Origin of the sequence: Pseudomonas syringae group sp. J254-4 (assembly GCF_032586855.1) — a bacterium.
Taxonomy (GTDB): Bacteria; Pseudomonadota; Gammaproteobacteria; order Pseudomonadales; family Pseudomonadaceae; genus Aquipseudomonas; species Aquipseudomonas amygdali.
The window spans coordinates 12783-69473 of record NZ_JAWHOO010000006.1 but is presented as its reverse complement, the minus strand read 5'-3'; the positions used below and the strand labels follow the sequence as shown (position 1 = coordinate 69473).

Here is a 56691-nt window from a genome sequence, read left to right as displayed (position 1 = left end):
ATCAGTGAAGCGCAATACGTTCTCGTTGATACGTGCGGCCGCTTCGACTTCTTCGCGGCTGGCGCTGGCGGGCATTTCGATATGGCCGCGCAGTTTGCCGTTGACCTGAATCACCAGTTGCAGGCTGTCCTGAACCAGCGCATTTGCATCGCATGCAGGCCAGCCAGCGTCGATGACCGGCTCATTGTGGCCCAGTTGCGTCCACAGCTCGTGGCTGATGTGCGGCGTGATAGGTGCCAGCAACAGGGTGACCGTTTCCAGACCCTCCTGCAGCAGCGCGCGATCCTGCGGTGTGTCCTGCGGGGCTTTTTCCAGCACGTTCATCAGCGTCATCACTTGTGCGACAGCGGTGTTGAATTTCTGGTTCTGGCCAATATCCTGGCTCGCCTGTTTGATCGCTTGATGAATCGCGCGGCGGATGACTTTCTGCTCATCGGACAATGCCGCAACGTCCAGGCCGGTCGACGGGCCTTGAGAGACATGCGCCTGAGCCAGACGCCACACGCGGCGCAGGAAGCGATGCGAGCCTTCAACGCCCGAGTCGGACCATTCCAGGCTCATGTCGGGCGGGGAGGCGAACATCATGAACAGACGGCAGGTATCGGCACCGTACTGATCGATCATGGTTTGCGGGTCGATGCCGTTTTTCTTCGACTTCGACATCTTTTCAGTGCCGCCGATTTCCACCGGCAGGCCATCGCTGGTCAGTTTCGCGCTGATCACCTTGGCCTTGGCGTCTCTTTCGAGGGTCACGTCGGCCGGGTTGATCCAGGTCTTCTTGCCGCTGGTTTCCATGCGGAAGTAGGTTTCGGCGTTGACCATGCCTTGGGTCAGCAGGTTCTTGAACGGCTCGTTCGAGGTCACCAGGCCTTCGTCACGCATCAGCTTGTGGAAGAAGCGCGCGTAGAGCAGGTGCAAAATGGCGTGCTCGATGCCGCCGATGTACTGGTCCACCGGCAACCAGTGGTTGGCAGCGTTCGGCTCGACCAGACCGCCCTCGTAATGCGGAGACGCATAGCGAGCGTAGTACCACGAGGACTCGACGAAGGTGTCCATGGTGTCGGTTTCGCGCTTGGCCGGTGCGCCGCATTTCGGGCAGCTGCATTCGTAGAACTCGGGCATGCGCGCCAAAGGCGAGCCAGCACCGTCGGGCACTACGTCTTCAGGCAGGACAACCGGCAACTGGTCTTCAGGAACCGGGACGTCGCCACAGGTATCGCAATGCACGATAGGGATCGGGCAGCCCCAATAACGCTGGCGGCTGATGCCCCAGTCACGCAGGCGGAACTGGGTGCGCGACTGGCCGAGGGATTTTTTCACCAGTGCCGCTTCGATGGCATCGAATGCGGACTGGAAATTCAGGCCGGTGAATTCGCCGGAATTGATCAGCTCGCCATGCTCGCCGTAGGCCGGCTGCCATGGGGCAGGCGTCTGGTCGCCAGCACTGGTGCGTACTACGGGCTTGATCGGCAGACCGTACTGCGTGGCAAACTCGAAATCGCGCTCGTCGTGTGCCGGTACGGCCATGACAGCGCCATCGCCGTAGTGCATCAGCACGTAGTTGGCGACCCACACCGGCAGTTTTTCGCCGGTCAGCGGGTGCTCGACGAACAGCGAAGTCGGCTGGCCTTTCTTTTCCTGAGTGGCAACGTCGGCTTCGGCAACGCTTCCGCCTTTGCATTCATCGATGAACGCTTGCAGCTCAGGGTTGCCTTGAGCGGCCAGGGTTGCCAGCGGGTGTTCGGCGGCAACGGCGACATAGGTCGCGCCCATCAGTGTGTCAGGGCGGGTGGTGAAGACTTTCAGTGCACCGGCTTCGCCGATCGAGGCCTGATCGTACGGAAACTGCACTTCCATGCCGCGCGACCTGCCGATCCAGTTGCGCTGCATGGTCTTGACCTGTTCAGGCCAGCCCGGCAGCTCGTCGAGGCTTTCCAGCAGCTCGTCGGCGTAGGCGGTAATCTTGAAGTAGTACATCGGGATTTCGCGCTTTTCGATCAGCGCGCCGGAACGCCAGCCACGGCCGTCGATGACCTGCTCGTTGGCCAGTACGGTCTGGTCGACAGGGTCCCAGTTGACGGTGCCGTTCTTGCGGTAGATCACGCCTTTTTCGAACAGGCGAGTGAACAGCCATTGTTCCCAGCGGTAGTAATCAGGCTTGCAGGTGGTAACTTCGCGCGACCAGTCAACCGCCAGACCCAGGCTCTTGAGCTGGTTCTTCATGTAGGCGATGTTTTCGTAGGTCCACTTGGCCGGCGCGACGTTGTTGTCGATGGCGGCGTTTTCGGCCGGCATGCCGAACGCGTCCCAGCCCAGCGGCTGCAGGACGTTCTTGCCCAGCATGCGCTGGTAACGGGAGATCACGTCACCAATGGTGTAGTTGCGCACATGACCCATGTGCAGCTTGCCGCTCGGGTAAGGAAACATCGACAGGCAATAGAAAGTGTCCTTGCCTGGCTGTTCACTGACTTCAAAAGACTTTTGCTCATCCCAGAATGTTTGGGCAGCGGCTTCGATTTCGCGGGGCTGATAGAGTTCGTGCATGGCTACTTTTTACTAAAGATTAGTGACCCTTGACCTCTTCATTGCTTCGCCGAGTCAGGTCGGCACCGCGTGGCGGACAATTGCAACTGTCTGTGCGGTGCGTTCGGGCTCAAGAGCACGGAAGTGGAATTACAGGAAGCGCAGTAGCATACATGAGGGCTGTCTATCGAGGGAAACCCTGATTGCGCCTCGCAGGGCTCAAAGCCCGGCTGACAGCCCCATCTGCCCGTTGGTCGCAGTTCCATGCCGGTTTGCACAGCAGCGCTAAGCTCAATTTCGAGGGTGATGATTATCTTCGATGAGGTGAGCGGATGACCGAGTTGCAGCATGTAATAAGCCTGTCCGAGCTGTATGAACGTCTGATCGACCGCCTCGGGCTTGCGCTCGAGACGGCAAGTACTTCAGTCAGGCTACGAAACGAGTCGCCAGCCGAGCTTGAGCTCAAGGGCTTGAGCAGTGCCGAATTCCAGCTGATCGAAGCCTATCTGGAAAAAGGCCTGAGGGCTGCGGACGTCGCTGTCAGGGAGCGCCTGGTGTTCCAGCCGGATCTCGGCAGGCCTTCCAGAGCGTCAGCGACTATCATCTGGCTGAAAGACAGGCGACGAGGCGGGGGCCTGGCACGGTTGGGTCGCCAGAGTTAAGTACTTAAAATCTCGCTTCTGCGCGCAGGCGAAGGGCCTGCTTACTTCGGGCGTTGTCGCCTGGCTTCAAACATTCTAGGCTGCGGACATCCATGGAGATGTCCCGATGCCTTTGCGCTACCTGCTCAAAACCCTCCTGTTGCCGCCCGGTATCCTCTTTGTTCTGCTCATTCTTGGCTGGTGGTTGCGTCGCTCCCGTCCGCGCCTGGCAACGGCATTTTTTGCCGTCGGTCTGGGAGGGTTATGGCTGATGAGCCTGCCGGTGGCGGTGGAATTCGCTGCCCGAAAAATTGAGCAGGTCCCGCCCTTGCCGCAGCAGCAATGGGCAACACTGGCGCAGCAGGCGGACGCCATTGTGGTGCTGGGCAATGGCCGTGAGCGCAATTCTCCGACGTGGGGCACAGATACACCGACCGGGCTGGGGCTGGAGCGACTGCGTCTGGCGGCGCGGTTGTCGAAAACGTCCGGGCTGCCAATACTGACCACCGGCGGCTTGCACTTTGACCAGCCGCCCAGCGAGGCGTCGATCATGGCGCAGTCGCTGCACGATGATTTTGGTGTGACGGTACGCTGGCAGGAAGGGTTGAGCCGTACAACATGGGAAAACGCGACAATGACCGCTGCGGTTCTTCAACCGCTAGGTATCAAGCGCGTGGTGCTGGTCACGCAAGCCTGGCACATGCCACGAGCGCGCTGGAGTTTCGAACAGGCGGGTTTTACCGTGGTGAGTGCGCCGGTCGGCTTTCTCGGTGTCGACAACGCTCGCCCCTTTGGCGGCTGGCTGCCTGAAAGTCGTGTGTTCACGCAAAGCGGCGTGTTGCTTAACGAAGCGGCAGGCTGGCTGGTTTATCCGTGGATCTACCCGGACAGCCACTGACTCTTTAACCGGTATCGCCTGAAAACAGGCGATACCGGTTTCATGCAATCAGACGGTTTTGGCAATCCGTGCGGCCATCAATGCCCAGCCGAACAGCAGCAGGCAGACAATTGCCAGTGGCCACGAGCGCCAGCGCAGGTAAGGCGTGAGTTCGTGCATCGGCACCACTTCGCCGTACAACACGCCGCGTTCGAACTGCGGAATCTGCTCGGTGATCTTGCCAAACGGGTCGATCAGCGCGGTCACGCCGTTGTTGGTTGCCCGGATCATCCAGCGGCCTGCTTCAAGGGCGCGCATCTGGGCCATCTGCAAGTGTTGCAGAGGGCCGATCGAGGTGCCGAACCAGGTGTCGTTGCTGACCGTCAGCAGCAGGTCGCTTTGCGCCGACAGGCCTGCGGCGAACTCTGGATAGACCACTTCGTAGCAGATGAACGGCGCAATGTGATAACCCTTGGCCTGCAACAGCGCCTGGTCGTTCGGGCCGCGGGCGAAGTCCGACATCGGCAGGTCGAAGAAGGAAATCAACCCGCGCAACAGGTCCTGCAGTGGCACGTACTCGCCGAATGGTACGAGCTTTTGTTTGAAGTAGGTGCCGTCGCCCTGGCCGGTAACCGTGATGCCGTTGTAATAACGATACTCACCGCGCCCGGTCGGCTCACGCACCGGCACGCCGGTGATCAGCGCTGCGCCGCGGTCCGAAGCGAACTTGCCCATCATCGCCAGATAGCCTTCTGCGCTTTCCTTGAGCACCGGTACGGCGGTTTCCGGCCAGACGATCAGGTCAGCCTGCTGCGAACGGAAGGTCATGTCCCGATACAGCGCGAGCTGATCATTGAGCTTTTGCGGGTCCCATTTCATGCTTTGTTCTATGTTGCCCTGCATCGCCGCGACTTTCAGCGGCGGGCCGGACGGTGATGTCCAGGCATGATCCTTGAGTGCCAGGCCTGCAATCCACGGCGCCAGCAACAGCACCACACCCGTCGCCAGAAACGATTTGCGTGCCCGCAAGCGGTGCAGGTTGCACAGCAGTGCAGCAGTCAGGCCCAGTGAGAACGATATAAGCCATACACCGCCGACCGGGGCGAGCCCGGCAAGTGGTCCGTCAAGCTGGCTGTAACCGGAATAGAGCCACGGGAAACCGGTAAGGAACCAGCCGCGAAATGCCTCCTGCCACAGCCATAGCGCTGCAAACGCCAGTGCATCGGCCAACGGCGCTTCGTTGCGACGTAGCCAGCGCGCCCAGACCCAGGCGGGCAGGGCGAAAAACAGGGCAATGGCGGCGATGAACAGCAGCATCAGCAGCCCGGCCAGCAGTACCGAAGCACCACCGTAGGTATGGATGCTGACGTAGATCCAGCTGGTGCCAGCGCCGTACAGGCCAAAGCCATAACACCAGCCGCGAGCCAGTGCCTGGCGCGGACTCAGCTCGCGCAGCCCCAGATAGAACAGAGCCACCGATACCAGCACCAGCGGCCAGAAGTCGAATGGTGCCAGGGCCAGGGTCGTGAGCCCGCCAGCCGCCAGGGCCAGCAGGTTACCGGGCCAGCCGGGGCGGGTTATCCAGCGCATGTAGATTCCTTAAAGCAGCATCAAGTGGTTACGGACGTGAAATGGGAGTCACGCGCAGCAAATGAATGCGGCGGCTGTCAGCGCTCAGGATGCGGAAACGATATGCACCGATTTCAGTGATTTCGTTGCGCTTGGGCAAATGGCCGAAGGCATTCATTACCAGACCGCCCACGGTGTCGAACTCGTCGTCGGAAAACGCACTGTCGAAGAATTCGTTGAAATTCTCGACCGGCGTGAGGGCCTTGACCAGGAAGTCACCGCTGGGCAGTGGTTTGATATAGCTGTCTTCCTCGACGTCATGCTCATCTTCGATATCGCCGACGATCTGTTCCAGTACGTCTTCGATGGTCACCAAACCTGCCACACCGCCGTATTCGTCAATGACGATAGCCATGTGGTTGTGGTTGGCGCGAAATTCGCGCAGCAACACATTGAGGCGCTTGGATTCGGGCACGAACGTAGCCGGACGCAGCAGCTTCTTGACGTCGTCGCTGTCGCCGTCGGCTTTAAGGATCAGTGGCAGCAGATCCTTGGCCAGCAGCACACCGAGCACGTCATCGTGGCTCTCGCCAATCACCGGATAGCGCGAGTGCGCAGCATCGATGACCGCAGGCAGAAATTCACGAGGTGTCTGGGTCGCCTTGATGCTGATCATCTGCGAGCGCGGCACCATGATGTCGCGTACTTGCAGGTCAGCCACTTGAATGGCGCCCTCGACGATGGCCAGCGCTTCGCTGTCCAGCAGTTTGTTCTGGTGGGCTTCGCGCAGGAGCTCAAGCAGCTCCTGGCGGTTTTTCGGCTCATGGACAAAGGCCTGGGTCAGTTTACCCAACCATGACTTTTGCCCGTTGCTCGATCGGTCTTCGCTCATAGCCCTTACTCGTGGTCCTTGCTTGGTGTGTCTGAATGGGGGTGGTCGGCACTTTCATCTTCGGCGTAAGGATCGGGGTAGCCCAGCTCCTCAAGCAACGTTCGTTCCAGTGCTTCCATTTCTTCGGCTTCTTCATCATCGATGTGGTCGTAACCCAGCAGATGAAGGCAGCCATGAATGACCATGTGTGCCCAGTGCGCGTCAACGGACTTGCCTTGTTCAGCGGCTTCGCGGTTGACCACCGGGACGCAGATGACCAGGTCGCCCAGCAACGGGATGTCCAGCATGTCGTCCGGAACATCCGCCGGAAATGAAAGCACGTTTGTAGCGTAATTTTTATGTCGCCAGGTGTGATTGAGATCGCGCCCTTCGTTTTCGTCGACGAGGCGGATGGTCAGCTCGGAATCGGCACTGCGCTGACGCAAGCCCATTTCACACCATAGGCGGAATCGGGCTTCGTCGGGGGCGCTTGTTTCGCTTGCAATCTGCAGGTCCAGCTCAAGCATCGCGGTTCTTGTCCCGTGGGTAACTGTTGTTGCCCGACGAACCGTCGCTGAGCTGATCATCGAAGCGCTCGTAGGCCTCGACAATGCGCTGCACCAGCGGGTGGCGAACCACATCCTTGGGTTTGAAGTGCGTGAAGCTGATGCCCGGCACGTCCTTGAGCACATCGATGACATGCGTCAGCCCCGACCGGGTGCCCTTGGGCAGGTCGACCTGGGTGATGTCGCCGGTGATCACGGCGGTAGAGCCGAAGCCGATACGGGTCAGGAACATCTTCATCTGCTCGACAGTGGTGTTCTGACTCTCGTCGAGAATGATGAAGCTGTTATTAAGGGTGCGTCCGCGCATGTAAGCCAGCGGTGCCACTTCAATGACCTGCTTCTCGATCAGCTTGGCGACGTATTCGAAACCGAGCATCTCGTACAGCGCGTCATACAGCGGTCGCAGGTACGGGTCGATCTTCTGGGCCAGATCGCCGGGCAAGAAGCCCAGTTTCTCGCCCGCTTCGACCGCCGGGCGCACCAGCAGGATGCGACGAATCTGCTCGCGTTCCAGCGCATCCACCGCGCAGGCAACCGCCAGGTACGTCTTGCCAGTACCCGCAGGGCCGATGCCGAAGTTGATGTCGTTGCTGAGGACTTCCTTGACGTAACGCTGCTGGTTCAGGCCGCGCGGGCGAATCATGCCCTTTTTGGTGCGCAGCGAGACGCCGACTTCGGCGGCAGGGTGGTTGTCGAGGCCGTCCACGCCTGATTCCTGAAGGAACAGGTGGACCATGTCCGGCGTCAGCTCGGTACCTTTGGTTTCCCGGTACAGGCGGCGCAGAAGATTCTCGGCGGAGTGATTTTGTTTTGAGTCGCCAATGAGCTCGAATTGATTGCCGCGATTGCGGATCTCGATGTCCAGGCGTTGCTCGATCAGGCGCAAGTGCTCGTCGAGTTGCCCGCACAGGTTGGCGAAACGATGGGCCTCGAAAGGCTCGAGGGTGAAGCGATGAGGTTCTATGGGTGCGTTCAAGGTCGTTTAATGGCCGTCCGGCGGCAATTGAGATGTATTGAAGAATACCCCTGGCGCTGGTTGTGTGAAAGCTTTGCCGTATTAAGGGCCGCGCCAGGGATTCACCGTGCTCAATGGTAGGGACCGCGCAGAACCGAATTCATTCGGCGATTCGTTTCTGCGGCGACATTCAAGGTTTACTGTAGCAGCGAGCCACGCAGAGAGTGAGGCTGCGCATCATCAATGTGTACGTCGGCAAACTGCCCGATCAGTTTCGGGTTGTTGCAGCGAAAATTCACAATCCGGTTGTTCTCGGTGCGGCCCTGCAGTTCGCCAGGGTCTTTCTTCGAATAGTCGGTTACCAGAATGCGCTGGATGCTGCCCACCATCTGCCGGCTGATCTCGAAACCCTGCTGGTTCAGGCGGTGTTGCAGCGCGGCCAGGCGCTCTTTCTTGAGCGCTTCTGGCGTGTCGTCTTTCAGATCTGCGGCAGGCGTACCCGGGCGCGGGCTGTAGACGAACGAGAACGAGAAGTCGAAACCCACGTCCTCGATCAGCTTCATGGTGTTGTCGAAATCTTTTTCGGTCTCGCCGGGGAAGCCAACGATGAAGTCGGAACTGATGCTGATGCCCGGCACGGCCGCCCTGAGCTTGCGCAAGCGGGACTTGTATTCCAGCGTGGTGTGGTTGCGCTTCATGGCCGCCAGAATGCGGTCGGAGCCCGACTGCACCGGCAAGTGCAGGTGTTTGACCAGCTCCGGCACTTCCGCATGGGCCTGAATCAGGCTGTCGGAAAACTCCAGCGGGTGCGAGGTGGTGTAGCGAATACGGTCGATGCCATCGACGGCGGCAACCACGCGGATCAGGTCCGCCAGGTCTGCAACGCGACCGTCGTGGGTAGTGCCGCGATAGCCGTTGACGTTCTGCCCCAGCAGGGTGACTTCACGCACGCCGTTGTCGGCGAGGTGGATGACTTCGCTCAGCACATCGTCAAACGGCCGGCTGACTTCCTCGCCACGGGTGTAGGGCACCACGCAGAACGTGCAGTATTTGCTGCAGCCTTCCATCACCGATACATAAGCGCTCGGGCCATCGACGCGCGGCTCGGGCAAGTGGTCGAATTTTTCGATTTCCGGGAACGAGACATCAACCTGCGGCAAGCGTGTCACGCGTGCTGCGTCGATCATTTCCGGCAGGCGATGTAAGGTCTGGGGGCCGAACACCACGTCCACATAGGGCGCGCGATCACGAATGGCTGCGCCTTCCTGGCTGGCAACGCAGCCACCAACAGCGATCACCATTTCCGGATTGGCCAGCTTCAGTTCACGCCAGCGGCCAAGCTGGGAGTACACCCGGTCCTGGGCGCGCTCGCGAATCGAGCAGGTATTGAGCAGGATCACGTCGGCGTCTTCCGCGCGAGCGGTGACTTCCAGGGCCTGATGTTCGCCCAGCAGATCGACCATGCGCGAGCTGTCGTACTCGTTCATCTGGCAACCGTGGGTTTCGATATAAAGCTTCTTGGCCATGCGTGATCATCAACCGTATCAGTGAACCGAGCATTATAAGGATGAAGGGCTCGGGTTCCTAGCGTTGGCTGTCCGATGGACATGCTATAGTCCGTGCCCCTTTTTCATCTCCGATCGTTACCCGCCCGTTATGACCAAACGCGAAGCTCCAATCTACAAGGTGATTTTCCTCAACCAGGGACAGGTGTTCGAGATGTACGCCAAGCAGATCTATCAAAGTGATCTGTGGGGCTTTCTGGAAGTTGAAGAGTTCGTTTTCGGCGAACGCACGACGGTTGTGGTTGACCCGAGCGAAGAGAAGCTCAAGGCCCAGTTCGAAGGCGTGGTGCGTAGTTTCGTGCCGATGCATTCGATTGTGCGTATCGACGAAGTCGAGCGCATGGGCACGCCGAAGATCAGCGAAGCGCGCGGCAGCAGCAACGTAATGCCGTTTCCCATGCCGATGCCGGAAAAATAAGTCTGAATCGCAAGTGCCCTGAGCTATTGCTGGTCAGGGCAGCGGAGAGAAGGGGCTGCGCCCTTCGGCGGTCTGCAGTTCAAGCAGGTATTTGCGGAAGATCTGCCCCAGTACCTGGGTGGCAACTTCCAGTTCGTCGCGCTGCATCTTTGCCGACACCTCGTCGGCGGCATCCAGCGCCTCTTCAGAGCCATTGACTGCGGCCATCTTCAGCACGATATATGCCTGAATGTTATTGGCCTGCACCCCTTCACCACGGCTGAACATCAAGCCAAGTTGATACTGCGCCTGAGCATGGCCCTGCAATGAGGCCTGCTCGAAGTAATTCAGCGCCTGCGGCAAATCGCGAGGTGCATTTTTGCCCTCGTAATAGAACTCACCCAACTCGTACTGCGCCTGCGCATCCCCACCCTTGGCGGCCTGCTGACACGCTTCAAGCGCAGCGGGCAGGTTCTCTGGCTGGGTATTGAGGGTGCAACGCCCCATCGCCGGGATTAACAACGAGTTGCCGCCAGCAGTCGCCAGCAGGGGATAGACAAGCAACAGGCAGCCCAATACAAGGGTGCGGCCGGTGCGGTTCATGGGAGTCGACTTACCTCTGAAAAAGGTGCGGGCATGCCCGGCCAGCTAAACGTGCTGGCTGCGCATTATGAAATAAGCAGAGCCAACCTTACAAAGTCTTTACGGATTTTCTGCTGCACGGCGTTGAAAACGCCCTTCTTTAGGGGGGCATTACCTGAAACAACACTTCCAGTGACCTGTGTTTGCAGCATCCGCCCTGCATTGTAGAAGCAAAATACGTACTTAGCGTTCCGTTTCATTCACAGGCATCACTCGCGCCGGTTCAATGACACCCGGCGCGGGTGAGTCTGACGAGCTTATTTCAGCGCAGCAAACGCTTTTTCCGCAGCATCGAGCGTCAGTTTCAGCTCGGCATCGCCGTGGGCAATAGAGGTGAAACCGGCTTCGAACGCGCTCGGCGCGAGGTACACGCCGCCTTCCAGCATCAAGTGGAAGAAACGTTTGAAGCGCTCGGCATCGCTGGTCATCACGTCTTCAAACGTTACGATTTCAGGGGCGTCACTGAAGTACAGGCCGAACATGCCACCCGCCTGGGTCGTCACGAACGCAATGCCTGCTGCATCGGCGCGCTGTTGCAGGCCTTCGAGCAGGCGACGGGTGTAGTCGCTCAATTCATCGTGAAAGCCCGGGCGGCTGATCAGGCGCAGAGTGGTCAGGCCGGCAGCCATCGCCAACGGGTTACCCGACAGGGTGCCCGCCTGATAGACCGGGCCAAGCGGTGCAATGTGCGACATGATTTCGCGTTTGCCGCCAAAGCAGCCGACCGGCATACCACCGCCGATGATCTTGCCGAACGTGCTCAGGTCGGGCGTCACGCCGTAGTAAGCCTGTGCGCCACCGAGGGCTACACGGAAACCGGTCATCACTTCATCGAAAATCAGCACCACGCCGTGCTCGTCGCACAGGTCGCGCAGACCTTGCAGGTAGCCAGGCGCAGGCGGCACGCAGTTCATGTTGCCAGCAACGGGCTCGACGATGATGCACGCCACTTCCTGACCCACTTCAGCCAACAGGTCACGCACGGCGTCGAGGTTGTTGAAGGGTACGGTCAGGGTGTGTTTCGCGAACGCAGCCGGTACGCCAGGCGAGCTGGGTACGCCCAGGGTAAGGGCGCCGGAGCCAGCCTTGACCAGCAGGCTGTCGGAGTGACCGTGGTAGCAGCCTTCGAACTTGATGATGCTGTCGCGGCCGGTGAAACCACGGGCCAGACGGATCGCACTCATGGTCGCTTCAGTGCCGGAGCTGACCATGCGCACCATTTCCATGGACGGTACCAGTTCGCAGACCAGATCGGCCATTTCGGTTTCCATGGCCGTCGGTGCACCGTAAGACAGGCCGTGCTCCAGCTGGCTGCGCACGGCATCGAGCACTTCCGGGTGGCTATGGCCAAGAATCATCGGCCCCCAGGAGCCCACGTAATCAACATAGCGTTTGTCGTCTTCGTCAGTCACGTAAGCGCCCGCAGCATGTTTGAAGAACAGCGGCGTGCCACCCACGCTTTTGAAAGCACGAACCGGCGAATTGACGCCACCGGGGATGTGTTTTTGGGCGTTGGCGAACAGTGTTTCGGAACGGGACATGATCGGGTCTCTGCTTTGAAACGGGGAATTCGTGTCTACGCTGGGGTCAGCCGAGGCGGGCAGCTTCAGGGTGGGCTGCTTTATTGGGTGGCATGAGCCAGAGAAGGCGCAGGAACGCGCACTATATCAAATGAAGGAGGATCCACGTACTCGTGGGAGCGAGCTTGCTCGCGAAGGGGGCAGTACAGACCCCGAAAACAGAGCATTTTGAACCATCGCCTTCGCGAGCAATGCGGATCCCCGGTCACTCCCACAGCAATTCTGCTCTACAACAACGCCATGAAGGCTTTTGCCCGGCGCGTCACTTCCTGGGTGTTTTCAGCGCCGAACAGGCCGTGTACCACGGCGAGCAGGTCTGCTCCATGTTCGACCAGTTGCGGGGCGTTTTCCAGGGTGATGCCGCCGATCACAGCAATCGGCAAGTGAACCCTGGCACGCACCTGAGCAATCAGGTCCAGCGGTACTGCGGGGGCGCCGGGCTTGGTCAGGGAATTGAAGAACCTGCCAAATGCTACGTACGTCGCGCCATCAGCCTTTGCCTGCTCGGCCAGTTCCAGGCTGCCGTGACAGGTGGCACCGACAATCGCCTTGTGCCCCAGCAGGGCACGCGCATCCGGCAACGAGCCGTCGGTCTGGCCCAAATGCACACCCACGCCCAGACGCGCCGCCAGTTCGGCGTCATCGTTGATGATCAGCCGCGTCTTGTAGCGTTCGCAGAGTTTGAGCAGCTCGGTCGCTTCGCGCAGACGGCGGGACTCGTCACTGGTCTTGTCACGGTATTGCAGCAGCGTCACGCCGCCATCCAGCGCAGCTTCGACGTACGAGAGAAATTTGCCGGACAGCAACTGGCTGTCGGTAATGGCATACAGGCCACGTAGTTTCATGAATCGAGCCTCATGGCGATGTGTTACGAGCAAAAGTCCAGCGGCAACCGACGAGGCACAAATTGCCCGCGGCCCAGCTGCTCGGCGTCCCTGAGCGTTCGCCAGGTGTAGTCCAGCGCCGATCTTACCGCGCTGACCAGTTCTTCTCCCTGGGCAATACGCCCGGCCAGTGCGCTGGCCAGTGTGCAGCCTGAACCGTGGTAGCTGCCGGGTAGACGTTCGCAAATGAAAGTGTGGGTCTGGCCGCCACGCACATAAAGACGATTATGGATTTGCTGCTCGTCACCATGACCGCCAGTGATTAGCAGGTATTCACAAAACAGCAGTAGCTTGTCGGCGCACTCGTCCGCAGTACCCTCAGGCAGCTCGGCAAGAATGCGTGCTTCCGGAAGATTGGGGGTCGCGATGGTCGACAATGGCAGCAGCCGTTCGCGCATGGCGTAGCCGACTTCGTCCTTGCCCAGCCGTCCGCCGCCACCAGCGCGCAGCACCGGGTCGCAGACCATTGGCAAATGCGGGTGAGCGAGAAGCAGGTCGACGACCGTGTCGACCATCTCCAGTGAACCGAGCATGCCCAGCTTGACGGCGGCTACGTTCGAATCGTTGAGGACGGCATTGGCCTGGGCCATGACCCATTCGCGATCGAGCACGCGAAAATCACTGACATCTACAGTGTCTTGCACGGTGAGCGCAGTAATCGCCGGAGCGGCGTGACAGCCTTGGGCGAGCAGGGCTTCTATATCGGCCTGCATACCGGCACCGCCACTAGGGTCGTGGCCGGAGAGGCAAAGGACAACGGGGCGGGAGCTATAGATATTCATGGTGCGCGAGCTTATCACTAAACCTTTCGCGGGCCGCTCGGGGTACCGGGTTTTTCTTGCTGGTAATGGTCCGTCGGCGACTGCCGCAGATTCGACAAACCTGCAAAAAATACTCATGTTTGGCCTGAAATAGCCGATATAGAGCTATTGCCTTGATTTTTATCGCGATACTGTCTTTACGCTATTAGCGGCTATGCTTGTGTGGTCAGACCGATTACCGACGGTTTGCATCGGTTTTTATACCAATGTCTGCCGGGGTATCCCAACATTCAATGGTCTGTTTGAATCATTAGCCTGTTTCAAGGACAGAAAATTGCAGGGCGTCGTAATCAATGGATGGATTGAACGCGACGACCTACCTTGGGGCTTCAATGCGCTATCTGTTGATCATTCTGGCTCTTTGGCTGCCGTTGCAGAGTCATGCAGTCGAGTTTGATGAAAACACTCGTTTTCTGCCGTTGGGTCGTGCCATTCAGGTATTCGAAGACCCGACCGGCGATGCGACCATTGAAAGCGTCAGCGCCGCCGCTCACGCCGGTGCCTTTCAGTCCGTGCCTGCCGGGACCTTCAACGCCGGGTATTCGCATTCCGCCTTCTGGCTGAAAGTCGAGCTGACCTATCGCCCGATAGACGCCAGCATCCATAACGACTGGTTGCTGGAACTGGCCTATCCGCCAATGGACCACGTTGATTTCTATGTCCCGGATGCCGACGGGAATCCCGGGCGGGTCTGGCAGACCGGCGACATGTTGCCGTTCTCCAGCCGCCAGTTCGCCCAGAACAACTACCTTTTCCAGCTGGACCTGCCAGCGGGTCAGACGCGAACCCTGTACATGCGCATACGCAGTGAAGGGTCGGTTCAGGCTCCGCTCAATCTCTGGTCTACTCACGCCTACCTCGAGGCGCAGCCCACCAAGGTTTACGTCTTCGGGCTGATCTACGGCGTGCTGCTGGGCATGCTGGTCTATAACCTGTTCATCTACCTCAGCGTCCGTGAGGTGGATTACCTGTACTACCTGCTGTATGTCGCCTCGTTCGGGCTTTACCAGATGTCGATCAACGGCGTCGCAATTGAATACCTGTGGCCTGACAGCCCCTGGTGGGCAAATGCGTCGACGCCCTTTCTGATGGCGCTGGCCACGCTGTTCGCGTGCCAGTTTTCCCGCAGTTTTCTGGGTACGGCACAGTTGGCGCGCTGGCTGGACCGCTTGCTGCTGATAGTCATCGGCGCTGCTGTGCTGGTGATGGGCATGGCCTTGTTCCTGGGTTACGGGCCAGCCCTGCGCGGGGCCACTCAACTGGTCATGACAGGGGCCGTGACGATCTACCTGGCGGGCATTGTCGCCATCATGAAAGGCGAGCGGGTAGGGCGCTATTTTGTGCTGGCCTGGTCGGTCTTCATGGTCAGCGGGTTGATCTTCGGGCTGATGCTGCTGGGCTATTTGCCCAACACTTTCCTGACCATGTACGCCTCGCACATCGGCACGGTGCTGGAAATGGCATTCCTTTCCATGGCGCTTGCCGACCGTATCAACCATGCCCGGTGCCAGCAGGCGCGAACGCTGCTGGCGGCAGGTCAGGATCTGGAGCGTCTCAATCAGCAATTGGCCAACAGTAACCGGCTGAAAGATGAGTTCCTTGCCACGCTTACCCATGAGCTGCGCACGCCGATGAACGGCGTGATCGGGTCGCTGGAAGTGATGCAGACACTCGATATGGATGACGAGCTGGAGATGTATCAGCAAACGGCTGCCAGTTCCGCGCGCGACATGATGAGTATGATCAACGGCATTCTGACCCTCACCGAACTTCAAGCCGGTGTGCTGTATGCCGACTGCAATGCCTTTTCGCCCGAAGACCTCGCCGACAGGCTACGCAATCGCTTCCTGGGCGCCGCTCAGTCCAAGGGGCTGATTTTGACGCTCGATCTGGACGATAAGCTGCCGCCGTGCCTGCGTGGCGACATCGGCAAGCTCTACCAGTGCATCGAGTGCCTGGTGGACAACGCGATCAAATTCACCCGTAAGGGCGCGGTGCAAGTGCGCTTCAGCGGGCACCCGCAGGATCTGGAGCGCATGTACCTGCGGGTTGAAGTGATGGACAGCGGCATCGGTTTCAGCCGACTGGACGAAGCCCAACTGTATCAACACTTCTTTCAGGTCGACGGCTCCATGACTCGCGAATACGGCGGGCTGGGCATCGGTCTGGCGATTTGCCGGAAACTGGTCGAGTTGCAGGGTGGCGAGCTGAGTCATCGTTCCGAGCCAGGCAAGGGCAGTTGCTTTACCTTGAACGTCCCGATGCTGATGGTTGTACCGGGCGCAGTGCGCAGAGCCCCAGAACTCAAGGCCCAGTGGGGTATATAAAGCGTCGTTTGATGTGCGCATCAGGTAAAAGCGCCGAGATTTCGGCGGCTACGGCACTTTTGCAAGTGTCGGGCGCGTGATTCACTGTCTGCATGTTGCGTGTGCACACAGGCAGGAGATGACTCATGAACCTGAATCAATTCGCCGAAACCCACGAAGTCACCAATCAACCGCCACCGCTGGACGGGGCGAACCTCTACCGTATCGACGTGCCGCTTCAGGAGTGGAGCAGCCGCTTCGGTGCGGGCTGGGCGCAACCGCGTATCGACGCTTACGGTGCGCTGGCAGGCGGCCCGCTGATGGAGGCGGGCTTTCTGGCCAATCAGAACAAGCCTGCATTCGCCAGTCATGACCGTTACGGGCACCGCATCGATCTGGTCGAATTTCACCCGGCGTACCACCAGTTGATGAGCGCGGCCATCGAGCACGGCATCCCGTCGCTGCCGTGGACCGATCCGCAGCCCGGCGCTCACGTGGCGCGTGCGGCCATGAGTTATCTGCATACCCAGGCAGAGCCTGGCAGCGGCTGCCCGCTGACCATGACTTTCGCCAGTGTTCCCGCACTCAGGCTGCAACCGGATCTGGCTGAAATATGGCTGCCCAAGGTGCTGTCGACTGAGTACGACCCGCGCAACGCGGGCATTGCGCACAAGCGTGGTGCGACCATCGGCATGGCCATGACCGAAAAGCAGGGCGGCACCGACGTGCGTGCCAACACCACGCGCGCGTTCCCGGTAGGCGCAGTTGGCCCCGGCCAGGCTTATGAACTGGTCGGACACAAGTGGTTCTGCTCGGCACCGATGTGCGACGCGTTCCTGACCCTGGCGCAGACCGACAAGGGCCTCAGCTGTTTTCTACTGCCGCGCCACCGACCGGACGACACCCGCAACGAGTTCTATATCCAGCGCCTGAAAAACAAGCTCGGCAACTGGTCCAACGCATCGAGCGAAGTCGAGTTTCGCGGCGCGCTGGCGTGGATGATCGGTGAGGAAGGGCGCGGTGTGCCGACCATTATCGAAATGGTCGCCATGACCCGTTTCGACTGCATGATTGGCTCCAGCGCCTTGATGCGTCAGGCGCTGACGCAGGCCACGCATCATTGCGCGCACCGTACGGTCAGTGGCCGGTTGCTCGCCGAGCAGCCGTTGATGCAGAACGTGCTGGCGGACCTGGCGCTGGAAAGCGAGGCCGCGCTGGCCCTGACCCTGCGCATGGGCCGCGCGCTGGACCATCTCGATGATGATCACGAAAAACGCTTTGTCCGTCTGGTCACTGCAGTGGGTAAATACTGGATCTGCAAGCGCGCCCCGGCCATGATCAACGAAGCCGCCGAATGCCTGGGCGGTGCCGGTTATGTCGAGGAGAGCATTCTGCCCCGGCTGTACCGCGAAGCCCCGGTCAACTCCACGTGGGAAGGCTCTGGCAATGTGCAATGCCTGGATGTGCTGCGAACCCTGTCCAAAGAACCCGGCGCGCTCGATGCGCTGTTCGACGAGCTGGGCGACGGGCACGGCGACCGGCATCTGGTGGCGCATATAGCTGCGTTGAAAGGTGCATTTCAGGACACGAGCGACATTCAGTACCGCGCCCGCCAACTGACCGAGGACATTGCCGTAGCCTTGCAGGGCAAGCTGTTGCTGGAAGCGGGCAATGCCGCGGTCAGCGATGGTTTTATCGCGGGGCGGATAGCCTCTGGCGGGCGGGTGTATGGCACATTGCCGCGTGGTGTCGATGTCGAAACATTGCTGCTCAGGTCCTCGCCACAGGTGGCATGAGCACGCGAACCCGTTACGATGCACGTCTGCAAGATTAGACAGGACATGAATCGTGACCCAAGCCTTTGTTGTTGTCGACACCGCCGAGCAGGCCGTAGAGCGGCTCGCCGAGCTGCATGAACGCGCGACCAGTGCGCTGAGTCAGGCGTTAAAGCGCTACCTGAAAGACCGCGTTGAGCCCACTGCCGAGGAGCGTGCGCAATTCAGCTACCCGGAACTGCGCCTGATCTACAAATGCCAGGGTGAAGTGCCGGTAACCACTCGTGCCTACGCCAAGGTGCAGCTGCCGGGCACTTACAGCGTTACCGTCACGCAGCCCAAGGCCTTCAAAAAGTACCTGCTCGAACAACTTGTCCCGCTGATGAAAGATTTCACCGTGACGGTCGAAGTCGGCATGAGCGAGCAGAGCATTCCTTATCCTTACGTGGTCGAGCAGGGCGACGAGCTGGCCGGCACCGGTGTTACCGCAGCGGCGCTGGCGCGGGTATTCCCGAGTACCGACCTGTCGGCTGCGACCGATGGCATTGCCGACGGCCTTTATGACTGGGCCAACGTCGATCCGCTGCCACTGGCGCTGTTCGATGCCGCGCGGGTGGATTTCTCGCTACGCCGTCTGGTGCATTACACCGGTAGCGACTGGCGTCATGTGCAGCCGTGGATTCTGCTGACCAACTACCACCGCTATGTTGACCAGTTCATCCTGCACGGGCTGGAAAAACTCCGCGAAGACCCGCGTTTCGTGCGCATGGTCCTGCCGGGTAACGTGGTAGTCGACAAGAGCATGGGCCAGGAAGAAGCCCAGGCCATCGTCGCCAGCGTGGTCTGGCACCGCTACCAGATGCCGGCCTACCACCTGATCGCCGAAGACGGTCATGGCGTGACCCTGGTCAACATCGGCGTCGGCCCGTCCAACGCCAAGAACATCACCGATCACCTGGCAGTACTGCGTCCGCATTGCTGGCTGATGATCGGTCACTGCGGTGGCCTGCGTCAGTCGCAGACTATCGGCGACTACGTACTGGCGCACGCCTACATGCGTCGCGACGGTATTCTCGACCGTGTACTGCCGCCGCATATCCCGATTCCGGCGCTTGCCGAAGTGCAACTGGCCTTGCAGGAGTCGGCTGCGCAGATTACCGGCGAGCGCGGCGAAGAGCTCAAGAAGCGCCTGCGCACCGGCACGGTGTTGACCTATGACGACCGTAACTGGGAACTGCGCTGGGCTCAGGAACGTCCGTTGATCAACCTGTCGCGCGCAGTCGCGGTCGACATGGAAAGTGGCACCATCGCCGCTCAGGGTTATCGCCTGCGGGTGCCTTACGGCACGTTGCTGTGCGTATCCGACAAGCCGTTGCACAGTGAAATCAAGCTGCCGGGTTCGGCCAATGCGTTCTACGAACGTGCGGTCAGCCAGCACCTGAAGATTGGTATCGCCGCGCTGGACCTACTGCGTACCGAGGTCAACTCGCTGCACTCACGCAAACTGCGCAGCTTCGACGAGCCGCCGTTCCGTTAATAGCATTCCGTTAATAGATTGGTATTTGCACAAAGGGCCACTAAAGTGGCCCTTTCTGTTTTTTGATTGCCTATCCCCATGTCCCGCACCCAACGCCCCGTTTCCCGCCGTCCTGCCTCCAACCCGGCAGGCGCTGCCCGGCGTGTCGCCAAAGCGCCACCGGCCGAGCCGAAGCTGTTCCTCTTCAATAAGCCATTCGATGTGCTGACTCAATTCAGTGACGAAGGAGGGCGCGCCACGCTCAAGGACTTCATCAAGATCCCCGGCATTTACCCGGCAGGACGCCTGGATCGCGACAGTGAAGGCTTATTGCTGCTGACCAACGACGGCCAGTTGCAGGCGCGCATCGCCGACCCGAAACACAAACTGGCCAAGACCTACTGGGTGCAGGTCGAGGGTGAGCCGACCGATGAGCAGTTGCAGCAGTTGCGCGACGGTGTCCTGCTCAACGACGGCCCGACCTTGCCCGCCGAAGCGCGGCAGCTCGATGAACCGCAACTGTGGCCGCGCAACCCGCCCGTGCGCTTTCGCAAGAGTGTGCCGACAAGCTGGCTGGAGCTGGTGATCAAGGAAGGGCGCAATCGGCAAGTGCGACGCATGACGGCTGCCGTTGGCTTACCGACCCTGCGGCTGGTGCGGGTCAGAATTGGCGACTGGACGCTGGACGGCCTGGATCAGGGCCAATACCGGGAAGTCGCCGCAAAGCTGTGAGGTCGAGCGGCTCAGTTGCGCAAGTGGGTCAGCGGCATTTCGGTGCTGGCCAGCACCTGATTGAGCACAAAGCTGGACTTGACGCTGGTCACGCCCTCGATCCGCGTCAGATGGCCCAACAGCAGCTTCTGATAGTGATCCATGTCCGGCACCACCACCTTCAGTTGATAGTCTGCGTCCATCCCGGTCACCAGGCTGCATTCCAGAACCTGAGGCAGGTTGCGGATTTGCTGCTCGAAATTCTCGAAGCGCTCGGGCGTATGCCGGTCCATGCCGATCAGCACGTAGGCGGTGAGGTTCAGGCCAAGTTTCTTGCGATCCAGCAGGGCCACCTGGCGCACGATGTAACCGTCGTCCTCCAGTTGCTTGACCCGGCGCGAGCAGGGCGAGGGTGACAGACCGATGCGTTCGGCCAATTCCTGGTTGGATATGCGTGCGTCCCGTTGCAATTCAGCCAAAATGCTCAGGTCGTATCTGTCGAGCTTGCTCACGATGCACCCCTTTATCAATTCAATTGCGCTGGATTATTCATCTGAAGTCAAAAATTGCGCAAGTAATGTTTTAATCCGCAATATTAGCAATCCTCTGCCTTAGCCTCAGGCCTATTCTTTTAACCAGAATCACTGCCCGGACACAGCGTCCAGCGCGACTCGCCGAATCAGGCCAGTCGCGGCCTCCCACCCAACAGGGTGTGCCAGGCCCCCGGGCTACATACTGTCCAGAAGACGGCATGAGGTGAGCCAACGTCAAAAGCGTTGCGCCAGGGCGAAGTATCTCAAGGGGGCCATTTGGTCCCCTTTTCTTTGTCTGCTGATAAAGTGCGCAGAACGGCGCTACGCTTAAACAGTCTTAATGACGTCAACCCGCGCTCTAGTGAGGAAAGCATGAAATCTGGCATCTGGCAGTTTGCGGGTGTAAGTCTGTTGTGTCTGAGCATCAGCGCACAGGCATTGGCCGACGAACGTGATGATTCGCCGCGCAATCAGTTGTACAACAGCTCTGGCGAAAACGGGCAGCAGCGTCAGCAACAACAGCAGCGCTTCCAGGAACAGAATAATCAGCAGCGTCAGATCCAACAGCAGCAGAATCAGCAGCGCCAGGTCGAGCGTCAGCAGCAACAACAGATCAACCAGCAGCAGATCAATCAGCAACGCCAGATTCAGGAACAGCAGAACCAGCAGCGTCAGGTTGAGCGCCAGCAACAGCAGCAGATCCAGCAACAGCAGATCCAGCAGCGCAACGTCGAGCGTCAGCAGCAACAGCAGATCGATCAGCAACAACGTGATCAGCAGCGTCAGATTCAGCAGCAGCAAAACCAGCAGCGTCAGCAGTTGCGCCAGGCTCAGGACAACCTGCCGATTCAGAGCGGCCCGAAAGAGGCGTGGCAAACCCAGCCGCCGCGTCAGGGCTATTACCAGGACATTCCACGCGGCAACAATCGCAACTGGCAGGCCGGTAACGGTCGCCCGAATGATCACTGGGAAGGACGCCCGGACGGGCGTGGCAATGGCTGGGGACCCGGCCCGCAATACCGGCCTGGCTATGCGATAGATCGCGTACCGGGTGGCTACTCGCGTATTCCCTATCGTGGTCAGGACTATTACTACTCGGGTGGTTACTGGTATCGCCCGCAAGGCCCGCGTTATGTCGTGGTGACACCGCCTTACGGTGTGCGTGTCAGCAGACTACCGTCCTACTCTCAGGAAGTATGGATAGGCAGCAGCCTGCTGTTTCTGGCAGCCGGTACTTATTATGCCTACCAGCCTGACAGTCAGGACTACGTGGTGGTCAATCCGCCGCAGAACGAGGCGGTGTATCAGGCCCCTGCTGGACAGCAGGTCAATGGCTACGATCCGGTTGCCTACCCTGCCAATGGCCAGAGCCCGCAACAGGTCGAGCTGGATCACTATCAGTGCTACTTGCAGGCTGCGCAGCAGAGCGGCTTCGACCCGGCCAATGTCAGCGGCCAGCCGCCGCCGGATCTGGTGGATGCCTATCGTCGCTCGATGGGCGACTGTCTGGCGGGGCGGGGCTACAACGTCAGCGTCAATTGACGCTGATCAGATATTGGCCTGCTTGACGACTTCCTGAGGGTCGGCGTGCACCAGCACTTCGGCCTTCGGGAATTGCTCGTGAATAGCGTCGGCGACCTTGTCGCAGAGCGCATGGGCGACCGACAGGGTCAGTGTGCCCGGCAACTCCAGATGTAGCTGCACAAACCAGTGATTGCCGGATATCCGTGTACGCAGATCATGCGCCCCAAGCACGCCCGGCACGTCGCACGCCAGCGCCAGCATGCGCGTGCTGACATCGGCGGGCAATTCTTCATCCATCAACACCGACACTGTCTCGCGGGCGATCTGCAAAGCGCTCCACAAGATGTACAGCGCGATGCCCAGACCAAAATACGCGTCCAGCTGTTGCCAGCCGAAATACGCAAGGGTCAGCGCCACCAGAATACTGGCGTTCAGCAGCAAGTCGGAACGGTAGTGCAGCGAGTCGGCACGAATGGCCGCCGAACCTGTCGCCTTGATCACCCGGTATTGCAAGGTGAGCAGTGCCAGCGTCAGGGCGATGGAAATAACCATCACCACCATACCCAACAGCGGCGCGCCCAGCGGTTCCGGGTTCTGGATGCGTTCGACCGCCTGAACCGCGATCAGCACGCCACTGACGGTGATGAACAGCGCCTGCGCCATACCCGACAGCGCTTCCGCCTTGCCATGACCATAGCGATGATCCTCATCGGCTGGGCGCAATGCGTAATGCACCGCCAGCAAATTGAGGAACGAGGCCGCGCCATCAAGTAACGAATCGGTAAGACCGGCCAACAGGCTTACTGAACCACTGAGCCACCAGGCAACGCCCTTGGCCAGGATCAGCGTCACGGCAACCGCCAGCGAGGCCCGCGTCGCCAGACGCAGCAGTCGGGAATGTTCGGCAGTGGTGCTCATGACGCTTCCTTGAACCGTATCGATATCAGGCTGCCGGGACCAGGCCCAAAGCTGCCAGTTGTTCCACGCTGCCTTTGTGCTGAATCAGGCGTGGGTCGTTCAGTGGCAGGGAACGGCCCAGCTCGGTTTCAATGATGGCTTGCAGCTTGGTGTTGTCGACGCTGCCGTCAGCCTTGATCGCCTTTTGCAGCTTCTGCGGATCGATCTGCGCATGCTCGCCGGGCGCGTAGTAGATAGCGCCCGTCGCGAAGTCCACCGCAAACGCAATCACCCCGGGAACGATATAGAACAGCAGCGCGAAAGCATCCAGCGCCGCAATGGCCGGGTCAACCTTGCCATCAATCTGACCGCGACGGTCAGGATAGAAAATACTGCCGCAGGCAGAAATCTGAGTCAGCAACGTGGCGACCAGAACGCCACCGATCAAGCGAGAAGGAATGCGCATGGAAAGCTCCTGAGATGAAGAGGGCAACTATACAAGGCAATGGCTGCAAGGCTAAGACTATTGAGTGATGGCGTGGTTCTGTGAGCGTGCAGTTGACCGAACTGCAGAATCGCAGCCGTGGGAGGAAAACAGTTCCCGCGCCGATGCCCCTTACCGCCCACTATTAACATCTGGTTTACTGTGCCCACGATAATTACAAAAACTCAGGAGTCATGTATGCAACCGATTCGTCTCGGTCTGGTGGGCTACGGCAAGATTGCGCAGGATCAACACGTCCCTGCCATCCACGCCAACCCCGCATTTGAGCTGGTGGCTGTCGCTACGCAAGGGCAGCCGTGCGCCGGGGTGGAGAACTTCAAGTCGCTGGGTGAGTTGCTCGAGAGTGGCGTGCAGGTTGACGCTATTGCGTTCTGCACGCCGCCGCAAGGCAGATTTGCGCTTGTGCAGCAGGCGCTGGCGGCAGGCAAACACGTGCTGGTCGAGAAACCGCCGTGTGCAACGCTGGGTGAGGCGATGGCGTTGGTGGAGCACGTGTCGGAGCAGGGCGTCAGTGGTCTGTTCGCCTGGCATTCGCGTTATGCGCAGGGTATCGAAGCGGCGCGTGAGTGGTTGTCCACCCGCACTCTGCACAGCGTTCAGATCGACTGGAAGGAAGATGTGCGCAAATGGCACCCTGGGCAGGCGTGGATCTGGCAGCCCGGCGGCCTGGGTGTGTTCGATCCAGGCATCAACGCCCTGTCGATCGTGACCCATTTGCTGCCACTGCCATTGTTCGTCGAATCTGCCGAACTGCGCGTGCCGAGCAACTGCCAGTCGCCAATTGCCGCTTCTATAAAAATGTCCGACACGCGTCAGCTCGATATCCGTGCCGAGTTCGACTTCGATCATGGTCATGACGAACTCTGGAGTATCGAGATTCGTTGCGCCGAAGGCACCTTGCGTCTGGATAACGGCGGCGCATTGTTGAGTATCGATGGCTTGCGCCAGACGGTTTCGGAGGAGGGCGAGTACGCGGCGGTGTATCGACACTTCCAACAGCTGATCGGCAACAAGGCCAGTGACCTGGACCTGCAACCGTTGCGGCTGGTCGCGGACAGTTTTTTCGTGGGCAGTCGGGCATCCGTTGAACCGTTCTACGACTAAGAGCCTCTCAGGTACAGGTGGGGGCAAGCGCTTTGTCGGCCCCCGCACACGTCAGCCTGACAAGAGAGTAGAAATTGGACACAAAACAGCCTTGGCCTTGCAGTGAGCAGGAGTTGGTAGAAGTACGACGGTTTAATAAAATCCTCGCGCGAATGCCGCGTTTCCAGATTCGCAATCGTGTTACACCCCGGCTGATTCAGGCGCTGTTGCGTGCAGCTCAGATCGGCAGCGCCCTGAAACCGGGAGGCCATGACCTGCGCATCGAGAAAAGAACGGTCAGTTCGGATAACGTACCGGTGCCCGTGCGCATCATCCGTCCCAAAGGTAAACCCAAGGGCGTGGTGTTCGACATCCACGGCGGCGGATGGGTGATCGGTAATGCCCAGATGAACGATGATCTCAACGTCGGCATGGTCAAGGCCTGCGACGTAGTCATTGTTTCGGTTGATTACCGACTTGCTGTAACAACCCCCATCGAGGGCCTGATGGAGGATTGTTTTTCTGCCGCCTGCTGGCTGTTGGGTAAAGACTGCGAGGAGTTTGCCGGCCTGCCGGTTATCGTGGTCGGCGAATCCGCTGGCGGGCATCTTGCCGCAGCCACGCTTCTGAAATTGAAAAGCCGACCTGATCTGCTCGAGCGGATAGTGGGGACGGTGCTGTACTACGGCGTCTACGACCTGACGGGCACCAAGAGCGTGCGTACCGCAGGGCCGGAGACGCTGGTGCTGGACGGTCCGGGCATGGTCGGCGCCATGCGCGCGCTCACCCCCGACCGAAGCGACGATAAACGCCGCGAGCCGCCACTGTCACCGCTGTATGGCGATTTGACCGGCCTTCCGCCCGCACTGATGTTCGTTGGAGAGATCGACCCGCTGCTGGATGACACACTGCAAATGGCCGAGCGCTGGGCCGACTCGGCAGAGATCGAAATGCACCTCATGCCCGAGTCGCCGCACGGCTTCATCCACTTCCCGACCACCTTGGCGCGCAAGGCTCTGGCGCGGAGCCGCGAGTGGATCAATGAGCGCATCGACGTGCTGGGTTGAGCTCGCCTCTCAGCCTATCTCCGCGACCCACTTCGATACTGGGTCGCCACTGCTCAAGCCCGGCTGCACAAGACCGTCGATCATGAAGGTCGGCGAGACGTGTATGCCGTTCTGGCGGGCGTATTTAGCGTGCCATTTCACGGCCTGTTCAAGCTCGGGATTGGCGAATGCGTCAGCCAGCGCAAGGCCGCTGTAACGCTCGATACGCGCGATGATGTCATTGGGCGTCGCGTCCATATTCGGGCCGCTTGCGTGGTGTTCAAACTCGAACTCTTCACGGTGCGAGGCAACCGCTGTCATGACGGCCTTGGCGCTTTCCTTTCCGCCTTCCAGCGTCGCAGCCGCCAGAATGCAGCGCACGATAACGCCCGAAAACATGTGCCAGGGCTGGGATTGCAGGCGGATTTTGACAGTGATTTTGTCTTCTCCGGCCTGAGCCAGCAGTTCATCGAGCTTGAAGAACGCCTTCACTGAAAAAGGGCAGGTTGGCTCAAGGAAGACTTCGAACAGACGAGGCCCGTGGCCCCAGGAAAGTACGTCTGAATACATGGTCGTGTTGCTCCCGTCGATGGTTGTGCAGAAAACGCGCCGGGCTGATTGCATTGCGCCGAGCATGGTCACCAGAAGCGTTCTCGCGAACACCTCTCGTTCCTCACGCAGAGCATTGGCGCGAGATAAACAAGGCGCGCCCGGCTGATTTGCCTTGCGCCGGGCATGGTCACGAGAAGTAATCTCCCGGACACCTCTCGTTCCTCATGCTCCGCGTGGGAATGCAGTTCGTGACGCTCTGCGTCACACATTGCAACTTTGACGCCACCAGATGAAGGCGCCATAAAGCCTGAACTGTGGATCATGCGGATTTGAGAGCAAGTTCGTGCACGAGTTCGATTTTCAGGCCAGCAATGCGCTAATCCAGCGAATCTGCTGCGCAACCTCCTGCCATTTTTCTTCGCTCACGCCTTTCTGTGCCCTTTCGAAGTTGTTCAGCGTTTTCTGTTTTTTGCCCAATAAACGCTGCCACTTGAGCAGAAACGCCGGGCTGCGCGCCTGCATCTGCAGCGGGCCGAAGTACAGCTCCTCGGCGGTGTATTTAACGGGGCCGGTGCGCTCGGCGACGATGATTTCGTAGTCGAAACGGTTTTCCCGCAGCACCTCTTCGCTGACGATGCGGTAGTCATGCTCCATCAGCCAGACACGCAACGGTTGCTCGCCGCCGTTGGGTTGCAGGATCAAGCGTTCCTGACCGCTCAGGCGCGCTTTGCCACGTTCAAGGATGTCGCGGATCGTCTCCCCACCCATCCCGCACATGCTGACCGCCGTTATCCCGTCTTCCGCCTCAATCGCCGCCAGACCATCGGCCAGACGCACGCTAACCTGTTGCTCCAGTTCATTCTCGCGCACGCTACGTTCGGCTGCGTGGAACGGCGTCAACGCCACCTCGCCAGCCACCGCCGCCGAGATCGCGCCACGCTTCAGCAGCGCGACCGGCAGATAACCGTGATCCGAGCCGATATCAGCCAGCCGCGCACCGGCCGGTACGTGTGTCGCCACACGCTCAAGGCGCATGGACAATCTCTGTTCGTTCAACGGCAACCCCTTTCACCCCAAGCGCCCGACAGCATGGCCGGGTCCGGGCGCGATTCTGTAGAGCAACGCGGCGCATTTCAACTTTCCGCGACCAAGCCCGCGGCTCGACCCCTAACTGTCGCTCGCGTAGGCTTGGCGTTTTCCGTCCTTTGCAAGGCAGAGATCCCATGGCAAACGCAGACATCATCTTCACCCCCGATCCCGATGCAGACTCCATCTCTTCGGACGTCGCCGACTTCAACGGTGTGCTGGTCAGCACCCAGATCCCGACCCATCCTGATGGCAGCCTGGAACTGGGCGGCATCACCGAGCAGAGCGAATGCACCCTGCGGGCCCTGAAAGATGCATTGGAACGAGCCGGCAGCTCGATGGACCGCGTCATGCACCTGACCATCTACCTGACCGACATGGCGGACCGGGCGGCTTTCAATGAAGTGTACAAACGCTTCTTCAAAAAGCCTTGGCCAGTGCGCGCAGCAGTGGGCGTGGCAGCGTTGGCGGTTGAGGGTATGCGCGTGGAAGTAACGGCGATGGCGGCCAAGGCGGGCTGACCATAAGGAGATGGAATGCTACAGATACTGGGCAAGGCCTCATCAATCAATGTCCGCAAAGTGCTCTGGACCTGTGCAGAGTTGGAAATCCCGTTCGAACGGCAGGATTGGGGCTCTGGCTTCAGGGAAACCAACACGCCTGAATTCATGGCACTCAACCCCAATGCGATGGTTCCAGTCATTGAGGATGAAGGCTTCGTTCTGTGGGAGTCGAACACGATCATCAGGTACCTGGCGAACCGCGACAACGCTGTGCATCTCTATCCAGTGGACGCGATAGCCAGAGCCAGAGTGGATCAATGGATCGACTGGCAGGCCACAGATCTCAACAAATCCTGGGGTTATGCCTTCATGTCGCTGGTCAGGCACAGCGTCGCCCATCAAGACCCTGACGCGCTGGCTGCCGGATGCCGTCAATGGACCCGACACATGGCGATCCTGGATCGACAGCTTGATGCTACCGGGGCGTACGTTAGCGGCAGCGAGTTTTCGCTGGCAGACATCCCGATGGGCCTTTCAGTAAATCGCTGGTTTGAAACCCCGTTAAGTCATCCGGACTTCCCGGCAGTGAAGGCCTATTACGAACGACTGAGCGAACGTCCCGGTTACCGCTTGCACGGCCGAAACGGAACGCCGTGAGCCTTATACCCGAGCCCTGCATCGAATATTGACTCACCCGTGGAACCAGATCCCGTTGCTTGCCACCAAGACGACAATGAGTTTCCGGGGACGCATATGATCAACCTCACCAGCATTGCATCTTCGTTGGCGCGTGTAGCGCTCAGCGATTCGACAAAGCCAACGATAGACCGCGCGATGAACGTCGTTAGTCATATCGCTGGAAAAGTGGCGTTGCAGGTCAACAGCTCATTGCTGGAGCAGAAAGGCCGGCTCAACGAGCGTCAGCAGAAAGGCCTCGCGGTAATCCTGGACGCGTTGCGCGGCAAGGAACCGGTGACCAATGTCGAGACCCATGAAGGCGGAGGCCGATTCAATCTGGCACGAGCTGCCTTCGACGTAGCCAGCGTTGTCTGGGAGCGCGACAAGTCGATGCATAACGTGATGAGCTTTTTGGGCGTCAGCGACAGCCAGGGCAAGATGTTGTTCTCTCTGGGCAAGAAGCTGGCCGACGCGATGGCCAAGCCTGAGCCCGCGCAGGGCGAGGACAACTGTGAGGCGCACCACGCGTTCTTCTCCAGCAACCTGAAGCTGAACAAGCTGATGAACGACATCGCTGACCAGTTGATCAACGAGATTCGTCAGTCGAACACCGATCGCGTACGACGACCCACACCGGGCCCATCCTGGAGACCTGAAAGCGCCCAACCGCAAGCACGTCCGCAAACGCCTCCACGCACTCGCCCCCAGGCTGCCAACAGCGCGCCGCCGCCACCGAAAGCAAAGCCCAATGCAGGCGCTGAGCGGCCTTCAACACAACGGCCTCACGACACACCAGCCGCTGACGCTTCCGCGAAGGTGGGCGATTCCGTCCCCGCCAAGCCACCCGTCAAGCCGTTGTACGAACACTTGGGCCTCTCGGACATGACGGCAGATCTCTCCGCAGTCAAAACGGCCTACAGGAAAGCCTCGCTGAAGAATCATCCTGATAAGAATGTCGGTAAGGAGGCTGAGGCGACTGAGCGTTTCAAAGTGATTTCAAATGCGTTCAAGATTTTGTCCGATCCAGAATTGCGCAAGAAATACGACAATGGCCTTATTAATGAGAAGGGCGACGAGGTCCAGGTCTGATTTTTCGGCGTGAGGCATGCTTGCGGCAGTCTTTCTGGCGACTGCCGTTCAGCTAAAACACGCCGCCTGATTCCCCAACCCCACCCCGGTATACTCCCCGCATCTCTCAGGGAGCCCCCATGATCTCGTTACCCATCGATGCCGTCCTGCCAGCCCTGCGCCAGGCCCTGACCACGCGCCATGAAGCCGTACTCGAAGCCCCTCCCGGCGCGGGCAAGACCACGCGTGTGCCGCTCGCGCTGCTTGAGGAAGCCTGGCTGGCCGGGCAGACCATTCTGATGCTGGAGCCGCGGCGACTGGCGGCAAGAGCAGCCGCCGAACGGTTGGCCAGTGAGCTGGGCGAGAAGGTCGGCGAGACGGTGGGTTATCGAATTCGTCTGGAAAGTCGGGTCGGCCCGAAGACGCGTATTGAAGTGGTGACTGAGGGGATTCTCACGCGTCGCTTGCAGGACGACCCGGCGCTGGAAGGTGTGGGGCTGCTGATTTTCGATGAGTTTCATGAGCGCAGTCTGGACGCCGATCTGGCATTGGCCCTGAGCCTCAATGGTCGTGAGCTGTTTCGTGACGATCAGCCGCTGAAGATTCTGCTGATGTCGGCCACGCTGGAAGGCGAGCGGCTGGCGGCGTTGCTGGACGATGCACCGGTAGTGCGCAGCGACGGGCGGATGTTTCCGGTGAAGATGCAGTGGGGGCGTCCTTTTCAGCCGGGTGAATTCATCGAGCCGCGTGTCGTGCAGACGGTGCTGGATGCGCTGGGCAGCGAGTCCGGCAGCCTGCTGGTGTTTCTGCCGGGGCAGGCCGAGATTCGTCGTGTCAACCAGCAACTGGCAGAAGCGCTGGGCGAACGCGCCGACATTCTGCTCTGCCCCTTGCATGGCGAGCTTGATCTCAATGCGCAGCGTGCGGCCATCGAGCCTGCCCCCCAAGGTACGCGCAAGGTCGTGCTGGCGACCAATATTGCGGAAACCAGCCTGACCATCGACGGCGTGCGTGTGGTGATCGATGCCGGGTTGGCGCGGGTGCCGCGTTTCGATCCGGGCAGCGGCATGACGCGTCTGGAAACCCAGCGTATCTCGCGTGCCAGCGCCACTCAGCGTGCCGGGCGGGCAGGGCGGCTGGAGCCGGGTGTGTGTTACCGGCTGTGGTCCGAAGCGCAACACGATCAACTGGCCGCCTACGGCGCGGCAGAAATTCTTCAGGCGGACCTTGCCGGGCTTGCGCTGCAACTGGCGCGCTGGGGCGTCATGCCTGCGCAACTGGCTTGGCTCGATGTCCCGCCAGCGGCGGCTTATGCGCAGGCGCAGGATTTGCTGGTGCGGCTTGAGGCGCTGAGCAACCAGCTGGGCCAACCGCCAGCTCTGACGCCCCACGGTCAGGCGATGGCCGAGCTGCCCGCACATCCGCGCATCGCGCACCTGCTGCTACGCGGTCATGCATTGGGCTTGGGCGAACTGGCGTGTGACGTGGCCGCACTGTTGGGCGAGCGCGATATTCTGCGCGGCGGCGGGGCCGATCTGCACAGCCGCCTGACCTTGTTGGCGGGCACCGAGCGTGCTGCGCGTGGTGCACAGGGCGGTGTGCAGCGAGCTAAACAGCTGGCACGGCAATATCGCGGATACCTGCGCGGCACTGCGAAAAGCCCGGTCATCGATCCCGATCATTCACGCTGGCTGGGCGCTCTGCTGGCACTGGCCTACCCGGATCGCGTGGCACAACAACGTCGCCCCGGCGGTGCTGAATATCGCTTGGCCAACGGTCGCGCGGCACTTTTCGCCGAGGCCGACGCACTGATGAAGCAGCCTTGGCTGGTCATCGCAGATTTAGGCAGCCGTCAGGGGCAGCGTGAGGAGCGGATTTACCTCGCTGCCGAATTCGATCCAGCGCTGTTCGACTCTGTGCTGGCCGAGCAGGTCATCACCGTGGACCAGATTGAGTGGGATGAGCGCGAAGGCGTGTTCCGCGCAGAACGGCAGCGCAAGGCGGGCGAGCTTATTATCAACCGCGAACCGCTGACCGGCCTCGATGACGCAGCTCGCAGCCAGGCACTGCTGGCGCTGGTACGTCGCAAAGGCTTGGAACTGCTGCCGTGGACGCCCGAACTGCGCCAGTGGCAGGCGCGTGTCTCGCTGCTACGCAATCTGGACATCGACAAAAGCGCAGCAAGCGAATGGCCCGACCTGAGTGACGCGCAACTGCTGGCGACACTCGAAAACTGGCTGATGCCCTACCTGGGCAAAGTCACCCGGCTCAGCCATTTCAGCCAGCTCGACCTGTCCTCCATCCTGCGCAACCTCCTGCTGTGGCCAATGCCGCAACAACTGGAAGCGCAGGCTCCGCAGGCCATCCAGGTGCCGTCTGGCTCGAATATCCGTATCGACTACAGTGAACAGCCGCCGATTCTGTCGGTGCGGCTGCAAGAGTTGTTTGGGTTATCTGACACCCCACGCATCGCCAATGGGCGGCAGGTGCTGAAACTGCACCTGCTGTCTCCGGCGCGCCGTCCGGTGCAGGTGACGCAGGACCTGGCTAACTTTTGGCGGTCTACCTATATTGAGGTGAAGAAGGATTTGAAGGGGCGGTATCCGAAGCATTACTGGCCGGATGACCCGTTGGTGGCGGAGGCGACGGCTCGGGTCAAGCCTAGGGGGACGTAGTGAATTGTTCCACGGCTGGATTATTCCGGATGCAGTCTGTTACGCAGAGTATCCAGATATTTGCGAACATTTTCCTTGGCTGCCAGAAGAATGATGGGAGACTGAACACGAGAATGCTAGTTTGCAACTATACGGCAGTCCTCCTCAATCGCGCAGTTTTGGTGCCGCTGCGCAGACCATGCGATGTGTGACATTGTTCATAGAGCTACACCATCAGTGTGGTGACATAACGACTTGCTTTTGGATGAGAATGCCCGCGTATTACGTGTTTGGCCACATGATCAACGTAAGGCAGGTACTGAGTCGCACAAGTGAATGTCAATATGGTATTGTCAAAGGGGGATGATTGAGTATAAAGATCGTGAGCTGTAATTAGGTAGGGGTTAGACCTTTATAGGAAATTTAGTCGATAGGTAATGGGATGAGTGATCGGTTTCTGCTATACATTGATATTCTCGGTTTCTCGGAAATGGTCAGTAAGGAGCCTAGAAAAGTCGTTCGGGTCTACGAAATTCTGGATACCCTGAATGTTCATGGACGATCCGATTTCAAGGTGATTGTTTTTTCAGATACCATTCTGATATACAGCAGCTCTACAGTTTCTAGCGATCCAGATAGAGCGTATTGCATACAAGCTCTCATTGATTTTGCGAGTGATCTACATCATAGACTTGTCGGTCAGGATATCTACTTTCGCGCCGTTATTGTCAAAGGCGATTTTCATCACTATGAACGGAATCATGTTAACTGCTTCTTCGGCAGCGCTCTTATTACTGCATACCACGCTGAAAAGGCGATTCCATCCTTAGGGCTGTTCATTTCTGATGAATGCTCGAGATTTGGGCTCATGCAAAAGATTGCTGATTTCTCGCCAGGACTATCGTTCGTTTTTCTGTGTGATGGTCTACAAGCATTGAGTGCCCTTTCTCCTAATAAATGGCCGATCAATCTAAGAGGTAGCCCCGGAGAAGACTTTGCAATCAATCTTCCTTGGGATGTGCGTTTTCTTAAAGATATCCATACCCAAATGCGAAAGCATGCAGATCCCGCCGTTCGAACTAAGTTTCTCACAGCATGGGACTTTTATCAGCGAAGATATAAAGGTGCTTTAAATGCGTTAGTGCAGAGCGATTTCAGTATAGCTGGGCTAGTGTCTAGCGACTGGGATATGGTAACAAAAAAAATGGATGAAAAGATTAAATACTTCAAGCGTATTGGTGCTGGTACGGATCTATCAAGAAATGTGCAGGAATCGTCTAGGCAGTTAGGTGAAAGTTTTAAGTTGAAATATAAGAAAGGTTATTTGGGTTGATGCTTGTTGTAAGTCGAGCTATAGCCTAATTTGAATTGTGATCAGGTTACTCGCAGCAATTCTCAATTGGACTTCTAGATTATAAGGTAAATATTTGAAGGTTGATTGGTGTTAGGGGGGGGCGAGGTTTCTAGATTTTTGGTTCGCGTTAAGTATGTTGTGATTTGATGTTGTGGTTTTTAGGGTTTTTGATACTTGAATGCTTTTTGAGGTGGGAATTATGTCAGAAATAAGCTCCACGTATCACTTTGAAACAGCCAAGGAACTTCTAGGTGCTCTCATGCCTTGGTCAAAATTAAGCTCCGATATCGTACTAAAAAATTATGTTTTCAGAGGGCAACGAGACGCTACTTACCATTTGGTACCGTCCTCGCTGCGGCCGCCTTCAAAAAAAGACATGATTGCGAGTATGAATGTTTTTGTTGATGCTCATCCTGATCTAGAGCATTCGTCTTTTATACAAGCATTTGTAGAGTATCAACTAATCAGAGATTTTTATAGGCAAGCTGATATGAATGGTCTCTCAGTGCCAGAGTCAAGGTTTTTAAGAGATCTGCACTATAGAAAAGTAGACTTTCAGGCTATGTCAAGCTGGAATCATAATTCTCCTTGGCTACCTGATGATATGCTGGAAGCAGCAGCTTTAGCACAGCACTACGGGATACCAACTCGGCTATTGGACTGGACATATAATCCAATGACCTCTGCTTTTTTCGCTTCTCAGCCAAGGCCTGGCTGCGACGGTTTTAAGCGCGATGGAAAGCTTTGCATATGGGGGCTTAATACAGAGAAAGTAGGTTTTATTCATATGGCATACCGCAAGGCAAAAGACGTTCCGATGGAAAAGCCTTTTCCGGATTTCCCTTTAAAATTTGTTACACCACCTTATAGAGGGAATCCGAATCTGGAGGCCCAGCAGGGGCTGTTTAGTCATTGGGTTACCCCACTCGGTAGTCTTGAGTATATATTGGATAAGGTTTCGGAAAATACGCCTGCTGTTTGCTTGGTACAGCAGGTTGCAGACTATTTTCGTGATCTGGGAATTCCTGTGGTAGACGATCTTTTCATAAAGTTTACGTTGCCAAATTCACAAGCGGAAAACCTAGCAAAATATCTTCGTGAGTTAGGCTATGGCCCCTCTCGATTATTCCCTGGCTATGAGGGGATAAGTGCTGAAATCAGTGAGCGAAGATATTTTACGAAAAAGCCAATGTCAGAGAATGATTAAAGGTCATCGTACGGCTGTTCTGAAAGCTATAGCTTTACTTTGATTTTTATTTAAGGGACTTAGGATTGGTTGAAAAGGCTTTCTTTTCTGGCAAAATTTCGGGCATTAGTCAGGGGGGCTGTCGATTTTAAAACTTGGTGGCCAACGATTGTAGCGTATCCGCTTCACGAACCCCACATTGCCAAGGCAATAGCTAATGTCTGACGCTATGCTCCAGATTTCCTTTCGGAGCCAGCCGAGGAGGAGAATGATGGGCAGGCGTGGTAGCGTCCCAGTCCCCTTTCACAGTTTACCCATTGACATGACCGTGTCTTCCAGCGTACGCATTTAGTGTCTTAGTGTCTTAGTGTCTTAGTGTCTTAGTGCCTTATTGACTTTGCTCCATCTCCCTAATCCAGCTGTATGTGCCGTTTAGCCAAACGAAGACGCTGTTGAGCACCTCGCGCAAATGCCAGAAGTTGATGTGGGTAACGTCCGGGAGGTGGTCTTTACCAACGTTGGTCGTCGCATACCGAAATACCATGGAGTCTGGGTCAACGTCGCCAACTGACGAATGAACTTGTGAACAGCAGTAGCGTTGTCGTCTGAGTGCTCTACACCGAAGTCCTTGAGCAGACGACGCAATTCCGACCATAGAGGCATCAACGGATGCTAGTCGTAATTCTTGGGCTCTCTGTCTGTCAGAGCACGAGCGCTCTTTAGCATCAGCTTTAACTGCAGCTCTAGGGAGTGTCGGTATAGAAAGAGCAAAGGGTAAATGCCGCTATCCAAAGGCACCTGACGATTTGCCATAGCCTCTACGAGACCGTCAACGGCATCTTTGTATGCAAAAGTATAGAGGTGTCTAGGAAGCCCGGGGCGATTCACCGGGTATTCATGATCGGAGGAGAATATCGTCCTGAGTCGGCTCAGAACACGGGGGCTTTGGCAATGGAGCAGATCGCTCGTTTCAACGCCGAGCACGCTGTTGTGACCATCGGTGCGTTGAGTGCTGACGGTGCTTTCGACTTCTCAATAGAAGAGCCAGAGATCACCAGAGAAATGATCGCTCGCACGCGATACCTCACAGGTATGCGGACTCTTCGAAAATGGGCACGCGCGCTTTGTTTCAGGTTTTCCCTTTCGAGCGGATTGATCGATTGATCATCGATAGAAAGCTCGTAGGGGAGCTCACCAGGGCGCTGGCTGAGGTACAGGTTGAGGTGCATGAAGTCCCGGCAGCTACTCGAAATGAATGGACATCTCGCTGAAACTGGAAATGATTACGGCAATGGCTCAACTCTGCCACCTGAGCTAATCATTCGCTCCCTTTGAGAGGCAAGAACAATGGCTCCCAGCAGTACCGATACGATTCTGAGTGAGATCTGGCTCGGCATGGAAAATGAGAACTCTATGTTCGTATGCGCCTCGTGCGTACAAGATGATTGGATCAGGAACCTCGCCACAGGACTTGTCAAACCTCGCACATGCAGCGGTTGTGGGAAGGTTGTCGAAGAGGCGCAGACGCCGGTCGAGATTGCCTCAATAATCCGAGGCCGCCTCCAGGAATACTTTGTCGTCGACTATGGGCTCCATCCAGGCTACGAAATGAGCCTGCCAACAATCGTAGGCAAGGCTATCAGATGCGAGTCTGATGCTGTGTGCTCCGCGATAGCTGAGCTGCTGGTTGATCACGAAGCCGACGAGGATGAATTCTACTCCCCAGGGCAAGAGTACAGTCTGGCACCTAGCAAATTTGACTCTGAAGAGCACGAACGATGGTGGGCCGAAGGCGATTGGCACGCAGTTTCTTATGAGCTGACCCACGGTCGGCGATTCTTCAACGATAAAGCCAAAGTTTTTTTCAACTCGCTGATCCGCGAAGCAATGGGATCGAGAAAGGATGAGCTTAGCGAGCTGCCGTCACCGGTCAAAATGGTTCCAGCAGGCTCCTTGTTCTATCGCGCCCGTGTCGCCCAGAACTCGAGTGAGGTCATACGCTTTCAGGGTGATCCGGAAAAGGAATTGGGTGCGCCGCCGAGAGAGCGTGCTGCTAACAATCGGATGAGTGCAGCGGGAATTCCATTGATGTACGTCGCGGGAGACTCTCAGACCTGTATTGCCGAGGTGCGACCATCAATTGGAGATCAAGTTGTCGTTGCAGAATTTGTATCTACAGAAAACCTTAAGTTCTTCGACTTCACGGCCCTCAGGACTCTTGAGCACTCCCCCCTCAGCCTGTTCAGTCCAAGCTTCAGTAATAGAGCCGACAGAAGGCGGCTCTTGGGCTATCTGCATGATTTGATCGCACTGCCTGTTAGAGCAAGCGATACGGATTATGTAATGACCCAAGCGCTCGCTGAATGCATTCGCTACTCAGCCCATGGATTTGATGGAATCGCTTTTCGTTCTGTCCAGCGTAGTGATGGCGGAATCAACTACGTACTGTTCGACAAGAGCCCATCCGCTCAAATACGCCATCCTGATCAGATGCCAGAGTTCAGTCTGGGTACATCGCCGGAGAACGTTTCAGTTCACTTGGTGAAGGGTGTGACCTATCAGACCGAGGCGCTGCCCTAAAGCGGCACCCCTAGCGCTTTTCTGAAGCGCGAGGGCGTGTGTGCTGGTCGTATCCTCTTGGCCAACAGATCTTCCTGATGGAGGTTGGACTGCTAACGGCAGTGGTCATCTCGGAATTGGATAGGAAAACGCCTGTGTCGGTTTCAGCAACGTCGATGAAAAGCTGGATAACAGCTTGCCTCGTGACAATGAGACCTTTGCCAACCTGACCGTCGATTAGAGCATCCAGTACGTTGGCGCGCAGACTCATATCGTGTTCCTTTGTGAGGATAAACTGGCCGAGGGACGCTAGCTATTTTTGCTGGCTAATGGCTATTCTCTCATCATTTCTCCAGCAAGGAACGCGTATGAAGCTCAACCCACTACACCTCAAGATCGCTGGTTTGCTTGAAGGCAGGCTTTTTCGAATCCCAGAATACCAACGTGCCTACTCCTGGACATCTCGCCAGCGCAAAGACTTATTCGGCGACATCGAGGAGGCATTTCGATCTGGCCGGGAGCATTTCATGGCTACATTGGTCGCCTTGGCCAAGGAGAAAGAAACCCGCCTTCTCGGCGTCGACGAGTTCAAGACTGTCGAGCTGGTGGATGGCCAACAACGTGTAACAACTCTCATCATCCTTATGAAGGCGATTGAAAAAGCTCTAAACAACGATGACGCTACGCAAGCCAAGGTGCGGCGGGAGTTGGGTGAGCTCCTCGTTAAAGGAGACGACCATTCTCTAATTCTGCTCCAGACAAATCATGATGCGAGTCAGGTTTTCACCAATTACATCCGCAAGGGGATGGTGGAGGAAGGCTCTGCAAAAACTGCTGCAGATCAGAATTTGGTTGAAGCTGCCCGTGACTGCGAGCTCTTTGTGAGCAAATGGCTGGCTCGTGGAGATACGATCTTTGAACTGTTGGTGACCATCAGAAATAAGCTAACGATCATTTACCATGAGATTTCTGACGAGGCTACGGTATACCGAGTCTTCGAGGTTCTTAACAGCCGTGGGCTGGATGTGAAATGGATCGACAAGCTCAAAAGCCAGCTAATGGCACTCATTTTCGAGCACGTTGAGGGTGGTACTCGCGATGAGGCGGTGTCTGAAATGCAAGACGTCTGGCGGGGCATTTATCGTTCGCTGGAAAACAGCACACGAATCGGAGACGAAGCTCTCCGCTTCGCAGGAGCATGGGCTTGTGACGCACGACCGAATCGGATTCCCAGTGAAGCAGACTCGACCGCATTACTGACCTTGAAGGCTGGCACGCAGCTAAAAACGATTGCAGAGGTTGGTCATGAGCTCGAGGCGGTCGTGCAAGCGAACCTGCGCCTGTTCCGAGATCCGCGCCTCCGGGCTGTAACGCGAATTGTGCACGCTCGGTTTGTTGCGGCAGCGATCATCCTGCGGAAATTCGACAAGAAGACAGAGCAAGAGCTGCTGGGTAAATGGGAGCGCGCAACTTTTAGAATCTACGAACTGGCGAGCCGTGACAGCCGTCACAAGGTTGGGGAGTACATCCGTCTTGGTTACGAAATCTACCGGAATAACTTGGATAAAGATCAAACTCTTATCGGTTTGGAAAAAATCTCCAAGGGTTATTCCATTGACGAGGTTTTGGACAATATTGATTGGGTGAGCAGCTACGATGGCTGGCAAAATCAGCTGCGCTACGTGCTGAACCGTTATGACGAACACTTGGCTAAGCTCGCAGGGCAGAAGCTAAATGAGAGCCAATGGGGAAAGATCTGGGAGCAGGATGCCGCTAGCTCAATAGAGCATATTGCACCACAAAGCAGTGGCGTTGAGTGGATGCACCACCTCGGGAATCTGACGATGCTGCCACCAGGAACAAACTCTTCGCTAAAAGCTAAGCCGCCGATTGAGAAGATAGATATCTATCGAAGCTGTGGACTGATTGCCACGATCCATGTAGGCCAACAGATTCATGACGCTGAATCTTGGACTGAAGATATGGTTCTGGCTCGAGCAAGAAGCATCGAAGATTTCATCAGGATTGAATGGGCCGACTGATCACGGTTCAAGTAATATGAAGTCTGAGTCTTGGAGGTACTCTGCGCCTCCAAGTAGGCTGCGCAGGAAAACCGTCCAAAAGGTAAGGGTCTTGGTTAACAGGTAGGTCTGTATTTGTGGAATGGAATATGAGGGTCGGAGGATTAAATGGCCAGCTTTTTAGGCTGGCCACCACATCATCAATCTCAGAATTCGCGCTCAACATCATCGAAGAAGTTTGCGTTTAGTTCGTACTCTAGGGAGCCGAATCGCGCGAGCAGATCTGCTATCAACTCACCTTCAGCCACCGGTTCAAAATTGATCAGGTAGCTGTACGGGAGATCATCATCCGACTCATTGGTCGTGATTTCTGATCCGGCCAAGAGCTCGCCGTCTTCGACCGATATCCCCAGCTCGCTCACAAGTGCTTGCGCCTTAGACATGCGGTTGCTACTCCGGGCTTCTTCCACCGCTGCCCAATACTCCAGCTCAGACATACGGTCGCGGGCAGCATCAGACTCGCGGCTGATGATGGACACGCCATCCTCAGCAAGGAACCACTTACCTTCGCGGCGAAGCAACTTGACCGTTGCAGTAAGGAAGAACGCTGCACCGTGATACACCCGTTCCTGGTCTTGCTTGCCTTGGTAGGTCAGCGAGACACCCAAGATCAGCATTCCAGTTGAATCGATGTATTCAGAGGCATCGACTGTCAAGTTATCGACCGTAAACCCGCTTGTGTTTGTATCCGCAATCGCACCGGAGAGCTGATCTTCCAGCTCCTGATCTAGATCTGCGTAAACATCGTCCTCGTGGATCGCGTCGCTAAAATCTCTGACCCCAAATGCAGTCATCATCAAGCGTGGATCCTTGGGATTCCGCTGGGCGACCACAGAAAACTCATGGTAATCAGCGAAGCCTGCTTTTTGCACAAGTGTTTCTTGAGCGACAGAAAGCTTCAGGCCCTGATCACGAGCAAGTTGTTTAGATTGAGATTTTAAGCTGCTTAAGGGGAAAAATCAGACATGGCAATGGTTCCTAATCTACGACGCTTAGGTGTCCGATTGCCTGTTCACCGGGCAGCGTCTAGTTAGGGGCATGCCGATGTAAAACGAAGGTGTGTAGCAACGATGGGCTATTGCTTTGCGAAAAAGGCGCCAGGCGACCATCACTGCCTGCCTTGATCATAGGTCTGGAAGATCCACTTCACAATAGCCTTCGGAAAGGCAATCACCAAGTTGCTTTCGCGGGAAGTGCCTGGAGGAGGTTGTTCGGATATTGGCCATATCAGCCATTGCGTGCCCAACGCAACAGACCAGAGACCAGGGCGCAACACCCTGGCAGGCAGCAAACATCACTTTTTCTTTTTAGGAGGCTTTTCCGCTTTGTCCGCCTTCTCTGATTTCTTGGCCTTTTCTGGCTTGCTATCAGCTTTTTTGGCTGCTTTCTTTGGCTCGGCGTCTTTTTTCTTGTCTTTCTTTTCGGAAGACTTGGAAAGCGTCGAAGCCGCTTCAGATTTTTTTGCCGGTGATGCTTTTTTGTCTTTCAGATCCTTGCTGGCTTTCGAGGCTTCGCCTTTACTTTTCTTGTCGTCTTTAGCCACGTTGATCACCCTTTGGGTATGCCGGTATTGGCACGTAGCTTGTGGGAGTATCCACAGGCTAATCATTAGGCGAGCGCGCTCAGAAACGGTTCAAACTGTTTTGACCATGTCGGCTGTGAGGGCGCCATTCGGAAGTTTGGTGGCCAGCCAGAAATCGAAACCTGAATGCCGACTCACCCCCTCAGGGCAAAACCGGCAACAAAAACCGCCCAATCACCGGCAAATGATCAGAGATCAACAACGTATCGTCCCGCCGCACCCGCGCACTGACCCGCTTCAAACTCGGGCTGTAAAACAGATAATCCACTGTCCTGTCCGGCCCGTTGATGCGGCTGTCGTTGGGGAAGTGCGTGAGCCATTTGCCGCGGTCTATGCCGCTGGATTCGGCGTTGTCGGGGATCATCGGGTATTTCTCCCACAGCTCGTGCAGCTCGCTGTCGGCGGCGTAGCCGAGGCGCTGTTCTTCGGGGAGGCGCTGGTATTGACCCAGCGGCAGCAGGTTGAAGTCGCCGCCGATCAGCCACGGTGTGCCGCCGCTTTCCAGCTTGTCCAGCTGCGTCTCAGTGGCAGCGACCTGTTTTTGTGCGGTGTCGCCGGTGTGTCTGGCGGTGGTCAGGCTGGTGTTGATGACGGCCAGTTTGCCGCCGTCACGCAGGGGCAGGTAGCTGACCAGCAAGGCATCCTTGGGCTGGAACTGACGGCTGATGATGTTGGCGTCTGGCACCGGCAGTTGCACGCGTTCGGCACTGTCGATGTGGAAGCGGCTGAGGGTCGCCAGTTTTCTGCCGACGCTGCCCCAGATATGCGGGTTGGGTACGAACTCAGATTTCCAGTAGAACGCCTGCGTGCTGCAGGGGTAGAGGTCCGCCACTCGCTCTTTGATCAATGCCAGTTGGTCTTCGTAATCGGAGTTTTTGGCACCATCGTCGACCCCTTGCAGCAGTACGATATCCGGCTGTTCATCACGGATGACCCGCGCCACTTCATCCAGGTTGTAGGCCAGGTCTTCATGCGTCGGGCGTTCGTCCGGGCCGCTGCCGTCGGCCATGTCGTACCAGAACACATAGCGCTTGCCCGCCAGGTACTGGATGTTCCAGGTCATGACTTTGAGGGCTTGCCCCGGCACCAGCTTTGGCGCCTGAACCGCAGGATTGCAGCTGGCCGGGAGTAACTCGCGAGCTGGAGGGCGCCAGGTCAGTTGGAAAACCAGTAACAGCAATACGGCGACCAGCAGCAAGCCATACAGGGTCAGACGTAGCAGTAAACGGGGCATCGGCTCGACTTGGAGCGCCTGGCGCTCAGTGAGGGATTCGGCATTGAGCATACCGAATCGACGCGTCTGACGTCAGCCTTTGCTTCAGGCGCGGTGTGCGGGTTCGCTGATCAGCATGAACAGGCGGAAGGTCACAATGGTGGTGAACAGTTGCAGGAAGCTGCCGATGCTGTCGGTGAGCACGGAAACCGCTGCGCTTTGCGGTTCCGGAAACAGGTACAGGCTGGCGCCCTCAAGCAGCCACAGGGGAATGTAGACGCTCAGTACGCACACCAGAATGCGGGTGAAGTGCCCGGTGGTCATCAGCATGCTTTCGCGCATGGCCATGAACGGCGTGAGCTTGCGCAGGACCAGCAGGTATTCGCAGAACGCCAGTTTGATCATGACCCAGAGGCCGGGGACCACGAACAGCGAAAGGCCGAACATGATCAGCAGAGTGCTCATTGCCGAGAGCACGGCGAAGGTGGGCCACAGGCGCAACGCCATGGCCAGCAGGTCGCGGGTGTAGACGTCTTCGCCACGGCTGCGTGCGTCGAGAAACAGGATCAGTGCCGCTGTATAGATAGGGTAGAAAAACAGCCCTATGACCAATTCGTAGGCAGGCGACGTGTCGGCGGACATGGCGTTGCTCAACGCTTGTTTGGCCAGCACCTCGAGTATCACGACAGGCAGGCACAACAGCATAATGCTGCCCAGATTGCGCCGAAAGAAATAGAGCGAATCCTGGATGACGGTCAACGGGTTCATGTAGATAGATCGCTGGCTAAAAGCAGGCGCACACTTTAGCCCATGGCCCCTGCCGAACCAAGCGCAGTGGTGGTGGGCCGAGATCTTCTTATCTTTTTCTTCATGTCATTGAAGCGGGTGGATGAGGCCCCATTTTCTGAGCATGGTCCTGCCGGTGCGGCAGGAAAGAATTCCAGTGGCAACTCAGTGAGGTGGTCATGAACAGCGAAGAGCAAACCCTGATTGATGGTCTTTTCTCGAAACTGAAAGACGCTGAAACGGCATCCGCCCCGCGAGATGTTGCGGCCGAGGCGCGTATCAAGGAGCATCTGGCTCGCCAGCCCGCTGCGCCGTATTACATGACGCAGGCGATTCTGGTGCAGGAAGCTGCGGTGAATCAGCTCAATCAGCAGGTGAAACAGCGCGACGAGCAGATTCAGCAGTTGCAGGCCGAGCTGCAGCAGGCCAAAGGGCAATCTTCGTCAGCGCCGGCCAGCGGCGGGTTTCTGTCGAGTATTTTCGGCAGCAGCGCCTCGCGAGCGCCTCAGGCTCAGCCGGCCCAGGCTTCCGGTGGTGGCTGGCGCGACGGTGCCGGTTTCAATCCTGCCCCTGCACCTGCAGCGCCGCAGGGTGGTTACGCCGCGCCTGCTCCGGCTGCGGGCAGTGGCTTTCTCGGCGGTGCGTTGAAGACCGCGGCCGGTGTGGCGGGCGGCGTGCTGTTGGCAGAAGGCATCAGCAGCATGTTCAGCCACCACAGCCAGCCGCAGGAGATCGTCGAGGTCATTCACGACGCGCCACAGGCTCAGGACACCGGCTCGTTCAATGATCAGGGCGGCTGGGGACAGCCGGATCAGCAGTACACGGCCGATGACAGCTTTGACGATGGCGGCGACATGTTTTCTGATGATGATTCGTTTGTTTGAGGACGCAGTGAGCGCTTCTCGCGCTCCAGAACAGACAATTATCGTTCCGCACTCTCCTGTGAGGGAACGCCTTGGGTGACGCTCCGCGTCACAGGTCTGCGCCGCGCCGCCCATTCAAGATCGGGCGTGGAGCATCCAGAAATGCGTGCGACGCGGAGCGTCGCACGATAGTTGAAGCTCAATTCCGTTCTCAAGCTGGCATACTGGGCACCGATTCACATTCCGGATCGCTGTAACCAGTGGGCGTGTTGCCCGCCATGAGGAATTGCGGTGAAGAAGATCGCGGTGTTCGCCGACGTGCAGAACCTGTATTACACCGTGCGCCAGGCGCATGGCTGTCATTTCAATTACGCCGCCTTGTGGGCGGATATCAGCAAGCGCGGCGAGATTGTTCACGCGTTTGCCTACGCCATCGATCGTGGCGACAGCAAACAACAGCAGTTCCAGCAGATCCTGCGCAATCTGGGGTTTACCGTCAGGCTCAAGCCGTACATCCAGCGTAGCGACGGTTCGGCGAAAGGGGACTGGGATGTCGGCATCACCATCGATATCATGGATTTCGCACCGCAAGTCGACGAAGTCGTGCTGGCGTCGGGTGATGGCGATTTCGACATGTTGCTCGAACGTGTGATCAGCAAACATGGTGTTGAGGCGGTGGCCTATGGCGTGCCGGGGCTGACCGCGAACTCGTTGATCCGCGCAGCCAGTCGTTATGTGCCTATCGAAGGCGCGTTGTTGCTGAAATGAATTTACAGGGTCAGGCCAGTGTTGGAACGTATTGCAGTCATCGACTTTGAAACCACCGGCATCTCCCCCGGCCATAGCTGCCGGGCAACCGAGATTGCCGTGGTCATCATGGAGCAGGGGCGTATCGTCGAGCGCTTTCAGAGCCTGATGAATGCCGGGGTGCGTATTCCTGCGTTTATCGAGGGGTTGACCGGCATCAGCAACAACATGATTCGCACCGCCCCCAGCGCCGAACGGGTGATGGGCGATGTGGCAGATTTCGTCGGTGCCACGCCGCTGGTCGCGCACAATGCCTCGTTCGACCAGAAATTCTGGGACTACGAACTGTCGCGCATTCAGCGCAAGCGCGAACAGAGCTTTGCCTGTTCGATGCTGCTGGCCCGACGCCTGATGCCTGGCGCACCGAATCACAAGCTTGGCACGCTGACCAGCTACGCGCGCCTGCCCAATACCGGCAAGGCTCACCGGGCGATGGCCGATGCGGAAATGGCCGCCAACCTCACGGCGTATCTGACCAACGAACTGCGCAACACCCACGGCATCGCGTCAATCTCCCACCAGATGCTGTGTTCCCTGCAGAAAGTCCCGGCCGCCAAGATCGGCGAAACGCTGAAGCGTCAGCGCGGCTTCTGATCCTTTAGTGTTCCTGCTTGCCGTTGCTGGTCAGATAGTTGGCCGGCAGGCTGCGCTCCACCGCTGTCGACAGCACGATTGAGGTTTTGCTGAAGCCGAACCTGGCGATCCGATTGATCAGGTCTTCCAGGTGTGGCATCGAATCGACCGCTACCTTCATGATCACGCACGGGTCGCCCGTCACCCGGTAACACTGGATCAGTTCAGGGACCTGCCACAGCTCCTTGTACGCCTGCTGATTGCCGTGACTGCCCATGCGTAACTCGATCAGGCATTGAATCGGCAAGCCGACCTTTGTCAGATCGACCTTCGCCTCATAACCGGTGATCACGCCGCTGGCCTCAAGCTTGGCGACTCGCTCAGCCACGGCAGGCGCGGACAGGTTGACCAGTTTCGCCAGCTGCGCAAAAGACGCCCGGCCATTTTTCAGCAGCTCATCGAGCAGAATCCGATCGTATTTATCCAGCGTCATGACGTGCCTCGTACTGTGCGATGGGCCATTTTAAAATAAAAGGAAAACAGGCCTTACAAGCGTTGAATCGTAAGTTTCAGAGTTGTTCAAACAGGGTTGTCTGCTTAATATCCGCCTCTGGCCTTCATACAATAGGTTCACCATAACAATGATCCCAGAGCCTTGCCATGCCTCAGTCCGTTCGTGTTTCGCCGTTGCTCATTGGCGCTTTTCTGGCCTTGTACCTGATTTGGGGCTCTACCTATCTGTTCATCCGTATTGGCGTGGAGTCATGGCCGCCGCTGATGATGGCTGGTGTGCGTTTTCTGATTGCCGGATGCCTGATGTATGGCTTCCTGCGTTATCGCGGCGTGCCAGCGCCGACCTGGCGCGAGTGGAAAGCGGCGTTTGTGATCGGCTTCCTGCTATTGGCATGCGGTAACGGCGGTGTGACGCTGGCCGAACACGCAGGCGTTGCATCAGGCGTCGCGGCGCTGGCGGTGGCGACCATGCCGCTGTTTACCTTGCTGTTCGGCCTGTTCTGGGGCAATCGCACCACTAATCTGGAGTGGGCGGGCATCGTGCTGGGCCTGATCGGCATCGGCCTGCTGAATCTCGGTTCCAATCTGCAAGCCAGCCCTTATGGCGCTGCGATGGTGCTCTTTGCCGCTGCGTCCTGGGCGTTCGGCTCTGTATTGAGCAAGCATATGCCGTTGCCCAAAGGTCCGATGGCCAGTGCGGCAGAAATGATCACGGCCGGCGCGACGCTGCTGATCGGCAGCGCTTTGAGCGGCGAGCGCCTTGCGCACATGCCGACTGCAGCGGGCTGGGGCGCGCTCCTGTATCTGGTGGTGTTTGGCTCTATCGTCGCGTTCAGCGCGTATATGTACCTGCTCAAGAACGTGCGCCCGGCAGCCGCAACCAGCTATGCCTACGTCAACCCGGCAGTGGCGGTGATGCTTGGCGTGGTGTTTGCGGGAGAGACAATCGGTATTGAAGAGTGCATGGCCATGGTGGTGATTATCAGCGCTGTCGTGCTGATTGGCCTGCCGCAATGGCGCAGGTCGGCGGTACGAAAGGTCGGATCGACACGCACAAGCTAACCGAGGCGGGCCGGACAGGTTAAACTGCGCGCCTTGCGTTGAATTTTTCCTACGGTATTTCCATGACATTCGCCTCTCTCGGCCTGATCGAACCCTTGCTGCGCGCCCTCGAAGCGCTCGGTTACCAGACTCCGACGCCTGTACAGACCCAGGCAATTCCTCCGGTACTGGCAGGCCGCGATCTGATGGCAGCTGCCCAGACCGGCACCGGCAAGACCGCAGGTTTTGCCTTGCCGCTGTTGCAGCGCCTGACCATGGAAGGGCCGAAAGTCGCGCCTAATTGCGTTCGCGCGCTGGTATTGGCCCCGACCCGCGAACTGGCCGATCAGGTTCACGAAAGCATTCGTCAGTATGCCGAGCACCTGCCGTTGAGCACTTACGCAGCCTACGGTGGCGTGAGCATCAACCCGCAAATGATGAAGCTGCGCAAGGGCGTGGACGTGCTGGTTGCGACACCGGGACGTCTGCTCGACCTGCATCGTCAGAATGCAGTCAAGTTCTCCCAGTTGCAGACCCTGATCCTCGATGAAGCCGACCGCATGCTTGATCTGGGCTTTGCCGAGGAATTGCGTGGCATCTACGCGGTACTGCCCAAGCAGCGCCAGACCTTGCTGTTCTCCGCGACCTTTTCCGACGAAATTCGTCTGCTGGCCGCGCAGATGCTCAATGATCCGCTGACCATCGAGGTCAGCCCGCGCAACGTGGCGGCGTCATCGGTCAAGCAATGGGTTGTGACCGTGGACAAGAAGCGCAAGGCTGATCTGTTCATCCATCTGATGAAAAAGCATCGCTGGGGCCAGGTGCTGGTGTTCGCCAAGACCCGGGTTGGCGTTGATCAACTGGTGGATCGTTTGCAGGGGCTGGGTCTGAACGCTGATGGCATTCACGGCGACAAGCCGCAGGCCACCCGCCAGCGTGCGCTGGATCGTTTCAAGAGCAATGAAGTGAAGATTCTGGTTGCCACCGACGTGGCGGCTCGTGGTCTGGATATCGATGATCTGCCGACGGTCGTCAATCTGGACCTGCCGATTGTGGCCGAGGATTACATCCACCGTATTGGCCGCACCGGCCGGGCGGGCCTGACGGGCGAGGCGATCTCGCTGGTGTGTGCTGATGAGGTCGAGTTGCTGTCAGCCATCGAAGTGCTGACCCGCCAGACCCTGGAGCGCAAGGAAGAGCAGGACTTCGAACCGGAGCATCGCGTGCCGAGTACGGATGCCAGCGGCCAGATCCTGAAAAAGCCCAAGAAACCGAAAAAACCCAAAGTGTCGGGCAGCAAGCGCAACCTGGGCAAATGGGTCGACAGCGGCGAGTCCGAGCCTGCGCCGGTGGTCAAACCGGTACGCAAGGTCCCGGTTTTCAACACCGGCCCGCGCAAGAAGAAGCCTTGATATACACATGTGAGAGCGAGCCGGGCGACGCTTCGCTTGCTCGCGAAGAGGCCATGACAGACTTTGGAAGTAGGGCGGCAGGACCATCGTCTTCGTGAGCAAGCTCACTCCCACAGAAGGATTTATGTATAACGCTGAGCGCAGAGCATACGCACAGGAATCACTGTAAGTTCAGCCACTCCACCATCCCCAACCCCGCAGCGCGGCCGCTGGCGAAGCAGGCGGTCAGCAGGTAGCCGCCTGTAGGGGCTTCCCAGTCGAGCATTTCGCCTGCGCAGAACACGCCGGGCAATTGCCTGAGCATCAGACGTTCGTCCATGGCTTCGAAGGTCACGCCACCTGCGGTGCTGATGGCCTCATCGATGGGGCGTGGTTTGATCAGGGGCAGTGGCAACGCCTTGATGGCTTCACTCAACAACAGCGGATCGGCAAACGCTTCACGAGGCGCAAGCTCGCGTAAAAGCGCTGCCTTTGCGCCGTCCAGGCCCAATTGGCTGTGCAGGTGCTTGGACATCGAGCGCGAGCCACGTGGTTTGCTCAGGGCTTTTTGAATATCTGTCAGCGTTTTGCCGGGCAGCAGGTCAATGTCCACAATCGCCGAACCGTGAAGGTTGATCTGTTCACGAATCTGCGCCGACAGTGCATACACCAGGCTGCCTTCCACACCCGTCCCGGTCAGTACACATTCGCCCAGGCGCAGGGCATGGCCATGCAGGCCCATGGCGATGTTTTTCAACGGCGCACCGGCAAACTTGTCGCGCAGCAGGTCGCTCCAGGCGCTCACCTCGAAACCACAGTTGGCGGCCTGCAAAGGCGCAACCTCGACCTGCCTGGCTTGCAGCCATGGCAACCAGGCCCCGTCAGACCCCAGCCGCGCCCAACTGGCACCGCCCAGTGCCAGCAAGGTGGCCGCAGGGTTGATCGCCAATTCACCGTCAGCATTAGTGATGCACAGGCTGCCATCAACGTTCCAGCCCAACCAGCGATGCCGCGTGTGAATCGTGACACCCGCATCACGCAGGCGCTTGAGCCAGGCGCGTAGCAGCGGTGCGGCTTTCATGTCAGTGGGGAAAACACGGCCCGAGCTGCCGACAAACGTCTCGATACCCAGCGCATGAATCCACTGGCACAGCTCATCGGCACTAAAACTACGCAACAAAGGCGCGATCATCGGCGAACGTTCAGCGTAGCGCGATATAAAAGCCGGGTAGGGCTCGGAGTGCGTTATGTTCATGCCGCCCACCCCGGCCAGCAGAAACTTGCGCCCTACTGAGGGCATGGCGTCATACAGATCGACGTTCAGCCCTGCCTGGCTCAACACCTCTGCTGCCATCAACCCCGCAGGGCCGCCTCCGATGATGGCGACGGTTCGGGAAGCAGGAGAGGCGAGGTCGGTCATGGTCAGCGAAGTATCGATAGCAGAGGAGGTGGGCATTCTACCCGAGCGTTGTTTTCAGGTGTGGTGCAACTCATTGGCTGCGACTGCGATGAGGCGCAACGTACTGTCATAAGCCCATGTCGTCCCAGACCCGTTGCGCACTGTGATGCAGGATCCCGTGGCGTCTTGCCAGCGCCTGACGGTCCTTGCTGTAGCCGCCGCCGATCACGCCCATGACCGGAATGTCGCGGCTCAGGCAATGACGCAACACGGCTTCGTCGCGATTGGCCACGCCCTGATCGGTCAGTTGCAGATAGCCCAGCGCATCATCCTTGTGAACGTCCACTCCTGCGTCATACAGCACAAGATCCGGCTTGTAGAACGGCAACAGGTAGTTGAGCAGATCGTCGACCACGTTGAGGTAATCGGCGTCGCCCATCCCCATCGGCAGCGGGATATCCCAGTCGCTCTGCGCCTTGCGTGCCGGGAAGTTCTTTTCGCAGTGCAGCGAGACGGTAATGGCGTCTTCGGTATCGGCCAGAATACGTGCGGTACCGTCGCCTTGATGCACATCGCAGTCGAAGATCAGCACCTTGTCCACGCGGCCGCTTTGCAACAGGTACTGACTGATCACTGCCAGGTCATTGAAAATGCAGAAACCGGCCGGGTAATCATAGTGCGCATGGTGTGTGCCGCCCGCCAAGTGGCAAGCCATACCGTGCTTCAAGGCCTGCTCGGCAGTCAGTAACGAACCACCCACGGCACGAACCGTGCGACGTGCCAGCGCCTCGCTCCAGGGCAGGCCCAGACGCCGCTGGTCTTCACGGGACAGGTCGCCATTAAGGTAGCGGCTGATGTAGGACGGGTCATGAGCCAGCGCCAGAATGTCCGCCGGGCATAACTCGGGACGCATTAATTGAACGTCACTGGTCAGGCCGCTGTCGACCAGGTAGTCACGTAACAGACGGAACTTGTCCATCGGGAAGCGGTGATCCGCCGGGAAGTCCGGGCTGTAGTCTTCATGGTAGATAAGCGGTAGGGACATTTTGCGTCCGTTGACAGGTCGAAGCCCGATAGTGCCAGCAAAGCGTGCGCACGCCCAGTTGTCTGGCGCAGTGGATAACTACGCTGACGCCCACTCATGTCTCGTTACACGGGGGAATCGATGGAACCGATACTCAAGCTAGACAGCGCCCGGCTGCTGATGCGGCAGTGGCGCGACGATGATTTGCCAGCATTCGCCGAGATGTGCGCGGACCCGCGCGTGATGCGTTATTTCCCCGAACCGCTGAGCCGTCTTGAAAGCGCCGCCATGATCGGACGGTTACGTGGTCATTTTGCCGAATTGGGCTTCGGGTTTTGGGCGCTGGAGCGTAAGGATACCGGCGAATTCATCGGTTTTACCGGGCTGCATGTCGTGGGTTTCAAGGCATCTTTTACGCCGGCCGTGGAAATCGGCTGGCGGCTGGCTTATGACCACTGGGGCCTGGGCTTTGCCAGCGAGGCGGCATGGACCGCGCTGGGCTGTGGTTTCGAGCGCCTGAATTTGAAGGAGATCGTGTCGTTTACCGCGGTTAATAATCAGCCGTCGCAAAAAGTTATGCAGGCAATCGGTATGCAGCAGGATGAGTCCGGCAACTTCGATCATCCCAATCTGGATGACGGCCATCCGCTCAAGCCGCACGTGCTGTACCGGATCAGCCATGAGCAGTGGCTCAGGACGCTGAAGCCTTGATCAGGGTGTAGATTGAATTAAGCCAACCATCTTAAATCTGTATCATTCCATTCCAGTGGGATGGGCCAGAGGCCTGTCGGAAAATGCAGCGACTGCCGTTGCCGTAAAAGTGCAGAGTCGATGTGCAAGAGGAGTGAGAATGAGCCAAGTGCTGGATGATCTGGTTGAGTTGCTGACGCTGGAAGCCATTGAAGAGAATCTTTTTCGCGGCCGCAGCCAGGACCTGGGTTTTCGTCAGCTGTTTGGCGGCCAGGTGTTGGGGCAGTCGTTGTCTGCCGCCAGTCAGACCGTCGAAGAGGACCGCCATGTTCACTCGCTGCACGGTTATTTTCTGCGCCCTGGCGATGCAGGCCTGCCGGTGGTCTATCAAGTGGACCGCGTGCGCGACGGCGGCAGTTTCAGCACGCGCCGTGTGACTGCCATTCAGAAGGGCAAGCCGATTTTCACGTGCAGCGCCTCGTTTCAGTACGACGAAGAGGGCTTTGAGCACCAGGCGGCGATGCCGCAGATTGTCGGTCCGGAAAACCTGCCGTCCGAGCTAGAGCTGCTGACGGGCCGAGCACACCTGATTCCCGAAGCGATGCACGACAAGTTTCTGCGCCCCAAACCGATTCAGTTCCGCCCCGTGACATCCGAAGACCCGTACGATCCCAAGCCAGGCGAGCCGGTGAAGTACGTGTGGTTTCGCGCCGATGGCAGCCTGTCGGACGTGCAGGCGCTGCACCGTTACATGTTGGCTTATGCCTCCGACTTCAACCTGCTGACCACTTCGTTACGGCCGCATGGCAAGACGGTCTGGCAGCGCGATATGCAGGTCGCCAGCCTCGATCACTCGCTGTGGTTCCACAACGACCTGCGTACCGATGACTGGCTGCTCTATGCGATGGACAGTCCTTGGGCTGGCAACTCCCGCGGCTTCTCACGCGGCAGTATCTTCAACCGCGCCGGGCAACTGGTTGCATCGGTCAGCCAGGAAGGGCTGATCCGCCACCGTAAGGATTGGGCATGACACTCGACGGTATACGGCACTGGGTTTTCGACATGGATGGCACCCTGACCATCCCGGTCCATGACTTTCCGGCAATCAAGCGTGAACTGGGCATCCCTCAGGACCACGATATTCTGGGGCATCTTGCCGCGTTGCCCGCTGACGAGTCGGCGGCCAAGCATGCATGGCTGCTGGAACACGAACGGGAGCTGGCGCTGGCTTCGCAGCCAGCCGAGGGCGCGGTCGAACTGGTTCGTGAGTTGTCGGCGCGCGGTTATCGGTTGGGGATACTGACCCGTAACGCTCAAGAGCTCGCGTACATCACCTTGAAAGCCATCGGCCTGGCGGACTGCTTTGCTGTCGAGGATGTACTGGGCCGCGACGAAGCGACCCCCAAGCCGGATCCGGCGGGTTTGCTGAAGCTGGCCAATCGCTGGAGTGTCGAGCCGGAGCAGATGGTCATGATCGGCGACTACATGCATGACCTGAACTGCGGCCGTGCGGCGGGCGCCAAGACCGTTCTGGTCAACCTGAAAGACAACCCCTGGCCTGAGCTGACGGACTGGCATGCCGTGGATTGCACTGTGCTACGCGGGATGTTGGGGTGATCTGGACTGGCTCTGGTGCAACTATCGTTCCTCACGCTCCAGCGTGGGAATGCCTTGGGTGACGCTCTGCGTCACAAATCTGCGCCGCACCGCGCACCCAAGATCGGACGCAGAGCGTCCAGAAATGCATTCCTACGCGGAGCGTAGGAACGATAGTTATACCCCGATCACTTAAAACGGCTTGAACAACACCGCCTGACCCTCGGGCGAGGTGAAGATCCCGTCGCCGTTGTGGCCGACTTTCGGCACGATCACCAGGCGCTGGTTCAGCCCTTCAGGGTGGCGCTTCTTGAGGTAGTTGAAGTAGTTCTGGCCACGAATCAGGCGATACGCGCCTTGCGCTTCGGCGGCACAGGTCTTGTCCAGAGCAGGGTGGTTGCGATCGGTGTCCAGCTCGCCCATCAGGTAAGTGATGTCGCGCTTCACGTAATTCTTCTCGATGTCAGCCGGCTTTTCCTTTCCCGAATAGAACGGCATCTTGTTCAGACCGTATTTCCACTCGTCGAAATCAGGGCAGCTCTGCGCCGTTACCGGTTCAGGCCGCTCTGCGTCGAAATAGGCATAGGACGACGGGTTGGCAATCACATAACGCAGCTTCACGCCTTCCCGCTGCAGCAGCGCATCTTCCTTGCCGCCGATCATCGCGTAGCGCTGCACCACCTGGGCACCACCGGAATGCCCGGCAATGACCACTTCTTTGAGATTCGGGAACAGCTTGCTGTCGCTCAGACGCTTGAGGATATGGTCCAGGACCAGAAACGAACTGACGGGCTTGGGATTGGTGGCGGTTGCGCCTTCCATCCAGCTGTTCTGGCGCCAGCGCAGAATCGACTCCGGCAGGTGATGCGCGACAATGTCCTTCTCATCCAGAAACTGTGGGGCGATCAGCAAGGTCTTGCTGCGCTCTTTGGATTGATTGGCGGCACGTTCGATGCTGCGCAGGTAGGTTTGCGCATTACGCAGGCGGCCGTGCAGCACGATCACCGCGCGCTCGATCTTCGGCTTGGGGTGTACCCATTCCTGGCTAAGCCCCAGTGTCGCCTCTGCACCATTGATGGCCAGGCGATCCGGACTGATAGACGTAACCGCTTGATCCTCGGCATGCGCCCCGAGGCTCGCGAAGGCAGTGCTCAACAACAGGACCAGAAGCGGTTTAATCATGTGTTCAGAGACTCTTGGCGGCGAATGTATCGCATTGATTGATTTGGCCTTGGGCAAAGCCTGCCTTGAACCAGCGTACACGCTGGGCAGACGTCCCATGAGTGAAGGAGTCCGGAGCGACTCGACCACTGCTTTGCTGTTGCAAGCGATCATCGCCGATAGCGTTGGCCGCATTCAATGCCTCTTCAATATCACCCGGCTCAAGCCAGTTCAAACGATTTTGTGCGTTGTACGCCCAAACACCTGCAAAGCAGTCCGCCTGAAGCTCCTGGCGGACCAGTAAACCGTTGGCACCTTCCATTTTTTGCCCGCCCTGACGAGCCTTGTCGACTTTGGCAGAAATGCCCAGCAGGGTCTGCACATGGTGCCCGACTTCGTGGGCGATCACGTAAGCCTGGGCGAAGTCTCCAGCGGCGGAAAAGCGCTGGGCCATTTCGCGGAAGAAGTCCATGTCCAGATAGACCTGCTGGTCAGCCGGGCAGTAGAACGGGCCGGTCGCCGAGGTGGCGCGACCGCATGCCGAGTTGACCTGGCCGCTGAACAGCACCAGCGTCGGGTCCTTGTACTCGCGACCGTTCTGAGCGAACACGGCGCGCCAGGTGTCTTCAGTGTCGCCGAGGATACTGCGTACGAATTCGGCTTGCTGGTCGTTGGCCGGTGGTGCCTGACGCGTTTGCGCGCTGGGTGGAGCGCTTTGCTCGGTGCTTTGCCCGGTCAGTTGCCCGAGGATCTGCATCGGGTCCTGTCCGGTCAGCAGGCCAATGGCAACGATGATCACAATGCCGCCCAGGCCCAGCCCCTTGCCACCGATGCGCATACCACCGCCGCCGCCACTGCTGCCGCCATCGCGCGCATCGACTACGTTGTCGCTACGTCGGCCTTTTTTCCAGAGCATGTCGGATCCCTCTTCTTTTCGTGCAATGAGTGTCGCTGCTGATACAGGTCTGCGCCAGTCTGGCGGTCCGGCCAGCGTGTGCAGGATGCGAGGGTATAGAGGTGCGAGAGAGCCGATTGGTTCGGGAAGTCCGTGTCTAGCTTTTCACGGGCTGCGCCTGCAACACGTCAGGCGGCGACGCATCGGCAAAACGGTCGACCTGCCGCAGCGATTTGAAGCACGTCATCCATGCGCCGACCACGCCCAATGTGCAGACGCCACCCATGATTGCCGCAGGTATGGCGCCGACCAGCGAGGCGCTGGTGCCTGCGCGAAACTCGCCCAGCTCATTGGATGAACCGATAAACAGCATGTTCACGGCATTGACCCGGCCGCGCATGTTGTCCGGCGTCGAAAACTGCACCAGCGCCGAGCGAATGAACACGCTGACCATGTCCGCCGCGCCCGCGACCAGCAGAGCCAGGCACGACAGCCAGAACAGTGTCGACAGTGCAAACACCAGATTCGCTACGCCGAACAGGCCGACGGCAAGAAACATGGTCATGCCGACGTTGCGCTGCAGCGGACGCATGCTCAGGTAAATACCGACGCCCAGTTCGCCCAGGCTCATCGACGCACGCAGCATGCCCAGCCCTTGGGGGCCCAGATGCAGCACTTCATGGGCATAGATAGGCAGCAGCGCCACCACGCCACCGAGCAGCACGGCGAACAGGTCCAGTGAAATAGTGCCGAGGATGATCGGTCGTGAGCGGATGAAGGCAATGCCCGCAGTGAACCGGCCCCAGGCGCTGGAGCCCAGTTCCACCGGTTTGCCGGCAAAGGGCGTCGCTACAGGGGCCAGAAACAGGATGCCAGCTATGAATGCTGCCACGCAGACTGAATACGTCAGCTCTGCGCCGCCCAGCCAGTACAGATAGCCGCCGATCAGCGGGCCGCCAACGGTCGAACAGCGCATGATCACGCTGTTGGTGGCAATGGCCGAGGGTAACTGATCACGCGGGACAATCTGCGGCAGCAGGCTTTGCAGCGCCGGCCCGGTGAAGGCGCGGGCGCAGCCGTAGAGCATCAGCGCGCCGTAGATCAGCCGCAGGTCTTGCAGCTTGAGGGCCGAAAACACAAACAGAATGGTGCCGCAGAACGCCTGCACGCCCCAACTGATCATCAGGATGACCTTGCGGTTGTAGCGGTCGATCAGGTCCCCGGCAGGCATCAACAGCAGCAACATGGGAATAAACTGAGCAAGGCCGACGTACGCCAGTGCCATTGGCTCGCGGGTCATGTCATAGACCTGCCAGGCGACCACCACTGCCTGAATCTGCATGGCAAACACTGCCATCAGGCGCGAGAGGATAAAACTGACGAAACCGGGCTGGCTGGACAACTTGACCGGGGCAGGGGCGGCGGAAGACTCAGAGCTCAAGAAAGGGATCCCATTGAAGCGGCTAATTCACGTTTTCGGTTTATACCTTAGCGTATCGATAGGAAGCTAATAAATATTCTGACAGTTTCGCCGTGACGGGCATGAAAGAATCTGCGCCGCGCCGCATGTACAGGATAGGACGCGGAGCGTCCGGAACGGCATGCGACGCAGAGCGCCGCACGATAGTCGGGATTATCGTTCCTCACGC

Annotated in this window: 53 protein-coding genes (1 of these 53 cut by a window edge); 27 read left to right on the top strand and 26 right to left on the bottom strand. The window is 58.2% G+C overall.

Features of this window, described 5'->3' with window-relative positions; all coding sequences use genetic code 11:
* Positions 1-2544 carry the 5' portion of a leucine--tRNA ligase gene (gene leuS, locus RYB09_RS09670; protein ID WP_316888131.1) on the bottom strand. Its footprint begins 63 nt before the window's first position, so only the first 2544 of its 2607 coding nucleotides appear in the window; the start codon lies at positions 2542-2544; its stop codon lies beyond the left edge, outside the window.
* A gap of 311 nt (positions 2545-2855) precedes the next feature.
* Here leuS and RYB09_RS09665 point away from each other — a divergent pair, with 311 nt between their 5' ends.
* The gene (locus RYB09_RS09665; RefSeq protein ID WP_316888129.1) at positions 2856-3185 is read left to right on the top strand and encodes a hypothetical protein; all 330 of its coding nucleotides are present in this window, start codon (positions 2856-2858) and stop codon (positions 3183-3185) included.
* 106 nt (positions 3186-3291) lie between these two features.
* The gene (locus RYB09_RS09660; protein ID WP_058408689.1) at positions 3292-4062 is read left to right on the top strand and encodes a YdcF family protein; all 771 of its coding nucleotides are present in this window, start codon (positions 3292-3294) and stop codon (positions 4060-4062) included.
* A 48-nt stretch (positions 4063-4110) separates the two neighbouring features.
* On the opposite strand, the gene lnt is transcribed toward RYB09_RS09660, so the two are convergent.
* The 5 genes from lnt to miaB form a co-directional block, all read right to left on the bottom strand.
* Complete coding sequence (lnt, locus tag RYB09_RS09655; RefSeq protein WP_058408690.1) at positions 4111-5631, bottom strand: apolipoprotein N-acyltransferase; 1521 nt, start codon at positions 5629-5631, stop codon at positions 4111-4113.
* 28 nt (positions 5632-5659) lie between these two features.
* Positions 5660-6502 (bottom strand): HlyC/CorC family transporter, encoded by an 843-nt coding sequence (locus tag RYB09_RS09650; protein WP_002555318.1) that lies wholly within the window; start codon positions 6500-6502, stop codon positions 5660-5662.
* Between the two features lie 5 nt (positions 6503-6507).
* A complete protein-coding gene (gene ybeY / locus RYB09_RS09645) occupies positions 6508-7008 on the bottom strand; it encodes an rRNA maturation RNase YbeY (protein WP_316888127.1) in 501 nt (166 codons plus the stop codon).
* Positions 7001-8023 carry a PhoH family protein gene (locus tag RYB09_RS09640; protein ID WP_004666280.1) on the bottom strand — a complete coding sequence of 341 codons (1023 nt, stop codon included), beginning with the start codon at positions 8021-8023 and terminating at the stop codon, positions 7001-7003. The genes ybeY and RYB09_RS09640 overlap by 8 nt, the downstream gene beginning before the upstream one ends.
* Positions 8024-8199: 176 nt before the next feature.
* On the bottom strand, positions 8200-9528 hold the full coding sequence (miaB, locus tag RYB09_RS09635) for a tRNA (N6-isopentenyl adenosine(37)-C2)-methylthiotransferase MiaB (RefSeq protein WP_316888124.1): 1329 nt from the start codon (positions 9526-9528) through the stop codon (positions 8200-8202).
* A 130-nt stretch (positions 9529-9658) separates the two neighbouring features.
* Here miaB and RYB09_RS09630 point away from each other — a divergent pair, with 130 nt between their 5' ends.
* Positions 9659-9985: a DUF1820 family protein gene (locus tag RYB09_RS09630; protein ID WP_003368785.1), complete on the top strand. Its 327-nt coding sequence runs from the start codon at positions 9659-9661 to the stop codon at positions 9983-9985.
* Between the two features lie 33 nt (positions 9986-10018).
* On the opposite strand, the gene RYB09_RS09625 is transcribed toward RYB09_RS09630, so the two are convergent.
* From RYB09_RS09625 to RYB09_RS09610, 4 genes are all read right to left on the bottom strand, one after another.
* Positions 10019-10567, bottom strand: a complete 549-nt coding sequence (locus RYB09_RS09625) for a tetratricopeptide repeat protein (protein WP_058402597.1) — start codon at positions 10565-10567, stop codon at positions 10019-10021.
* Between the two features lie 296 nt (positions 10568-10863).
* Entirely contained in the window at positions 10864-12147 is a 1284-nt protein-coding gene (gene hemL, locus RYB09_RS09620) for a glutamate-1-semialdehyde 2,1-aminomutase (RefSeq protein ID WP_058408691.1), read from the bottom strand.
* A gap of 266 nt (positions 12148-12413) precedes the next feature.
* Positions 12414-13031, bottom strand: a complete 618-nt coding sequence (gene thiE / locus RYB09_RS09615; protein WP_044318441.1) for a thiamine phosphate synthase — start codon at positions 13029-13031, stop codon at positions 12414-12416.
* A 23-nt stretch (positions 13032-13054) separates the two neighbouring features.
* Positions 13055-13852, bottom strand: coding sequence for a hydroxymethylpyrimidine/phosphomethylpyrimidine kinase (locus RYB09_RS09610; protein WP_010193235.1), 798 nt, complete (start codon positions 13850-13852; stop codon positions 13055-13057).
* Positions 13853-14223: 371 nt separating this feature from the next.
* Here RYB09_RS09610 and RYB09_RS09605 point away from each other — a divergent pair, with 371 nt between their 5' ends.
* The 4 genes from RYB09_RS09605 to RYB09_RS09590 all read left to right on the top strand — a co-directional run bounded on the left by RYB09_RS09605 (position 14224) and on the right by RYB09_RS09590 (position 20220).
* On the top strand, positions 14224-16218 hold the full coding sequence (locus tag RYB09_RS09605; RefSeq protein ID WP_316888250.1) for a 7TM diverse intracellular signaling domain-containing protein: 1995 nt from the start codon (positions 14224-14226) through the stop codon (positions 16216-16218).
* A 125-nt stretch (positions 16219-16343) separates the two neighbouring features.
* On the top strand, positions 16344-17993 hold the full coding sequence (locus tag RYB09_RS09600; protein ID WP_316888119.1) for an acyl-CoA dehydrogenase family protein: 1650 nt from the start codon (positions 16344-16346) through the stop codon (positions 17991-17993).
* 52 nt (positions 17994-18045) lie between these two features.
* Complete coding sequence (gene amn / locus RYB09_RS09595) at positions 18046-19509, top strand: AMP nucleosidase (protein ID WP_316888118.1); 1464 nt, start codon at positions 18046-18048, stop codon at positions 19507-19509.
* 78 nt (positions 19510-19587) lie between these two features.
* On the top strand, positions 19588-20220 hold the full coding sequence (locus RYB09_RS09590; RefSeq protein ID WP_058408696.1) for a pseudouridine synthase: 633 nt from the start codon (positions 19588-19590) through the stop codon (positions 20218-20220).
* An 11-nt stretch (positions 20221-20231) separates the two neighbouring features.
* Here the strand turns inward: RYB09_RS09590 and RYB09_RS09585 are convergent, their stop codons facing one another.
* Both RYB09_RS09585 and RYB09_RS09580 read right to left on the bottom strand, forming a co-directional pair.
* On the bottom strand, positions 20232-20711 hold the full coding sequence (locus RYB09_RS09585) for an Lrp/AsnC family transcriptional regulator (RefSeq protein WP_002555305.1): 480 nt from the start codon (positions 20709-20711) through the stop codon (positions 20232-20234).
* 348 nt (positions 20712-21059) lie between these two features.
* Positions 21060-21608: a hypothetical protein gene (locus RYB09_RS09580; protein WP_316888116.1), complete on the bottom strand. Its 549-nt coding sequence runs from the start codon at positions 21606-21608 to the stop codon at positions 21060-21062.
* Here RYB09_RS09580 and RYB09_RS09575 point away from each other — a divergent pair.
* Positions 21552-22274 (top strand): DUF6515 family protein, encoded by a 723-nt coding sequence (locus RYB09_RS09575; RefSeq protein ID WP_058402696.1) that lies wholly within the window; start codon positions 21552-21554, stop codon positions 22272-22274. The genes RYB09_RS09580 and RYB09_RS09575 overlap by 57 nt on opposite strands.
* A gap of 6 nt (positions 22275-22280) precedes the next feature.
* Here the strand turns inward: RYB09_RS09575 and RYB09_RS09570 are convergent, their stop codons facing one another.
* Both RYB09_RS09570 and RYB09_RS09565 read right to left on the bottom strand, forming a co-directional pair.
* Positions 22281-23174 carry a cation diffusion facilitator family transporter gene (locus tag RYB09_RS09570; RefSeq protein WP_058408699.1) on the bottom strand — a complete coding sequence of 298 codons (894 nt, stop codon included), beginning with the start codon at positions 23172-23174 and terminating at the stop codon, positions 22281-22283.
* Positions 23175-23199: 25 nt separating this feature from the next.
* Entirely contained in the window at positions 23200-23619 is a 420-nt protein-coding gene (locus RYB09_RS09565; RefSeq protein WP_002555302.1) for a hypothetical protein, read from the bottom strand.
* A 216-nt stretch (positions 23620-23835) separates the two neighbouring features.
* Here RYB09_RS09565 and RYB09_RS09560 point away from each other — a divergent pair, with 216 nt between their 5' ends.
* On the top strand, positions 23836-24762 hold the full coding sequence (locus RYB09_RS09560) for a Gfo/Idh/MocA family protein (RefSeq protein WP_058408700.1): 927 nt from the start codon (positions 23836-23838) through the stop codon (positions 24760-24762).
* A 74-nt stretch (positions 24763-24836) separates the two neighbouring features.
* Complete coding sequence (locus RYB09_RS09555) at positions 24837-25808, top strand: alpha/beta hydrolase (RefSeq protein ID WP_058408701.1); 972 nt, start codon at positions 24837-24839, stop codon at positions 25806-25808.
* Between the two features lie 9 nt (positions 25809-25817).
* Here RYB09_RS09555 and RYB09_RS09550 read toward each other — a convergent pair whose 3' ends face one another.
* Positions 25818-26357 carry a DsbA family protein gene (locus tag RYB09_RS09550; RefSeq protein WP_058428128.1) on the bottom strand — a complete coding sequence of 180 codons (540 nt, stop codon included), beginning with the start codon at positions 26355-26357 and terminating at the stop codon, positions 25818-25820.
* Between the two features lie 342 nt (positions 26358-26699).
* Positions 26700-27395 (bottom strand): tRNA (adenine(22)-N(1))-methyltransferase, encoded by a 696-nt coding sequence (locus tag RYB09_RS09545; RefSeq protein WP_310887190.1) that lies wholly within the window; start codon positions 27393-27395, stop codon positions 26700-26702.
* 167 nt (positions 27396-27562) lie between these two features.
* On the opposite strand from RYB09_RS09545, the gene RYB09_RS09540 reads away from it, so the two are divergent.
* From RYB09_RS09540 to RYB09_RS09500, 9 genes are all read left to right on the top strand, one after another.
* Positions 27563-27946 (top strand): RidA family protein, encoded by a 384-nt coding sequence (locus tag RYB09_RS09540; RefSeq protein WP_058408703.1) that lies wholly within the window; start codon positions 27563-27565, stop codon positions 27944-27946.
* A 15-nt stretch (positions 27947-27961) separates the two neighbouring features.
* The gene (locus RYB09_RS09535) at positions 27962-28585 is read left to right on the top strand and encodes a glutathione S-transferase (RefSeq protein ID WP_316888108.1); all 624 of its coding nucleotides are present in this window, start codon (positions 27962-27964) and stop codon (positions 28583-28585) included.
* A 96-nt stretch (positions 28586-28681) separates the two neighbouring features.
* Positions 28682-29695 (top strand): J domain-containing protein, encoded by a 1014-nt coding sequence (locus tag RYB09_RS09530; RefSeq protein ID WP_316888248.1) that lies wholly within the window; start codon positions 28682-28684, stop codon positions 29693-29695.
* Positions 29696-29814: 119 nt separating this feature from the next.
* Positions 29815-32349, top strand: coding sequence for an ATP-dependent helicase HrpB (hrpB, locus tag RYB09_RS09525; protein ID WP_316888106.1), 2535 nt, complete (start codon positions 29815-29817; stop codon positions 32347-32349).
* Between the two features lie 421 nt (positions 32350-32770).
* Complete coding sequence (locus RYB09_RS09520; protein ID WP_316888104.1) at positions 32771-33661, top strand: hypothetical protein; 891 nt, start codon at positions 32771-32773, stop codon at positions 33659-33661.
* Positions 33662-33881: 220 nt separating this feature from the next.
* Complete coding sequence (locus RYB09_RS09515; RefSeq protein ID WP_316888102.1) at positions 33882-34889, top strand: FRG domain-containing protein; 1008 nt, start codon at positions 33882-33884, stop codon at positions 34887-34889.
* Between the two features lie 876 nt (positions 34890-35765).
* A complete protein-coding gene (locus RYB09_RS09510; protein ID WP_316888101.1) occupies positions 35766-36032 on the top strand; it encodes a hypothetical protein in 267 nt (88 codons plus the stop codon).
* A 444-nt stretch (positions 36033-36476) separates the two neighbouring features.
* Positions 36477-37448 carry an RES family NAD+ phosphorylase gene (locus tag RYB09_RS09505; RefSeq protein ID WP_316888099.1) on the top strand — a complete coding sequence of 324 codons (972 nt, stop codon included), beginning with the start codon at positions 36477-36479 and terminating at the stop codon, positions 37446-37448.
* A gap of 347 nt (positions 37449-37795) precedes the next feature.
* A complete protein-coding gene (locus tag RYB09_RS09500) occupies positions 37796-39469 on the top strand; it encodes a DUF262 domain-containing HNH endonuclease family protein (protein ID WP_316888097.1) in 1674 nt (557 codons plus the stop codon).
* Between the two features lie 185 nt (positions 39470-39654).
* On the opposite strand, the gene RYB09_RS09495 is transcribed toward RYB09_RS09500, so the two are convergent.
* The 4 genes from RYB09_RS09495 to RYB09_RS09480 all read right to left on the bottom strand — a co-directional run bounded on the left by RYB09_RS09495 (position 39655) and on the right by RYB09_RS09480 (position 43071).
* Positions 39655-40380, bottom strand: coding sequence for a hypothetical protein (locus tag RYB09_RS09495; protein WP_316888095.1), 726 nt, complete (start codon positions 40378-40380; stop codon positions 39655-39657).
* Between the two features lie 422 nt (positions 40381-40802).
* Positions 40803-41060: a hypothetical protein gene (locus tag RYB09_RS09490; protein ID WP_316888093.1), complete on the bottom strand. Its 258-nt coding sequence runs from the start codon at positions 41058-41060 to the stop codon at positions 40803-40805.
* Between the two features lie 172 nt (positions 41061-41232).
* A complete protein-coding gene (locus tag RYB09_RS09485) occupies positions 41233-42375 on the bottom strand; it encodes an endonuclease/exonuclease/phosphatase family protein (protein ID WP_316888091.1) in 1143 nt (380 codons plus the stop codon).
* A gap of 33 nt (positions 42376-42408) precedes the next feature.
* Entirely contained in the window at positions 42409-43071 is a 663-nt protein-coding gene (locus tag RYB09_RS09480) for a YciC family protein (protein ID WP_316888089.1), read from the bottom strand.
* A gap of 197 nt (positions 43072-43268) precedes the next feature.
* Here RYB09_RS09480 and RYB09_RS09475 point away from each other — a divergent pair, with 197 nt between their 5' ends.
* The 3 genes from RYB09_RS09475 (at position 43269) to RYB09_RS09465 (ending at position 45353) form a co-directional block, all read left to right on the top strand.
* Positions 43269-43973 (top strand): DUF2076 domain-containing protein, encoded by a 705-nt coding sequence (locus RYB09_RS09475; RefSeq protein ID WP_316888088.1) that lies wholly within the window; start codon positions 43269-43271, stop codon positions 43971-43973.
* Between the two features lie 270 nt (positions 43974-44243).
* A complete protein-coding gene (locus tag RYB09_RS09470; protein ID WP_002555259.1) occupies positions 44244-44720 on the top strand; it encodes an NYN domain-containing protein in 477 nt (158 codons plus the stop codon).
* A gap of 21 nt (positions 44721-44741) precedes the next feature.
* Positions 44742-45353, top strand: coding sequence for a PolC-type DNA polymerase III (locus tag RYB09_RS09465; RefSeq protein ID WP_044321051.1), 612 nt, complete (start codon positions 44742-44744; stop codon positions 45351-45353).
* A gap of 4 nt (positions 45354-45357) precedes the next feature.
* Here the strand turns inward: RYB09_RS09465 and RYB09_RS09460 are convergent, their stop codons facing one another.
* Positions 45358-45825 (bottom strand): Lrp/AsnC family transcriptional regulator, encoded by a 468-nt coding sequence (locus RYB09_RS09460; protein WP_122259673.1) that lies wholly within the window; start codon positions 45823-45825, stop codon positions 45358-45360.
* 167 nt (positions 45826-45992) lie between these two features.
* Between RYB09_RS09460 and yedA the strand changes: the two genes are divergently transcribed.
* The gene (yedA, locus tag RYB09_RS09455; protein WP_316888086.1) at positions 45993-46907 is read left to right on the top strand and encodes a drug/metabolite exporter YedA; all 915 of its coding nucleotides are present in this window, start codon (positions 45993-45995) and stop codon (positions 46905-46907) included.
* 62 nt (positions 46908-46969) lie between these two features.
* Entirely contained in the window at positions 46970-48298 is a 1329-nt protein-coding gene (locus tag RYB09_RS09450) for a DEAD/DEAH box helicase (RefSeq protein ID WP_316888084.1), read from the top strand.
* A 160-nt stretch (positions 48299-48458) separates the two neighbouring features.
* Here RYB09_RS09450 and RYB09_RS09445 read toward each other — a convergent pair whose 3' ends face one another.
* Both RYB09_RS09445 and RYB09_RS09440 read right to left on the bottom strand, forming a co-directional pair.
* Positions 48459-49697 (bottom strand): TIGR03862 family flavoprotein, encoded by a 1239-nt coding sequence (locus tag RYB09_RS09445; RefSeq protein ID WP_316888244.1) that lies wholly within the window; start codon positions 49695-49697, stop codon positions 48459-48461.
* Positions 49698-49803: 106 nt separating this feature from the next.
* On the bottom strand, positions 49804-50721 hold the full coding sequence (locus RYB09_RS09440; RefSeq protein ID WP_002555253.1) for a histone deacetylase: 918 nt from the start codon (positions 50719-50721) through the stop codon (positions 49804-49806).
* Between the two features lie 120 nt (positions 50722-50841).
* On the opposite strand from RYB09_RS09440, the gene RYB09_RS09435 reads away from it, so the two are divergent.
* The 3 genes from RYB09_RS09435 (at position 50842) to RYB09_RS09425 (ending at position 53007) form a co-directional block, all read left to right on the top strand.
* On the top strand, positions 50842-51411 hold the full coding sequence (locus tag RYB09_RS09435) for a GNAT family N-acetyltransferase (protein ID WP_044322982.1): 570 nt from the start codon (positions 50842-50844) through the stop codon (positions 51409-51411).
* A gap of 139 nt (positions 51412-51550) precedes the next feature.
* Positions 51551-52420, top strand: a complete 870-nt coding sequence (tesB, locus tag RYB09_RS09430; protein ID WP_316888080.1) for an acyl-CoA thioesterase II — start codon at positions 51551-51553, stop codon at positions 52418-52420.
* Positions 52417-53007 (top strand): HAD family hydrolase, encoded by a 591-nt coding sequence (locus tag RYB09_RS09425; RefSeq protein ID WP_058402578.1) that lies wholly within the window; start codon positions 52417-52419, stop codon positions 53005-53007. Before tesB ends, RYB09_RS09425 begins: the two co-directional genes overlap by 4 nt.
* Before the next feature lie 171 nt (positions 53008-53178).
* Here the strand turns inward: RYB09_RS09425 and RYB09_RS09420 are convergent, their stop codons facing one another.
* The 3 genes from RYB09_RS09420 to RYB09_RS09410 all read right to left on the bottom strand — a co-directional run bounded on the left by RYB09_RS09420 (position 53179) and on the right by RYB09_RS09410 (position 56483).
* Entirely contained in the window at positions 53179-54168 is a 990-nt protein-coding gene (locus RYB09_RS09420) for a hypothetical protein (RefSeq protein WP_004655548.1), read from the bottom strand.
* 4 nt (positions 54169-54172) lie between these two features.
* A complete protein-coding gene (locus tag RYB09_RS09415) occupies positions 54173-55063 on the bottom strand; it encodes a neutral zinc metallopeptidase (RefSeq protein ID WP_058402577.1) in 891 nt (296 codons plus the stop codon).
* 136 nt (positions 55064-55199) lie between these two features.
* Positions 55200-56483: an MFS transporter gene (locus tag RYB09_RS09410; protein ID WP_316888077.1), complete on the bottom strand. Its 1284-nt coding sequence runs from the start codon at positions 56481-56483 to the stop codon at positions 55200-55202.
* Positions 56484-56691: the final 208 nt, after the last annotated feature.

Excerpts from the sequence above, each read along its gene's own strand:
- RYB09_RS09665 (WP_316888129.1), top strand. The coding sequence starts at position 2,856 with ATGACCGAGTTGCAGCATGTAATAAGCCTGTCCGAGCTGTATGAACGT.
- RYB09_RS09660 (WP_058408689.1), top strand. The coding sequence starts at position 3,292 with ATGCCTTTGCGCTACCTGCTCAAAACCCTCCTGTTGCCGCCCGGTATC.
- lnt (WP_058408690.1), bottom strand. The coding sequence starts at position 5,631 with ATGCGCTGGATAACCCGCCCCGGCTGGCCCGGTAACCTGCTGGCCCTG.
- RYB09_RS09650 (WP_002555318.1), bottom strand. The coding sequence starts at position 6,502 with ATGAGCGAAGACCGATCGAGCAACGGGCAAAAGTCATGGTTGGGTAAA.
- ybeY (WP_316888127.1), bottom strand. The coding sequence starts at position 7,008 with ATGCTTGAGCTGGACCTGCAGATTGCAAGCGAAACAAGCGCCCCCGAC.
- miaB (WP_316888124.1), bottom strand. The coding sequence starts at position 9,528 with ATGGCCAAGAAGCTTTATATCGAAACCCACGGTTGCCAGATGAACGAG.
- RYB09_RS09630 (WP_003368785.1), top strand. The coding sequence starts at position 9,659 with ATGACCAAACGCGAAGCTCCAATCTACAAGGTGATTTTCCTCAACCAG.
- RYB09_RS09625 (WP_058402597.1), bottom strand. The coding sequence starts at position 10,567 with ATGAACCGCACCGGCCGCACCCTTGTATTGGGCTGCCTGTTGCTTGTC.
- hemL (WP_058408691.1), bottom strand. The coding sequence starts at position 12,147 with ATGTCCCGTTCCGAAACACTGTTCGCCAACGCCCAAAAACACATCCCC.
- thiE (WP_044318441.1), bottom strand. The coding sequence starts at position 13,031 with ATGAAACTACGTGGCCTGTATGCCATTACCGACAGCCAGTTGCTGTCC.
- RYB09_RS09610 (WP_010193235.1), bottom strand. The coding sequence starts at position 13,852 with ATGAATATCTATAGCTCCCGCCCCGTTGTCCTTTGCCTCTCCGGCCAC.
- RYB09_RS09605 (WP_316888250.1), top strand. The coding sequence starts at position 14,224 with ATGCGCTATCTGTTGATCATTCTGGCTCTTTGGCTGCCGTTGCAGAGT.
- RYB09_RS09600 (WP_316888119.1), top strand. The coding sequence starts at position 16,344 with ATGAACCTGAATCAATTCGCCGAAACCCACGAAGTCACCAATCAACCG.
- RYB09_RS09590 (WP_058408696.1), top strand. The coding sequence starts at position 19,588 with ATGTCCCGCACCCAACGCCCCGTTTCCCGCCGTCCTGCCTCCAACCCG.
- RYB09_RS09570 (WP_058408699.1), bottom strand. The coding sequence starts at position 23,174 with ATGAGCACCACTGCCGAACATTCCCGACTGCTGCGTCTGGCGACGCGG.
- RYB09_RS09565 (WP_002555302.1), bottom strand. The coding sequence starts at position 23,619 with ATGCGCATTCCTTCTCGCTTGATCGGTGGCGTTCTGGTCGCCACGTTG.
- RYB09_RS09560 (WP_058408700.1), top strand. The coding sequence starts at position 23,836 with ATGCAACCGATTCGTCTCGGTCTGGTGGGCTACGGCAAGATTGCGCAG.
- RYB09_RS09550 (WP_058428128.1), bottom strand. The coding sequence starts at position 26,357 with ATGTATTCAGACGTACTTTCCTGGGGCCACGGGCCTCGTCTGTTCGAA.
- RYB09_RS09540 (WP_058408703.1), top strand. The coding sequence starts at position 27,563 with ATGGCAAACGCAGACATCATCTTCACCCCCGATCCCGATGCAGACTCC.
- RYB09_RS09535 (WP_316888108.1), top strand. The coding sequence starts at position 27,962 with ATGCTACAGATACTGGGCAAGGCCTCATCAATCAATGTCCGCAAAGTG.
- RYB09_RS09530 (WP_316888248.1), top strand. The coding sequence starts at position 28,682 with ATGATCAACCTCACCAGCATTGCATCTTCGTTGGCGCGTGTAGCGCTC.
- hrpB (WP_316888106.1), top strand. The coding sequence starts at position 29,815 with ATGATCTCGTTACCCATCGATGCCGTCCTGCCAGCCCTGCGCCAGGCC.
- RYB09_RS09520 (WP_316888104.1), top strand. The coding sequence starts at position 32,771 with ATGAGTGATCGGTTTCTGCTATACATTGATATTCTCGGTTTCTCGGAA.
- RYB09_RS09515 (WP_316888102.1), top strand. The coding sequence starts at position 33,882 with ATGTCAGAAATAAGCTCCACGTATCACTTTGAAACAGCCAAGGAACTT.
- RYB09_RS09510 (WP_316888101.1), top strand. The coding sequence starts at position 35,766 with ATGATCGGAGGAGAATATCGTCCTGAGTCGGCTCAGAACACGGGGGCT.
- RYB09_RS09505 (WP_316888099.1), top strand. The coding sequence starts at position 36,477 with ATGAGCCTGCCAACAATCGTAGGCAAGGCTATCAGATGCGAGTCTGAT.
- RYB09_RS09500 (WP_316888097.1), top strand. The coding sequence starts at position 37,796 with ATGAAGCTCAACCCACTACACCTCAAGATCGCTGGTTTGCTTGAAGGC.
- RYB09_RS09485 (WP_316888091.1), bottom strand. The coding sequence starts at position 42,375 with ATGCTCAATGCCGAATCCCTCACTGAGCGCCAGGCGCTCCAAGTCGAG.
- RYB09_RS09480 (WP_316888089.1), bottom strand. The coding sequence starts at position 43,071 with ATGAACCCGTTGACCGTCATCCAGGATTCGCTCTATTTCTTTCGGCGC.
- RYB09_RS09475 (WP_316888088.1), top strand. The coding sequence starts at position 43,269 with ATGAACAGCGAAGAGCAAACCCTGATTGATGGTCTTTTCTCGAAACTG.
- RYB09_RS09460 (WP_122259673.1), bottom strand. The coding sequence starts at position 45,825 with ATGACGCTGGATAAATACGATCGGATTCTGCTCGATGAGCTGCTGAAA.
- yedA (WP_316888086.1), top strand. The coding sequence starts at position 45,993 with ATGCCTCAGTCCGTTCGTGTTTCGCCGTTGCTCATTGGCGCTTTTCTG.
- RYB09_RS09450 (WP_316888084.1), top strand. The coding sequence starts at position 46,970 with ATGACATTCGCCTCTCTCGGCCTGATCGAACCCTTGCTGCGCGCCCTC.
- RYB09_RS09445 (WP_316888244.1), bottom strand. The coding sequence starts at position 49,697 with ATGACCGACCTCGCCTCTCCTGCTTCCCGAACCGTCGCCATCATCGGA.
- RYB09_RS09440 (WP_002555253.1), bottom strand. The coding sequence starts at position 50,721 with ATGTCCCTACCGCTTATCTACCATGAAGACTACAGCCCGGACTTCCCG.
- RYB09_RS09435 (WP_044322982.1), top strand. The coding sequence starts at position 50,842 with ATGGAACCGATACTCAAGCTAGACAGCGCCCGGCTGCTGATGCGGCAG.
- tesB (WP_316888080.1), top strand. The coding sequence starts at position 51,551 with ATGAGCCAAGTGCTGGATGATCTGGTTGAGTTGCTGACGCTGGAAGCC.
- RYB09_RS09425 (WP_058402578.1), top strand. The coding sequence starts at position 52,417 with ATGACACTCGACGGTATACGGCACTGGGTTTTCGACATGGATGGCACC.
- RYB09_RS09420 (WP_004655548.1), bottom strand. The coding sequence starts at position 54,168 with ATGATTAAACCGCTTCTGGTCCTGTTGTTGAGCACTGCCTTCGCGAGC.
- RYB09_RS09415 (WP_058402577.1), bottom strand. The coding sequence starts at position 55,063 with ATGCTCTGGAAAAAAGGCCGACGTAGCGACAACGTAGTCGATGCGCGC.